At 72.1% G+C, this 55,659-nt stretch carries 53 protein-coding genes and 7 tRNA genes (1 of these 60 only partly in view); 14 read left to right on the top strand and 46 right to left on the bottom strand.

The genetic code is table 11. The features are described 5' to 3' along the window. The 13 genes from secF to pgsA all read right to left on the bottom strand — a co-directional run. Positions 1-579, bottom strand: partial view of a protein translocase subunit SecF gene (secF, locus tag R2E43_RS30865; protein WP_003977312.1) — the 5' portion only. The gene continues 543 nt to the left of window position 1, outside the view; 579 of the gene's 1,122 nt are visible here — the first part of the coding sequence; its start codon is at positions 577-579; its stop codon lies off the left edge, out of view. A gap of 3 nt (positions 580-582) precedes the next feature. Further along, on the bottom strand, positions 583-2,394 hold the full coding sequence (gene secD / locus R2E43_RS30860) for a protein translocase subunit SecD (RefSeq protein WP_037897924.1): 1,812 nt from the start codon (positions 2,392-2,394) through the stop codon (positions 583-585). Positions 2,395-2,529: 135 nt separating this feature from the next. Continuing rightward, positions 2,530-3,039 (bottom strand): preprotein translocase subunit YajC, encoded by a 510-nt coding sequence (yajC, locus tag R2E43_RS30855; protein WP_003977310.1) that lies wholly within the window; start codon positions 3,037-3,039, stop codon positions 2,530-2,532. A gap of 175 nt (positions 3,040-3,214) precedes the next feature. Continuing rightward, positions 3,215-4,288: a Holliday junction branch migration DNA helicase RuvB gene (gene ruvB / locus R2E43_RS30850; RefSeq protein WP_210984453.1), complete on the bottom strand. Its 1,074-nt coding sequence runs from the start codon at positions 4,286-4,288 to the stop codon at positions 3,215-3,217. A 46-nt stretch (positions 4,289-4,334) separates the two neighbouring features. Further along, positions 4,335-4,940, bottom strand: coding sequence for a Holliday junction branch migration protein RuvA (gene ruvA, locus R2E43_RS30845; protein WP_011027825.1), 606 nt, complete (start codon positions 4,938-4,940; stop codon positions 4,335-4,337). Continuing rightward, complete coding sequence (gene ruvC, locus R2E43_RS30840) at positions 4,937-5,503, bottom strand: crossover junction endodeoxyribonuclease RuvC (RefSeq protein WP_093457857.1); 567 nt, start codon at positions 5,501-5,503, stop codon at positions 4,937-4,939. The genes ruvA and ruvC overlap by 4 nt, the downstream gene beginning before the upstream one ends. Before the next feature lie 108 nt (positions 5,504-5,611). Next, positions 5,612-6,364, bottom strand: a complete 753-nt coding sequence (locus tag R2E43_RS30835) for a YebC/PmpR family DNA-binding transcriptional regulator (protein ID WP_003977306.1) — start codon at positions 6,362-6,364, stop codon at positions 5,612-5,614. A gap of 49 nt (positions 6,365-6,413) precedes the next feature. Further along, entirely contained in the window at positions 6,414-7,022 is a 609-nt protein-coding gene (gene pdxT / locus R2E43_RS30830) for a pyridoxal 5'-phosphate synthase glutaminase subunit PdxT (RefSeq protein ID WP_093455771.1), read from the bottom strand. 12 nt (positions 7,023-7,034) lie between these two features. After that, entirely contained in the window at positions 7,035-7,946 is a 912-nt protein-coding gene (pdxS, locus tag R2E43_RS30825) for a pyridoxal 5'-phosphate synthase lyase subunit PdxS (RefSeq protein ID WP_003977304.1), read from the bottom strand. A 111-nt stretch (positions 7,947-8,057) separates the two neighbouring features. After that, entirely contained in the window at positions 8,058-8,600 is a 543-nt protein-coding gene (locus R2E43_RS30820) for a LemA family protein (RefSeq protein ID WP_011027827.1), read from the bottom strand. Positions 8,601-8,659: 59 nt separating this feature from the next. Next, positions 8,660-9,823, bottom strand: a complete 1,164-nt coding sequence (locus R2E43_RS30815) for a glycosyltransferase family 4 protein (RefSeq protein ID WP_011027828.1) — start codon at positions 9,821-9,823, stop codon at positions 8,660-8,662. After that, complete coding sequence (locus R2E43_RS30810; protein WP_332056747.1) at positions 9,820-10,755, bottom strand: phosphatidylinositol mannoside acyltransferase; 936 nt, start codon at positions 10,753-10,755, stop codon at positions 9,820-9,822. Before R2E43_RS30810 ends, R2E43_RS30815 begins: the two co-directional genes overlap by 4 nt. Continuing rightward, positions 10,752-11,477 carry a phosphatidylinositol phosphate synthase gene (gene pgsA, locus R2E43_RS30805; protein ID WP_011027830.1) on the bottom strand — a complete coding sequence of 242 codons (726 nt, stop codon included), beginning with the start codon at positions 11,475-11,477 and terminating at the stop codon, positions 10,752-10,754. Before pgsA ends, R2E43_RS30810 begins: the two co-directional genes overlap by 4 nt. Positions 11,478-11,684: 207 nt before the next feature. Between pgsA and R2E43_RS30800 the strand changes: the two genes are divergently transcribed. Next, positions 11,685-13,883: an elongation factor G-like protein EF-G2 gene (locus R2E43_RS30800; RefSeq protein ID WP_093455773.1), complete on the top strand. Its 2,199-nt coding sequence runs from the start codon at positions 11,685-11,687 to the stop codon at positions 13,881-13,883. Between the two features lie 267 nt (positions 13,884-14,150). Next, positions 14,151-15,806, top strand: a complete 1,656-nt coding sequence (locus tag R2E43_RS30795; protein ID WP_003977298.1) for a hypothetical protein — start codon at positions 14,151-14,153, stop codon at positions 15,804-15,806. Positions 15,807-15,893: 87 nt separating this feature from the next. Here the strand turns inward: R2E43_RS30795 and R2E43_RS30790 are convergent, their stop codons facing one another. The 4 genes from R2E43_RS30790 to R2E43_RS30775 all read right to left on the bottom strand — a co-directional run bounded on the left by R2E43_RS30790 (position 15,894) and on the right by R2E43_RS30775 (position 20,549). After that, entirely contained in the window at positions 15,894-16,454 is a 561-nt protein-coding gene (locus R2E43_RS30790; protein WP_003977297.1) for an HIT family protein, read from the bottom strand. Positions 16,455-16,543: 89 nt separating this feature from the next. Further along, the gene (gene thrS / locus R2E43_RS30785; RefSeq protein WP_332056746.1) at positions 16,544-18,520 is read right to left on the bottom strand and encodes a threonine--tRNA ligase; all 1,977 of its coding nucleotides are present in this window, start codon (positions 18,518-18,520) and stop codon (positions 16,544-16,546) included. Positions 18,521-18,708: 188 nt separating this feature from the next. Then, on the bottom strand, positions 18,709-19,986 hold the full coding sequence (locus tag R2E43_RS30780) for a hypothetical protein (protein WP_030871094.1): 1,278 nt from the start codon (positions 19,984-19,986) through the stop codon (positions 18,709-18,711). Continuing rightward, on the bottom strand, positions 19,983-20,549 hold the full coding sequence (locus tag R2E43_RS30775) for a DUF4365 domain-containing protein (protein WP_003977294.1): 567 nt from the start codon (positions 20,547-20,549) through the stop codon (positions 19,983-19,985). Before R2E43_RS30775 ends, R2E43_RS30780 begins: the two co-directional genes overlap by 4 nt. 171 nt (positions 20,550-20,720) lie before the next feature. On the opposite strand from R2E43_RS30775, the gene R2E43_RS30770 reads away from it, so the two are divergent. Beyond that, entirely contained in the window at positions 20,721-21,446 is a 726-nt protein-coding gene (locus tag R2E43_RS30770; protein ID WP_003977293.1) for a 3'-5' exonuclease, read from the top strand. 77 nt (positions 21,447-21,523) lie between these two features. Here the strand turns inward: R2E43_RS30770 and R2E43_RS30765 are convergent. The 9 genes from R2E43_RS30765 to R2E43_RS30725 form a co-directional block, all read right to left on the bottom strand. Then, positions 21,524-21,595 (bottom strand) — tRNA-Val (locus R2E43_RS30765). 39 nt (positions 21,596-21,634) lie between these two features. Next, positions 21,635-22,093: an SRPBCC family protein gene (locus R2E43_RS30760; RefSeq protein WP_003977292.1), complete on the bottom strand. Its 459-nt coding sequence runs from the start codon at positions 22,091-22,093 to the stop codon at positions 21,635-21,637. 39 nt (positions 22,094-22,132) lie between these two features. Next, the gene (locus R2E43_RS30755; RefSeq protein WP_332056745.1) at positions 22,133-24,871 is read right to left on the bottom strand and encodes an exo-rhamnogalacturonan lyase family protein; all 2,739 of its coding nucleotides are present in this window, start codon (positions 24,869-24,871) and stop codon (positions 22,133-22,135) included. Positions 24,872-25,006: 135 nt separating this feature from the next. Beyond that, positions 25,007-25,606 (bottom strand): hypothetical protein, encoded by a 600-nt coding sequence (locus tag R2E43_RS30750; RefSeq protein ID WP_030871100.1) that lies wholly within the window; start codon positions 25,604-25,606, stop codon positions 25,007-25,009. A gap of 12 nt (positions 25,607-25,618) precedes the next feature. Beyond that, on the bottom strand, positions 25,619-26,530 hold the full coding sequence (locus R2E43_RS30745; RefSeq protein WP_319216941.1) for a carbohydrate ABC transporter permease: 912 nt from the start codon (positions 26,528-26,530) through the stop codon (positions 25,619-25,621). Then, on the bottom strand, positions 26,527-27,525 hold the full coding sequence (locus tag R2E43_RS30740; RefSeq protein WP_030871104.1) for a carbohydrate ABC transporter permease: 999 nt from the start codon (positions 27,523-27,525) through the stop codon (positions 26,527-26,529). Before R2E43_RS30740 ends, R2E43_RS30745 begins: the two co-directional genes overlap by 4 nt. Continuing rightward, the gene (locus tag R2E43_RS30735) at positions 27,525-28,826 is read right to left on the bottom strand and encodes an ABC transporter substrate-binding protein (RefSeq protein WP_011027838.1); all 1,302 of its coding nucleotides are present in this window, start codon (positions 28,824-28,826) and stop codon (positions 27,525-27,527) included. Before R2E43_RS30735 ends, R2E43_RS30740 begins: the two co-directional genes overlap by 1 nt. Positions 28,827-29,179: 353 nt before the next feature. Beyond that, positions 29,180-29,251: transfer RNA gene (locus R2E43_RS30730), tRNA-Val, on the bottom strand. 99 nt (positions 29,252-29,350) lie between these two features. Further along, entirely contained in the window at positions 29,351-29,803 is a 453-nt protein-coding gene (locus tag R2E43_RS30725; RefSeq protein ID WP_011027839.1) for a TIGR02611 family protein, read from the bottom strand. Positions 29,804-29,994: 191 nt separating this feature from the next. Here R2E43_RS30725 and R2E43_RS30720 point away from each other — a divergent pair, with 191 nt between their 5' ends. Together R2E43_RS30720 and R2E43_RS30715 are read left to right on the top strand one after the other, a co-directional pair. Further along, positions 29,995-30,408 (top strand): SsgA family sporulation/cell division regulator, encoded by a 414-nt coding sequence (locus R2E43_RS30720; protein ID WP_004002642.1) that lies wholly within the window; start codon positions 29,995-29,997, stop codon positions 30,406-30,408. A gap of 279 nt (positions 30,409-30,687) precedes the next feature. Further along, on the top strand, positions 30,688-31,248 hold the full coding sequence (locus tag R2E43_RS30715) for a CGNR zinc finger domain-containing protein (protein ID WP_003977284.1): 561 nt from the start codon (positions 30,688-30,690) through the stop codon (positions 31,246-31,248). 86 nt (positions 31,249-31,334) lie between these two features. Here R2E43_RS30715 and R2E43_RS30710 read toward each other — a convergent pair whose 3' ends face one another. Together R2E43_RS30710 and R2E43_RS30705 are read right to left on the bottom strand one after the other, a co-directional pair. Further along, entirely contained in the window at positions 31,335-31,514 is a 180-nt protein-coding gene (locus R2E43_RS30710; protein ID WP_003977283.1) for a hypothetical protein, read from the bottom strand. Positions 31,515-31,691: 177 nt separating this feature from the next. Further along, a complete protein-coding gene (locus R2E43_RS30705; protein WP_003977282.1) occupies positions 31,692-32,153 on the bottom strand; it encodes a hypothetical protein in 462 nt (153 codons plus the stop codon). A 191-nt stretch (positions 32,154-32,344) separates the two neighbouring features. On the opposite strand from R2E43_RS30705, the gene R2E43_RS30700 reads away from it, so the two are divergent. Further along, positions 32,345-32,869, top strand: coding sequence for a DsbA family protein (locus R2E43_RS30700; protein ID WP_189283945.1), 525 nt, complete (start codon positions 32,345-32,347; stop codon positions 32,867-32,869). A gap of 88 nt (positions 32,870-32,957) precedes the next feature. Here the strand turns inward: R2E43_RS30700 and R2E43_RS30695 are convergent, their stop codons facing one another. From R2E43_RS30695 to R2E43_RS30685, 3 genes are all read right to left on the bottom strand, one after another. Then, on the bottom strand, positions 32,958-33,782 hold the full coding sequence (locus tag R2E43_RS30695; RefSeq protein WP_332056744.1) for a GNAT family N-acetyltransferase: 825 nt from the start codon (positions 33,780-33,782) through the stop codon (positions 32,958-32,960). A 143-nt stretch (positions 33,783-33,925) separates the two neighbouring features. After that, positions 33,926-34,747: an aminotransferase class IV gene (locus R2E43_RS30690; RefSeq protein WP_030871118.1), complete on the bottom strand. Its 822-nt coding sequence runs from the start codon at positions 34,745-34,747 to the stop codon at positions 33,926-33,928. Further along, positions 34,744-35,805, bottom strand: coding sequence for a chorismate-binding protein (locus R2E43_RS30685; RefSeq protein ID WP_030871121.1), 1,062 nt, complete (start codon positions 35,803-35,805; stop codon positions 34,744-34,746). The genes R2E43_RS30690 and R2E43_RS30685 overlap by 4 nt, the downstream gene beginning before the upstream one ends. Before the next feature lie 177 nt (positions 35,806-35,982). On the opposite strand from R2E43_RS30685, the gene R2E43_RS30680 reads away from it, so the two are divergent. The 5 genes from R2E43_RS30680 (at position 35,983) to R2E43_RS30660 (ending at position 36,445) form a co-directional block, all read left to right on the top strand. After that, positions 35,983-36,055 (top strand) — tRNA-Gly (locus R2E43_RS30680). Between the two features lie 38 nt (positions 36,056-36,093). Continuing rightward, a tRNA-Cys gene (locus R2E43_RS30675) sits at positions 36,094-36,167 on the top strand. 1 nt (position 36,168) lies between these two features. Further along, positions 36,169-36,240 (top strand) — tRNA-Val (locus R2E43_RS30670). Positions 36,241-36,276: 36 nt separating this feature from the next. Then, positions 36,277-36,348, top strand: a tRNA-Val gene (locus tag R2E43_RS30665). Positions 36,349-36,373: 25 nt separating this feature from the next. Next, positions 36,374-36,445: transfer RNA gene (locus R2E43_RS30660), tRNA-Val, on the top strand. A 55-nt stretch (positions 36,446-36,500) separates the two neighbouring features. On the opposite strand, the gene R2E43_RS30655 is transcribed toward R2E43_RS30660, so the two are convergent. The 3 genes from R2E43_RS30655 to R2E43_RS30645 all read right to left on the bottom strand — a co-directional run bounded on the left by R2E43_RS30655 (position 36,501) and on the right by R2E43_RS30645 (position 38,202). Next, on the bottom strand, positions 36,501-36,788 hold the full coding sequence (locus tag R2E43_RS30655; protein WP_003977277.1) for a TFIIB-type zinc ribbon-containing protein: 288 nt from the start codon (positions 36,786-36,788) through the stop codon (positions 36,501-36,503). Positions 36,789-36,889: 101 nt separating this feature from the next. Beyond that, on the bottom strand, positions 36,890-37,828 hold the full coding sequence (locus R2E43_RS30650; protein ID WP_319127710.1) for an aminoglycoside phosphotransferase family protein: 939 nt from the start codon (positions 37,826-37,828) through the stop codon (positions 36,890-36,892). 191 nt (positions 37,829-38,019) lie between these two features. Then, complete coding sequence (locus R2E43_RS30645; protein WP_003977275.1) at positions 38,020-38,202, bottom strand: membrane protein; 183 nt, start codon at positions 38,200-38,202, stop codon at positions 38,020-38,022. Between the two features lie 603 nt (positions 38,203-38,805). Here R2E43_RS30645 and R2E43_RS30640 point away from each other — a divergent pair. Then, complete coding sequence (locus R2E43_RS30640; RefSeq protein WP_189283991.1) at positions 38,806-40,275, top strand: serine/threonine-protein kinase; 1,470 nt, start codon at positions 38,806-38,808, stop codon at positions 40,273-40,275. Positions 40,276-40,302: 27 nt separating this feature from the next. Here the strand turns inward: R2E43_RS30640 and R2E43_RS30635 are convergent, their stop codons facing one another. The 9 genes from R2E43_RS30635 to R2E43_RS30595 form a co-directional block, all read right to left on the bottom strand. Next, positions 40,303-41,121 carry a TrmH family RNA methyltransferase gene (locus tag R2E43_RS30635; protein WP_003977273.1) on the bottom strand — a complete coding sequence of 273 codons (819 nt, stop codon included), beginning with the start codon at positions 41,119-41,121 and terminating at the stop codon, positions 40,303-40,305. A gap of 1 nt (position 41,122) precedes the next feature. Continuing rightward, a complete protein-coding gene (cobA, locus tag R2E43_RS30630; RefSeq protein ID WP_093455785.1) occupies positions 41,123-42,355 on the bottom strand; it encodes a uroporphyrinogen-III C-methyltransferase in 1,233 nt (410 codons plus the stop codon). Between the two features lie 189 nt (positions 42,356-42,544). Next, positions 42,545-46,159 carry a nicotinate-nucleotide--dimethylbenzimidazole phosphoribosyltransferase gene (cobT, locus tag R2E43_RS30625; protein ID WP_332056743.1) on the bottom strand — a complete coding sequence of 1,205 codons (3,615 nt, stop codon included), beginning with the start codon at positions 46,157-46,159 and terminating at the stop codon, positions 42,545-42,547. 371 nt (positions 46,160-46,530) lie between these two features. Then, the gene (gene cbiE, locus R2E43_RS30620) at positions 46,531-47,757 is read right to left on the bottom strand and encodes a precorrin-6y C5,15-methyltransferase (decarboxylating) subunit CbiE (RefSeq protein ID WP_332056742.1); all 1,227 of its coding nucleotides are present in this window, start codon (positions 47,755-47,757) and stop codon (positions 46,531-46,533) included. Between the two features lie 117 nt (positions 47,758-47,874). Then, entirely contained in the window at positions 47,875-48,513 is a 639-nt protein-coding gene (locus tag R2E43_RS30615) for a GNAT family N-acetyltransferase (protein ID WP_016325821.1), read from the bottom strand. A gap of 170 nt (positions 48,514-48,683) precedes the next feature. Further along, on the bottom strand, positions 48,684-49,511 hold the full coding sequence (locus tag R2E43_RS30610) for a MetQ/NlpA family ABC transporter substrate-binding protein (protein WP_003977267.1): 828 nt from the start codon (positions 49,509-49,511) through the stop codon (positions 48,684-48,686). A 66-nt stretch (positions 49,512-49,577) separates the two neighbouring features. Continuing rightward, positions 49,578-50,315 carry a methionine ABC transporter permease gene (locus R2E43_RS30605; RefSeq protein WP_332056741.1) on the bottom strand — a complete coding sequence of 246 codons (738 nt, stop codon included), beginning with the start codon at positions 50,313-50,315 and terminating at the stop codon, positions 49,578-49,580. Next, positions 50,312-51,367 carry a methionine ABC transporter ATP-binding protein gene (locus tag R2E43_RS30600; protein ID WP_210984449.1) on the bottom strand — a complete coding sequence of 352 codons (1,056 nt, stop codon included), beginning with the start codon at positions 51,365-51,367 and terminating at the stop codon, positions 50,312-50,314. Before R2E43_RS30600 ends, R2E43_RS30605 begins: the two co-directional genes overlap by 4 nt. Before the next feature lie 426 nt (positions 51,368-51,793). Continuing rightward, entirely contained in the window at positions 51,794-52,444 is a 651-nt protein-coding gene (locus R2E43_RS30595; RefSeq protein WP_016325823.1) for an HAD family hydrolase, read from the bottom strand. A gap of 60 nt (positions 52,445-52,504) precedes the next feature. Here R2E43_RS30595 and R2E43_RS30590 point away from each other — a divergent pair, with 60 nt between their 5' ends. Further along, complete coding sequence (locus R2E43_RS30590; protein ID WP_003977263.1) at positions 52,505-52,864, top strand: hypothetical protein; 360 nt, start codon at positions 52,505-52,507, stop codon at positions 52,862-52,864. A 1-nt stretch (position 52,865) separates the two neighbouring features. Next, entirely contained in the window at positions 52,866-53,282 is a 417-nt protein-coding gene (locus R2E43_RS30585; protein ID WP_003977262.1) for a hypothetical protein, read from the top strand. A gap of 63 nt (positions 53,283-53,345) precedes the next feature. Here R2E43_RS30585 and R2E43_RS30580 read toward each other — a convergent pair whose 3' ends face one another. The 3 genes from R2E43_RS30580 to R2E43_RS30570 all read right to left on the bottom strand — a co-directional run bounded on the left by R2E43_RS30580 (position 53,346) and on the right by R2E43_RS30570 (position 55,654). Further along, complete coding sequence (locus tag R2E43_RS30580; RefSeq protein ID WP_003977261.1) at positions 53,346-53,843, bottom strand: GNAT family N-acetyltransferase; 498 nt, start codon at positions 53,841-53,843, stop codon at positions 53,346-53,348. A gap of 57 nt (positions 53,844-53,900) precedes the next feature. Next, positions 53,901-54,401 (bottom strand): sigma-70 family RNA polymerase sigma factor, encoded by a 501-nt coding sequence (locus R2E43_RS30575; RefSeq protein WP_011027851.1) that lies wholly within the window; start codon positions 54,399-54,401, stop codon positions 53,901-53,903. Between the two features lie 74 nt (positions 54,402-54,475). Next, positions 54,476-55,654 (bottom strand): glycerophosphodiester phosphodiesterase, encoded by a 1,179-nt coding sequence (locus tag R2E43_RS30570; RefSeq protein ID WP_136207729.1) that lies wholly within the window; start codon positions 55,652-55,654, stop codon positions 54,476-54,478. Positions 55,655-55,659: the final 5 nt, after the last annotated feature.

Here is a 55,659-nt window from a genome sequence, read left to right as displayed (position 1 = left end):
GCCGGGTGTGACCTCGAAGCCGACCAGGGCGTAGATGCCCACGGTGATGGTGATGTCGTGGATCAGTGCGACGAAGGCGGCCAGTGCCATCCGCCACTCGAACGCGATCGCCAGGTAGATCACCACGAGGACCATGAAGATCCCGAGGCCCTGCCAGGCCTTGTTCGCGATCTGGTCACCCCAGCTGGGGCCGACCAGGTCGGCGTTGATCTTCTCCGCGGAGACGTCCAGGTTCTTGGAGAGGTCCTCCTTGATCTGGTCCGACTGCTGGGTGTCGGTGCCCGCGATCTGGATGCGGAGGCTGCCGTCGCCGAGCTTCTGGACGATGGCGTCGTGGCCGGAGGCCTCCTCCGCCCAGGTCTCGGTCTGGGCGACCGAGGCGCTCATGTTCTTCGGGGTGGTGAAGACCGCGCCGCCCTGGAACTCGATGCCCATGTGCAGGCCGCGCACCGCCAGGCCGACGATGGCCGTGATGGTGATGAGGATCGAGATGCCGTACCAGATCTTGCGGTTCTTGACGAAGTCGTAGCCGACCTCGCCGTGGTGCAGTCGGGCGCCGAGTGTGCCGAGCTTCGACATCTCTCACGCCTCCTTCGGGTCGACAGGGCCGGCGGCAGGACGGGAGGGACGGCGGGTGCGGCGCAGCGGAGGCTTGGCCCCCAGGGCCTTGGGGTCGAGGCCGGACCACTTGTGACCGCTCGCGAAGAACTTGCGGCGCGCCATCAGCGTCAGCAGCGGCTTGGTGAAGAGGAAGACCACCACCACGTCGAGCAGGGTCGTCAGACCCAGCGTGAACGCGAAGCCCTGCACCTTGCCGACGGTGACGATGAAGAGCACCGCGGCGGCGAGGAAGGACACGAAGTCGGAGACGAGGATGGTGCGCCGGGCGCGCGGCCAGGCCCGCTCGACGGCGGGACGCAGCGTGCGGCCCTCCCGGATCTCGTCTCGGACGCGTTCGAAGTACACGATGAACGAGTCCGCCGTGATGCCGATGGCGACGATGGCACCGCACACGGCCGGCAGGTTCAGCGCGAAGCCGATGGTCGGGCCGAGCAGCGCCATGATCACGTACGTGAGGCCGGCCGAGACCAGCAGCGAGCAGACGGCGATGAACGACAGCCCGCGGTAGTAGAACAGCAGGTAGAGGACGACCAGGGCGAGGCCGATCGCGCCCGCGATCAGACCGGCCTTGAGCTGCTCACCGCCGAGCGCGGCGGTGACGGTGGTGACGCTGTCCTCCTTGAAGGTCAGCGGCAGCGCGCCGTAGGACAGCATGTTGGCGAGGCTCTGGGCCTCCTCCTGGTCGAAGCTGCCGGAGATCTCCGCGTTGCCGCCGGTGAGCGCCTGGCTGACGTACGGGTCGGAGACGACCTCGTTGTCCAGGACGATGGCGAACTGGTTCTGCGGGGACTGGTTCTGCGCCAGCTTGCCGGTGATGTCCGCGAACTTCTTGCTGCCCTTGTCCGTGAACTTCATCGTCACGGTCCAGCCGGCGGCGGTCTGCGTGTTGTAGACGGCCTCGGCCTCGTCGACCTCGGTGCCGTCGACCGCGGCGGCGCCGAGGATGTACTTCTGCCACTGGCCCTGCGAGTTCTGGCCGCAGGCCACGGTCTGCTCGTCCGGCTTGGCGCCGTCGCCGGCCTTGGCGCGGGCGTTCTTGTCGGTGCAGTCCAGGGCCGCGTACTGCTGCTGCAGCTTGGCGGTGGCGTCGTCGCCGGAGGCGCTGGCGCTCGGGGACGGGGAGGCGCCGTCGGAGCTCGTCGCGGACGGGCTGGGGTCGGCCTTCAGGGCGTCGCTGGCGGCGCGGCCCTGGCTGGTGGCGCTCGCCGAGGCGGAGTCGGACGGCGTGCCGCTCGCCTTGTCGCCGTCGGTGGCCTTGTCGCCGTCGGTCGCCTTGTCCGTGGCCTTGTCCGTGGCCTTGTCGGTCGCCTTGTCAGAGGCGCCGCCGGTCTCGCTCGCCGAGGGGGTGCCCGTCGCGTTGGCGCCGGAGAGTTCGGTGGCGAGGACCGGACGGAAGTACAGCTTGGCGGTGGTGCCGACCTGCTGCCGGGCTTCCTTCGAGTTCGTCCCCTTGGGGATGTTGACGATGATGTTCCGGTCGCCCTGGGTCTGGACCTCGGCCTCGGAAACACCCAGACCATTGACACGGCGGTTCATGATCTCGACCGCGGTGTCCATGTTGGTCTTGTTGATCGCGGACTCCTGGCCCGCCTCCGGCACGGCCCGGAGCGTGATGCTGGTACCGCCCGCCAGGTCGATGCCGAGACGCGGAGTCGTGTGCCCGGAGGCGAACATGCCCCCGGTGAGCGCCACGATGGCGATCAGGATCAGGGCCAGCGAGCGCCCGGGCTTACTCTGAGCGCTCGCATTCTTTCCCTTTTTAGGTGCTACCACCTTTGTGTACTCCCTCTCGGGCCGCTTCGCGCCCAGAAGGCGTCACCGGCGGCCATCACATGGTGTCCGGATCCGTGCGAGCCGCGCGTCACGCGGGGTGCGCGGGAACCCGTCCCGCGCACCCCGGGGCACGGCTTACTTCGCCTCGGAACCGCCGTCGGACTTCTTCGCCTGCTCGTCCGTCTTCGCCTCGGCGGGCGCGGCGTCGGCCTTGGGCTCGTCGGCCGTCTCGTCGGCGGGCTCGGCCTTCTTGCCGAGGTCGACGGACTTGTCGTCGGAGGCGTCGTCGGCGGAGGCGTCGGTCTCGGTGAGGGAGGAGGCGTCGTCGGGGACGACGTCCGCGTCGGACTTCAGGTCGTGCTCGATGCCGTGGACGATGCGGTTGTACTCGTCGTCGGAGAGGACGGCACCGATCGAGTTCTTGGCGAAGAGGAGCTCCACACCCGGGCCGGCGTCGAGGAGGACCGTGTCGTCGTTGACCTCCTTGACCGTGGCGTACATGCCCCCGATGGTGCGGACACCGGTTCCGGGCTGCATCTCGTTCCGCATGTTGGCGGCCTGCTGCTGCTTCTTCTTCGCCGACCGGGTCATCAGGAACATGGCCCCGATGAGCACGATGAACGGGAGGAGGGTCACGAGACTCACGGGTCGGTACTTCCTTCACACGACCGCGATGGGGAGCGGCCTGATGGTTGGGGGTGTGTACACCGCCGACAAGGGCGGCATCGGCGGAGTCTAGGCGAGTCCGCGCGCATGGAACAACGCCCAGCATGGCACCGGGGTTCCTGCTCCGGCGAATGTGCCCCCCGTGAGCGGGTCGTCACGCCCCGAACAAGTCCGGTTGTCCGTTTCCTGAACTCTGCGAACGCGGCGGGGTGAGGCCGAGGTGCGCCCACGCGGCCGGAGTGGCCACCCGTCCGCGTGGGGTGCGGGCGAGCAGACCCTCCCGTACGAGGAAGGGCTCGGCGACCTCTTCCACTGTCTCACGCTCCTCCCCCACGGCGACGGCGAGCGTGGACAGGCCGACCGGTCCGCCGCCGAACAGCTTGAGGAGCGCCTCCAGCACCCCGCGGTCGAGGCGGTCCAGGCCCCGGGCGTCGACCTCGTACACGGCGAGGGCGGCCGCGGCGATCTCCTGGGTGATCAGGCCGTCGGCCTTGACCTGGGCGTAGTCGCGGACCCGGCGCAGCAGGCGGTTGGCGATGCGGGGGGTGCCGCGGGAGCGGCCGGCGATCTCGGCGGCGCCGGTGGGGTCGATCTCGACGTCGAGCAGGCCGGCGGAGCGGTGGATCACGCGCTCCAGTTCCGCCGGTCCGTAGAACTCCATGTGGGCGGTGAAGCCGAAGCGGTCGCGCAGCGGGGGCGGCAGCAGACCCGCGCGGGTGGTGGCGCCGACCAGGGTGAACGGGGGCAGCTCCAGGGGGATGGCGGTGGCACCGGGGCCCTTGCCGACGATGACGTCGACGCGGAAGTCCTCCATCGCCATGTAGAGCATCTCCTCGGCGGGCCGCGACATGCGGTGGATCTCGTCGAGGAAGAGGACCTCGCCCTCCTGGAGCGAGGACAGGATCGCCGCGAGGTCGCCGGCGTGCTGGATGGCGGGGCCCGAGGTGATGCGGATGGGGGCTTCCATCTCGGCGGCGATGATCATCGAGAGGGTGGTCTTGCCGAGGCCCGGGGCGCCGGAGAGGAGCACGTGGTCGGCGGTCGCCCCCCGCGCGCGGGCGGCCCGCAGCACCAGGTCGAGCTGCTCGCGGACCTTCTCCTGGCCGATGAACTCGCCCAGGTCCTTCGGGCGCAGGGCCGCCTCCACGGCCTGGTCCTCGCCGTCGGCGGCCGCGCCGACCAGCCGCTCGGCGGCGGCCTCCGCGTCGGTCGTGTCGTCCCAGTTCACTTGATTCTCCTTGCCGTGCGCACCGGGTCGGTGGTGGCGGGCGTGGTCAGCGGGCGCGGTTCAGCGTCTGCAGGGCGGCCTTGAGCAGCGCGCCCACCTGCGGCGTGCCCCCGGCGGCCTCGGCCTGCGGCGCCACGGCGGAGACGGCCTCGTCGGCCTCGCGGGTCGCGTACCCGAGGCCGATCAGGGCGGCGTGCAGCTGGTCGCGCCAGCCGGTGCTGACCGGGGCGCCGACGGCGGGGGCGCCGATGGGCTCGCCGAGCCGGTCCTTCAGTTCCAGGAGCAGCTTCTGCGCTCCCTTCTTGCCGATGCCGGGGACGGCGGTGAGCGCCTTCTCGTCCCCGGTGGCGACCGCTCTGCGCAGGGCGTCGGGCTGGTGCACGGCGAGCATCGCCTGGGCGAGGCGGGGGCCGACGCCGCTGGCGGTCTGGAGCAGCTCGAAGACCTGGCGCTCGTCGTCGTCGGCGAAGCCGTAGAGGGTGAGCGAGTCCTCCCGCACGACGAGGGAGGTGGCGAGCTTGGCAGGCTTGCCGAGCCGGAGGGTGGACAGGGTGTTGGGCGTGCACTGCACGGCCATGCCGACGCCGCCGACCTCGATCACCGCGGCGTCGGGTGCGAGGGCGGCGACGGTGCCGCTGACGAAGGCGATCATGCGGGGCGGCCTTTCGACGGGTGGAGCTTGTGGGGGCGGCGCGGGCCCTGTGCGGTGTGCAGGGCCACGGCCTGCTGGAGGCGGTTCTGCGCGGGGGCGCGCCAGATGTGGCAGATGGCGAGGGCGAGGGCGTCCGCGGCGTCGGCGGGCTTGGGCGGGGCGGCGAGCCGGAGCAGGCGGGTGACCATGGCGCCGACCTGGGCCTTGTCTGCGCGGCCGCTGCCGGTGACGGCGGCCTTCACCTCGCTCGGGGTGTGCAGGGCGACGGGGATGCCGCGGCGGGACGCGCACAGGATCGCCACGGCGCTGGCCTGGGCGGTGCCCATGACCGTGCGGACGTTGTGCTGGCTGAAGACGCGCTCGACGGCGACGAACTCCGGCCGGTGTTCGTCGAGCCACTGCTCGATGCCCTGCTCGACGGCGACGAGGCGGTGGCCGAGGTCGGCGTCCGCGGGCGTGCGGACGACGCCGACGCCGATCATGGTGAGCGGCCGGCCCGCGACGCCCTCCACGACGCCGATCCCGCAACGGGTCAGTCCCGGGTCCACCCCCAGTACGCGCACGCGCCACCCCCACTCGTCGATCACCTGTTTGTGCAGGCTATCGGGTGCCACCGACAAAGCGACGGGCCGACGGGTTGTGTCCCCGTCGGCCCGCTGAGCAGGGACGCGTTACGCGTCGACCTTCTCCATGATCTCGTCGCTCACGTCGAAGTTGGCGAAGACGTTCTGCACGTCGTCGCTGTCCTCCAGGGCGTCGATGAGCCGGAAGATCTTCCGCGCGCCCTCCTCGTCCAGCTCGACCTGCATGGTCGGGACGAAGTTGGCGTCGGCGGACTCGTAGTCGATGCCGGCCTCCTGGAGGGCGGTGCGGACCGCGACCAGGTCCGTGGCCTCGCTGAGCACCTCGAAGGACTCGCCGAGGTCGTTGACCTCCTCGGCCCCCGCGTCCAGGACGGCGCCGAGGACGTCGTCCTCGGCCAGCTCGCCCTTGGGCACGATCACGACGCCCTTGCGGTTGAACAGGTACGACACCGAGCCCGGGTCGGCCATGGAACCGCCGTTGCGGGTCATGGCGACGCGGACGTCGGAGGCGGCGCGGTTGCGGTTGTCGGTGAGGCACTCGATGAGGACGGCGACACCGTTCGGACCGTAGCCCTCGTACATGATCGTCTCGTAGTCGGCGCCGCCGGCCTCCAGGCCGCCGCCGCGCTTGACCGCGGAGTCGATGTTCTTGTTGGGAACCGACTGCTTCTTCGCCTTCTGGATGGCGTCGTACAGCGTCGGGTTGCCCTCGATGTCGACGCCGCCCATGCGGGCCGCGACCTCGATGTTCTTGATCAGCTTCGCGAAGAGTTTGCCGCGCTTGGCGTCGATCACGGCCTTCTTGTGCTTCGTCGTAGCCCATTTAGAGTGGCCGGACATCTGCCTGTCTCCTTCGCGTAACCCATCTCCTGCAACGAACGCAGGAATCCTACAAGGACTGCGCCGCCCGGTTCGCGCGCACCATGTCGGCGAAGAGCCGGTGCACGCGGTGGTCGCCGGTCAGTTCCGGGTGGAACGACGTGGCCAGCGCGTTGCCCTGGCGGACGGCGACGATGTGGCCGTCGTGCTCGGCGAGGACCTCGGCGGCCGCGCCCACGGACTCGACCCAGGGGGCGCGGATGAAGACCCCCTCCACCGGCTCGCCCTCGACGCCCTCGACGTCGACGGCCGCCTCGAAGGACTCGTTCTGCCGCCCGAAGGCGTTGCGGCGCACGATCATGTCGATGCCGCCGACCGTCTCCTGCCCGGAGCGCGGGTCGAGGATCTTGTCGGCCAGCATGATCATGCCGGCGCAGGTGCCGTAGACGGGCATGCCGTCCCGCACACGCGCGCGGAGGGGTTCCATCACGCCGAAGAGGACGGCGAGCTTGGAGATGGTGGTGGACTCGCCGCCGGGCAGGACCAGGCCGTCCACCTCGGCGAGTTCTTCGGGGCGCCGCACCGGCCTGGCCACGGCGTCGGCCACGGCCAGGGCGACGAGGTGCTCCCGTACGTCGCCCTGGAGCGCCAGGACGCCGATGACGGGGGTGTCACTCATGGATCAGGGTCCTTACCAGCCGCGGTTGGCGTAGCGCTCGGTCTCGGGGAGGGTGTCGCAGTTGATGCCGACCATGGCCTCGCCGAGGTTGCGGGACGCGTCCGCGATGATCTTCGGGTCGTCGTAGAAGGTGGTCGCCTTCACGATGGCGGCGGCACGCTTGGCCGGGTCGCCGGACTTGAAGATGCCGGAGCCGACGAAGACGCCCTCGGCGCCGAGCTGGCGCATGAGCGCGGCGTCGGCGGGGGTCGCGACGCCACCGGCCGAGAAGAGCACCACGGGGAGCCTGCCCAGCTCGGAGACCTCCTTGACCAGCTCGTACGGGGCGCGCAGCTCCTTGGCGGCGGCGTACAGCTCGTTGTTGTCGTAGCCGCGCAGCCGGGCGATCTCGTTCTTGATCTGGCGCAGGTGGCGAACGGCCTCGACGACGTTGCCGGTGCCGGCCTCGCCCTTGGAGCGGATCATCGCGGCACCCTCGGCGATCCGCCGCAGGGCCTCGCCCAGATTGGTGGCGCCGCAGACGAAGGGGGTGGTGAAGGCGAACTTGTCGCTGTGGTTGACCTCGTCGGCCGGGGTGAGGACCTCGGACTCGTCGATGTAGTCGACGCCGAGGGACTGCAGGACCTGGGCCTCCACGAAGTGGCCGATGCGGGACTTCGCCATCACCGGGATGGACACGGCGCCGATGATGCCCTCGATCATGTCCGGGTCGGACATCCGGGCCACGCCGCCGTCCTTGCGGATGTCGGCGGGGACGCGCTCCAGGGCCATGACGGCCACGGCGCCCGCGTCCTCGGCGATCTTCGCCTGCTCCGGCGTGACGACGTCCATGATGACGCCGCCCTTGAGCTGCTCGGCCATACCGCGCTTCACGCGGGCGGTGCCGGTCTCGGGTGCCTGGTTCTCGGAGAGCGTGCTGGACACGGGTACCTCACTGGGGAGAAGGGGGGTTGTGCAGCAACGAGGAAACGTGAGGCGAGCAGGCCACAGCAAGGGCCAATGAGAAGGCGGTGGATCGTTTTCGTCCCCCGGGCGCTACGCCGCCCGCTCCACCAGGGCGGCCGGCGACTCGTCGTCCATCTCGAAGGCCAGCGGGAAGGGCGCGTGCCCGGCGAGGCGGAACCAGCGGACCTTGCGGTGCTCGCGCAGCCTGCGGGCCGCCCCCACCGCGTCGTTGTGGAAGCGGCGGGCCATCGGCACCCGCCGTACGGCCTCGGCCAGTTCGTGGGCCGCCGCCTCTCCCCCGGGCGCCTCGCGCAGTACGTCCATCTGCTGGGCTTCGGCGAACACGGCGCGCAGGGCCTGGCTCAGCTCGCTCTCGGCGACCTCCCGCAGCTCCTCCTCGGCCTGCCGGGCGGCGTGTGCGGCCTCGTAGAGAACCATGGAGGCGGCCGGGTCGAGCACGCCGGAGGTGGCGAGTTCCTGGGCCACGGACGCCCTGCGCAGCAGTTGTGCGTCCAGGGCGGCACGGGCGGCGTCGATCCGGGCGTGCAGCCGGTCCAGACGGCCCGCCGTCCAGCTGAGGTACAGGCCGACGGCGACGAGGACGACCAGGATCCAGATGAGGGTTGCGGTCACGGGCCGCAACCCTATCGGTGGGCCGAGCGCGTCCGGTGGGCCCCGTGCGCGCCGGTGGGTCAGTCCCTCGCCAGGCCGAAGCGGGCGCGCAGGCCCGTCGCCCGGTCGTCCGTCGCCACCGCCGCCGCTCCCGCGGTGACCGTCTCGTAGACGGACAGGATGTCCGCACCGACCGTGGACCAGTCGAAGCGCCGTACGTGGGCGCTCCCCCGCTCCCGCAGCGCGGCGCGCCGCTCCGGGTCGGCCAGCAGGCGTACGGCCGCCTCGGCCAGGGCGTCGGCGTCCTCGTTGGGGAAGAGTTCACCGGCCGCCCCCTGGTCGAGGACCTGGGCGAAGGCGTCCAGGTCGGAGGCGAGAACGGGGGCGCCGGCCGACATGGCCTCGACGAGGACGATGCCGAAGCTCTCGCCGCCGGTGTTGGGCGCCACGTACAGGTCGACGCTGCGCAGGAAGCGGGCCTTGTCCTCGTCGCTGATCATGCCGAGGAACTCCACGCGGGAGCGCAGCTCCTTCGGCAGGCTTTCGACGGCCTCCTCCTCGTCCCCGCGCCCGGCGACGAGCAGCCGGGTCTGCGGCCGGGCGGCGAGGATCGCGGGCAGCGCCCGCATGAGCACCGGCAGGCCCTTGCGGGGCTCGTCGATGCGCCCTATGAAGCCGATCGTGTCGCCCTGCCACTCCGGCTTGGGCTCGGCGTCGGCGAAGAAGTCGACGTCGACGCCGTTGGGGATGACCACCGCGTCGCCGCCCAGGTGCTCGACGAGCGTGCGGCGGGCGTACTCGCTCACGGCGATCCGGGCGCTGATCTTCTCCAGCGCGGCCTGGAGGATCGCGTACGCGGCGATCATCGCGCGGGAGCGCGGGTTGGAGGTGTGGAAGGTGGCCACGATCGGGCCCTGCGCCGCCCAGCAGGTCAGCAGGCCCAGCGAGGGCGAGGTCGGCTCGTGGATGTGGATGACGTCGAAGCCGCCCTCGTGCAGCCAGCGCCGGACCCGGGCCGCCGACAGGAAGCCGAAGTTGAGCCGGGCCACCGAGCCGTTGTACGGCACCGGCACCGCTCGGCCCGCGGAGACGACGTACGGCGGCAGCGGCGTGTCGTCGTCGGCCGGGGCGAGCACGGACACCTCGTGGCCGAGCCGGACGAAGTACTCGGCGAGGTCCCGGATGTGGAACTGGACGCCGCCCGGCACGTCCCAGGAGTACGGGCAGACGATGCCGATCCTCACGACGCGCCGCCCCGCCCGTCGGCCGCCCCCGGCGCCTTGGCGGGGTCGAGGTCCTTGAGCCACAAGCGCTGCAGCATGTGCCAGTCCTCCGGGTGGTCGGCGATCCCCGTGGCGAAGGCATCGGCCAGCGCCTGTGTCATGACAGACGTCTTGTCGGCCCGGGTACCTGACTCGGGCACCTCGACCGGCGGGTGCACCCGGCCCCGCATCACCGGCGAGTGGTCGTACCAGAGCGTCACCGGCAGCAGCAGCGCGCCGGTCTGCTGGGCGAGCAGGGCGGGGCCGGCCGGCATCCGGGCCGTCTCGCCGAAGAAGCCGACCTCCACACCGGAGGCGGACAGGTCGCGGTCGGCGACCAGGCAGACCAGGCCGCCGTCGCGCAACCGGCGGGCCAGCGTGCCGAAGGCGGTGCCGCCGCTGTGCGGCAGGACCTCCATGCCGAGGCCCTCGCGGTAGGCGACGAAACGGTCGTAGAGGGTCTCCGGCTTGAGGCGCTCGGCGACGGTGGTGAACGGGATGCCGAGCTTCGTGGTGACCCAGGCGCCCGCGAGGTCCCAGTTGGCCAGGTGCGGCAGGGCGAGTATCACGCCCTTGCCCGCGTCCATGCCGTCGGTGAGATGGTGCAGGTCCTTGGGCGCGAAGCCGCTCTTGATCCGCTCGGTGCTCCACGCCGGGAGCCGGAACGACTCCATCCAGTAACGCAGGTACGAGCGCATGCCCGCGCGCGAGAGGGCGGCGAGCCGCTCGGGGCTCGCGCCGGGCACCACGCGCGCGTAGTTGCTCTCCAGGCGGCGCACCCCGGCGCCACGCCGCTTCCAGGCGACATCGGCGATGGTGCGGCCGAGGCGCACGGCGGCGGGCTCGGGGAGCTTCTTCACGGTGCCCCAGCCGGCGCCGTACAGGCCGTCGGTCAGCCGGTCCCGAGCGCTCACTTGGCCGCCTCGGTGCCCTGGCTCTCCTGCGCGGCGGCGTCCGCCTCGGCGGCCTCCCGGCGGACCGTGACGACCCGCTGGACCAGCGTGACGAGGCTGCCGACGGCGACGATCCACAGGGCGATCGGCAGCAGGTACTGGATGCCGGGCACGCCGAACTTGTGCAGCCCGGCGAATCCGGCGGCGACCAGCGAGACGACGAGGCGCTCGGCGCGCTCGACCAGTCCGTTGACGGCGACCGGAAGGCCGATCGCCTCGCCGCGCGCCTTGGTGTACGAGACCACCTGGCCGCTGGCCAGGCAGAAGATCGACACGGCGCACAGCACGATGTCGTCGCCGCCGCCCGCGTACCACAGGGCGAGGCCGCCGAAGATCGCGCCGTCGGCGACCCGGTCGAGGGTGGAGTCCAGGAACGCGCCCCAGCGGCTGGAGCGGCCCAGCTGGCGGGCCATGTTGCCGTCGACCAGGTCGGAGAAGACGAAGAGGGTGATCACCACCGTGCCCCAGAAGAACTCGCCCATGGGGTAGAAGACCAGCGCACCCGCGACCACACCGGCGGTGCCGAGGAGCGTGACCGTGTCCGGGCTGACGCCCCGGCGGATGAGAAACGCGGCGAACGGTGTGAGGACACGCGTAAAAAATGCACGCGCGTACTTGTTCAGCATGGCCTTCCCGACGGTCGGTGTGGCGCCGCGGCCCTTGCTGGCCACCGGCTGGCCCATCGTAGTCACGCGCGCGCCTGGACGGTGGCCGGGCACCCTGAGTCCCCGCCGGGCCGCCGGTGGCCGCCGGGATCGGGTCCTTCGTATGGACGCGGCGTGACGGGAGTGGAAAGCTCGAAGGACCGCGGGCGTCGCCGGAGCCGCCAGTGCACGCGGTCCCGCGTGTCCGCGCCCACAGTGACCTCACCGTGCACGGGAGGCAAGGACATGGGCGACAAGGCACACACCCATCCCGGAGCCGCCGGAAGGGCAACGGCGGCCGACCACCCCGCGTCCGTACGGAACGTGGTGCTGGTCGGCCACTCCGGATCGGGCAAGACGACATTGGTGGAAGCTCTCGCGCTGACGGCGGGAGCGGTGAACCGGGCGGGCCGCGTCGAGGACGGCGGCTGCGTCTCGGACTACGACGACATGGAGCACCGCCAGCAGCGCTCCGTACAGCTTTCGCTGGTGCCGGTCGAATGGGACGGCATCAAGATCAACCTCCTGGACACTCCCGGGTACGCCGACTTCGTCGGCGAGCTGAGGGCCGGTCTGCGCGCGGCGGACGCGGCCCTCTTCGTCGTCTCGGCCTCCGACGGGGTGGACGGCTCGACCCGCATGATCTGGGAGGAGTGCGCCGCCGTCGGCATGCCGCGCGCCATCGTGATCACACACCTGGAGGCCGCCCGCGCGGACTTCGAGGAGATGACCCGGATCTGCGCGGAGGCCTTCGGCGGCGACGACCCCGACGCCGTACTGCCGCTGTACCTCCCGCTGCACGGACCGCCCGCCCCCGACGGGCACGCACCCGTGACCGGGCTCGTCGGGCTGCTGACGCGGAAGCTGTTCGACTACGCCTCGGGCGAGCGCGTGGCCTCGGAGCCGGGCGAGGCGGAGCTGCCGCAGCTCGACGAGGCCCGCTCCATGCTCATCGAGGGGATCATCTCGGAGAGCGAGGACGAGACCCTCATGGAGCGCTATCTCGGTGGCGAACAGGTCGACGTCAAGACGCTGATCGAGGATCTGGAACGGGCCGTCGCGCGCGGGGTGTTCTTCCCGGTGCTGGCCGCCGCGCCCGCCGCCGACGGCGCCCGGCAGGGACTGGGCACGGTCGAACTCCTGGAACTGATCACGCGCGGCTTCCCGACACCCCTGGAGCGCGCGGCGCCCAGGGTCACCACCCCGGAGGGCGCCGGACGCGAACTCAGGATGTGCGATCCGGAGGAGTCGCTGGTCGCGGAGGTCGTCAAGACGTCCTCGGACCCGTACGTCGGCCGGATCTCGATGGTCCGCGTCTTCTCCGGCACCCTGCGCGCCGACCAGACGGTGCACGTGTCCGGGCACGGGATGACCGACCGGGGCCACGAGGACCACGACGTCGACGAGCGGATCGGCGCCCTGTCGACGCCGTTCGGCAAGCAGCAGCGGCCGGTCTCGCACGTGATCGCGGGCGACCTCGCCTGCGTGGCCAAGCTGTCCCGCGCGGAGACCGGGGACACGCTCTCGGCCAAGGACGACCCGCTGCTCATGGCCCCCTGGGAGATGCCCGACCCGCTGCTGCCGCTCGCCATCGAGGCCCACAGCAAACCCGACGAGGACAAGCTCTCCCAGGGGCTGGCCCGGCTGGTCGCCGAGGACCCGACGATGCGCCTGGAGCACAACCAGGACACCCACCAGGTGGTCCTGTGGTGCCTGGGCGAGGCCCACGCCGACGTGGCCCTGGAACGGCTGCGCAGCCGCTACGGCGTCCAGGTCGACGTGGTGCCCCACCGGGTCTCCCTGCGCGAGACCTTCGGCGGCCGGGCGGCCGGGCGCGGACGGCACGTGAAGCAGTCCGGCGGACACGGCCAGTACGCCATCTGCGAGATCGAGGTGGAGCCGCTGCCGGGCGGCTCGGGCATCGAGTTCGTGGACAAGGTGGTCGGCGGCGCAGTGCCCCGGCAGTTCATCCCGTCCGTCGAGAAGGGCGTGCGCACCCAGGCGGCCAAGGGGGTCGCCGCGGGCCACCCGCTGATCGACGTGCGGGTCACGCTGCTCGACGGCAAGGCGCACTCGGTGGACTCCTCCGACGCCGCGTTCCAGACCGCGGGCGCGCTGGCGCTCAGGGAGGCCGCGGCCGAGGCGCGGATCCACCTGCTGGAGCCGGTGGCCGAGGTGAGCGTGCTGGTCGGCGACGACTACGTGGGCGCGGTGATGAGCGACCTGTCCGGGCGGCGCGGCAAGGTGCTGGGCACCGAGCAGACCAGCGGCGGCCGGACCCTGATCAGGGCCGAGGTGCCCGAGATCGAGATCGGCCGCTACGCCGTGGACCTGCGCTCCCTCTCGCACGGCACCGCTCGCTTCGACCGCCGCTACGCACGGCACGAACCGATGCCGGCGCAGGTCGCGGACCGGCTGCGCGAGGAGGTGCGGGTCGCGTCCTAGAAGTGGTGCGGGGCTGTGTCCCGACGGAGCGCGGGGCCCCGGTGCGCGGTCCGGCCGCACCGGGGCCCGCGCCCCGCACCGGGAGGCCGCCCGCCCCGGCGTACGACGGCGCGCCCGGCGGTCAACCCGGGCGCGCGGGGGCGCCTTTGGCCGTCCCGTGACGTACGACGGTCCCGGCGGATACGCTGATGACCAGATCAACAGGTGTGCGGGGCAGGGAAGTCGGGAAGGCCGCAGGAGCGACAGTGGTGGCGATGGGGGGCGGGAATGACCGTTGACGGCGGTTACGCGGACTTCTTCGGACCGCAGGTGCCGCGCACGGACGACGGCGGCCAGACGGCCACGTTCGCGCTGGCCTCGGCCGCCTACCGGGACAGCGAGGCCGAGGAGATACTGAAGGCCAACAGCGAGTGGCACAAGTCGGCCGTGAGCAAGCCGCGGATCAAGCTCTTCCGACCCAACCTGGGCGAGGCGTTCTCGCGGGCGATCATCGACCGGATGCTCGGCCCCAAGCGGGCCCCGCTCATCCAGTCCTTCGGCACCCAGCCGCAGGTCGTCGTGGAGCACAGCCTCGCGGCGCACCGCATACGCAGGGACCGGGACAACTGGCTGAGCGCCGTCATGGTGCTGTGCGGCCTGCTGTTCCTGCCCGGACTGCTGATCTGGCTCCTGGTCTTCCAGATCCGCACCACCGTCGCCCGGCGCGAGGACAAGCGGGCCGGCGCCCTCGCCACCGCCCTGCTGCTCGCGATGGCGGTCCTCGCCGTGCTCTTCCTGCTCAAGATGCCCTTCAGCGGCTTCTGGGGCTGGTACGCACGTGCCTGCGTCGTCGCCCCGGTCATCGGCTGGTTCTGGGCCAAGCGGATCTGCGAGCGCACGGCACGGGACCTCCGGGAGCGCTGGAGCGGCCTGCTGTCCGGCGCGGGCGTGGGCGCCAAGGTGCCCGAGGCGGTGCCGAGCAGCCCCGGCGAGACGGCGGCCGAGGAACTGCGGCAGTCACTGGCCCGGCTCAGCGCCGAGCAGCAGTCCAACTCCGTCTTCTACGCCGGTCCCAAGGGCATCCTCGGCATGGGCACCCGCTGGGGCAACTGGCAGCTCGCCGAGGAGCTGGTCCCCGTCGACCCGGACCGGGAGATCAACCCGTTCCGCAGCTGGGACGTCATCAAGGCCATCCACGACCGGCTGCGGATGCTGGAGCGCGGCCCGCTGCACACCGGCGGCTTCACCAAGCCCACCGTGCGGCACTGGATCGTGACCCCGATCGGTGAGAACGCCGACTCGGTGTCCAGGCCCGAGGGCACCGACGTCGAGGCGTACCAGGTCAAGCAGCACGCGATACAGGAGATCTGCGACAAGCAGCAGTTCGGCGCGGGCGACCGGCACTACCTGGGCGTCCAGTGGACGCTGTGGGACGGCCAGTTGGTCATCTCCATGCTGATCACGGTGACGGTGCTGCACGAGACGCTGCGCATCGAGGTCACCGGACACGCCCTGGGGCCGGTGCACTCGCTGTTCACCAGCAAGCCCGCGGCCAAGGAGAAGCAGGTCCAGAAGTCGGTCAAGTTCTGGGAGACCCGGACGGTCAAGCTCCCGCTGGTCGACACCGACGAGGTGGTACGGCTGGCCGCACGGGCACCGCTGACCTGGTATCCCCCGTTGCTGTACTGGCTGGGCGGCAAGCTCACGCTGCCCGAGCCCTTCGGCGTGCGGCACGCCTGGGCGGACCGGCCGTGGCGGCACCGCTTCATGGCCGACGACGCGCTGCGGGCGGCCACGCCGGTGCTGCGGGCGGTGCACTCGGCGGCGATCAAGGTGCTGAAGGAGAACGGCGTGGACACGGAGAAGTTCGGTGCCCGCGCGGGTGGTCTCAGCGGGGCGGTGCAGGAGGCGGTGCCGAAGAAGGCGGACGTCTACGACGCGTAGGCCTCCGGCGGTTGGTCGAGGGGCCGGGGCGGGCGTCCCCGGGGCTGCCGCCCCCAGACCCCCGCTTCGGCCTGAACGGCGTCGTCCTCAGACGCCGGACGGGCTGGCGGGCCAGGCCTCTGCCAGCATCTTGCGGGTGTCGCCCAGCAGCTGCGGCAGCACCTTCGTGTGGCCGATCGCGGGCATGAAGTTCGTGTCGCCGCCCCAGCGGGGGACGACGTGCTGGTGCAGGTGGGCGGCGATGCCCGCGCCGGCCACGGCGCCCTGGTTCATTCCCAGGTTGAACCCCTGGGCCCCCGAGGCCGCGCGCAGAGCCGTCATCGCCTGCTTGGTCAGCTCGGCCAGCTCCGCGGTCTCCACCGCGTTCAGCTCGGTGTAGTCGGCGACGTGGCGGTAGGGCACGATCATCAGGTGGCCGCCGTTGTACGGGTAGAGATTCAGCACCGCGTACACGTGCTCGCCGCGCCGGACGATCAGACCGTCCTCGTCGGACTTGGCCGGGATCGAGCAGAAGGGGCAGCCGTCGTCGGCACCGGGGCCGCTCGGCTTGTTCTCGCCCTGGATGTAGGCCATCCGGTGGGGCGTCCACAGACGCTGGAAAGCGTCCGGCGTCCCCACTCCCAGCTGCTGCTCCGGCTCACTCGTCATGCGTGCAGCATATGGCGTCGGTGCTGGGAAGCTGAAAGAGCCCCCGGGAGCTCCTCCCGGGGGCCGATCACCGCGATCGCGGGAGAGAGTCAGACCTGGATCCGGCGCTCCACCACGTCAACGAGCTTCGCCAGGGCCTGGTCGCGCGGAATGCCGTTCTCCTGCGAACCGTCGCGGTAGCGGAACGACACCGTGCCCCCGTGCATGTCCTCGTCACCGACGATGATCATGAACGGGACCTTCTGCTTCTGCTGCGTGCGGATCTTCTTCTGCATCCGGTCCGACGACGCGTCCACGTCGACGCGCAGCCCCTTGCGCCGCGCCTCCGCCGCGAACTCCTCCAGGTACTGCACGTGCGCGTCGCCGACCGGGATGCCCACCGCCTGCACCGGGGCGAGCCAGGGCGGCATCGCGCCCGCGTAGTGCTCCAGGAGCACCGCGAAGAAGCGCTCGATGGAGCCGAACAGCGCGCGGTGGATCATGACCGGGCGCGTCTTGGCACCGTCCGCGGCCGTGTACTCCAGGCTGAAGCGCTCCGGCAGGTTGAAGTCGAGCTGGATGGTCGACATCTGCCAGGTGCGGCCGATGGCGTCGCGCGCCTGGACGGAGATCTTCGGGCCGTAGAACGCGGCGCCGCCCGGGTCCGCCACCAGCTCCAGGTTCTGCTTCTCGGCGACCTGGCGCAGGGTCTCGGTGGCCTCTTCCCAGGCCTCGTCGGAGCCGACGAACTTCTCCGGGTCCTTGGTGGACAGCTCCAGGTAGAAGTCGTTCAGACCGTAGTCGCGCAGCAGGTTCAGGACGAAGGTGAGGGTCTTGTCCAGCTCCTCCGACATCTGCTCGCGGGTGCAGTAGATGTGCGCGTCGTCCTGGGTGAAGCCGCGGGCCCGGGTCAGGCCGTGCACGACGCCCGACTTCTCGTACCGGTACACGGTGCCGAACTCGAACAGACGCAGGGGCAGTTCACGGTAGGACCGTCCCCGCGCGTCGAAGATCAGGTTGTGCATCGGGCAGTTCATGGGCTTGAGGTAGTAGTCCACGCCCTCGTCGAGCTGCATGGGCGGGTACATGCCGTCGGCGTACCAGTCCAGGTGGCCCGAGGTCTCGAAGAGCTTCCCCTTGGTCGCGTGCGGGGTGTAGACGAACTCGTAGCCCTCCTCCTCGTGGCGGCGCCGCGAGTAGTCCTCCATGACCCGGCGGATGATGCCGCCCTTGGGGTGGAAGACGGCGAGGCCGGAGCCGATCTGCTCCGGGATGGAGAACAGGTCCAGCTCGCTGCCGAGCTTGCGGTGGTCGCGCTTCTCGGCCTCGGCGAGGAACTCCAGGTGCGCCTTCAGCTCGTCCTTGGTGGGCCAGGCGGTGCCGTAAATGCGCTGGAGCATCGGGTTCTTCTCGCTGCCGCGCCAGTAGGCGGCGGCGTTGCGCATCAGCTTGAAGGCCGGGATGTTCCGGGTCGTGGGCAGGTGGGGACCCCGGCAGAGGTCCTTCCAGCACAGCTCGCCGGTCTTCGCGTCGAGGTTGTCGTAGATCGTCAGCTCGCCGGCGCCGACCTCGACGTCCGCGCCGTCGTCGCTGGAGGCGGAGCCCTTGAGACCGATCAGCTCCAGCTTGTACGGCTCGTCGGCCAGCTCCTCGCGGGCGGCCTCGTCGGTGACCACGCGGCGGGAGAACCGCTGTCCGCGCTTCTGGATCTCCTGCATCTTCTTCTCGATGGCCTTGAGGTCATCGGGGTGGAAGGGCTTCTCGACGTCGAAGTCGTAGTAGAAGCCGTCCTTGACCGGCGGGCCGATGCCCAGCTTGGCCTCGGGGAACAGCTCCTGCACGGCCTGGGCCATGACGTGCGCGGTGGAGTGGCGCAGGATGTCGAGGCCGTCCTCGGACCTGATCTCGACGGCCTCGACGGTTTCGCCGTCCTTGACCTCGTAGGCGAGGTCCTTGAGGTCGCCGGAGACGCGGGCGGCGATGATCGAGCGCTCGCCGGCGAAGAGCTCGGCGGCCGTAGTGCCCGTCGTCACCACGCGTTCTTCCCGCTCGGAATCCCGCTGGATGATCACACGGACGTCTGACACCGGTCTCTCCTGACTGAAGGTGGGGCCGCGGCGCCATACCGGAGCGCACGCATGAGGGCGATCGTACCGACCCGGGCCCGCGCACCGCGAAACCAGGGGGCGCCGTCTGGATCCTGCCGGAGTCCGCGAGGTCTGGCCGGTCACAAGGCACCGTCCCCGCGACCCCGGCAAGATGCAAACGACACCCCCTAGCCCCGGCAGTCCCCTCCGTCGCCGCAGGCCTCCTCGAAGAAGGCCGCGACCTCGACGTGCTCCTGGACGGCCTTCAGCAGCCGGTCCCGCTCCGCGTCGTCGACCTGGACGGGCGTGATCTCGCAGGCGCCGGTGAGCCGGCGGAACCCGCCCCGGCTCTCCAGTCGCCCCAGCATCCGCACCGGCAGTCCGACGAGGTGGGCGTGCCCGGCGATCCGGTAGGCCTCCTCGTCCAGCGCGACGCGCACGTGCGGCACCTCGGCCCCGGCCAGCACTCGCAGCCGTACGGTGCCCGGGCCGCGGGGGCCAGGCCGACGCATACGGTCCACGGTGCCGGTGATGCGCACCGGCACGGAGGGCTCCGCGCGCAGGTAGCGGGCGGCGGCCTCGCGCAGGGCGGGCAGGTCGCCCGGCGAGAACTCGACGGGTTCGGTGAGGGTGCCGCAGCCCTCGGGCACGCCCGCGGCAGGTGCCCAGCCGACGGCTATCCGGGCGCCCTCGGTGCCCCGGACCAGGGCGACCAGGGACTCGGTCAGCTCGTGGCTGACCCCCGCCGCGACTGCCGAGTCGAAGGCCTCCGCGCCACCCGTGGCCCGCCGGTAGTCGACGGCCTCACGGGCGGCGTACAGGGCCTGGTGCAGGCGTACGGCCAGCGGACGGCCGGTGCCGACCGGCAGGAACGCCGCGAGGTGGCGGCCATCGGGGGCGGGGCCCACCAGGACGCTCTCCAGGGCGGTCTCGGCGGCGCGCCGGTGCCGGGCGCCGTAGTAGCCGGCACGCGCGCGCGTGGCGAGCGCCCCGGCGAGCAGCATGCGGCGGGCGGCGGCGCGCAGCTGCTCCTCCGCCGTCCAGGTCGCCGTGGCGCCGGGCCCCGTCGGCATGTCGCGTTCCCAGCGGATCTCGTCGCTGGGGACGGCGAGGGAGAGCAGGATCTCGCGGGCGGCGGGCGTGCCGCTGCGGGACAGGGCGAGCAGCGCCTCGCCGAGCAGGTCGTCGCTGTCGGGGAAGGCGCGGCTGACGGGCACCAGGAGGCTGGCGCCCCCCGCGGCCGGGCCCGGCGGAGTCCAGCGGCCGTAGCGGCCGGGGGCACCGCCGCGCCGTCGCCAGCCGTGCCGGTGGAGCAGGGCGGTCAGCACGGCCGGGTCGACGGTGCCGGGCTCGGGCGGGGCGCCGTCGCGGGGGCGGTCGCCGGGGGCGTCGGCCGGGTGCGGCCGTACGGACCGCAGGGGCTCGAAGGGCCGCGGGGGGCCGCCGCCGGCCGGGCGGTGCGTCATGGTTTCCCTCCCGTCCCGACCCGCGTCATGATCTCGCACAGCGCCCGGTCGTCGAAGATCCGCGCGGTCGGTATCCGCACGGTGGTGCGCTGCCGGCCCGTGATCGGGTGGCCGGCGAGGTTCGTCCAGTAGCAGCAGTGCCTGAGGTCGAGCCGGTCGTGGCCGGCGCGCAGCCACTGGTCCCGGGACCGGGGGACGATCATCACGACCAGGATCTTGTGCACCGACACCGGGGTGCGGGCGAGCTTGGCCAGGTGGTCGTTGTCGAGGGTGAAGGAGAAGGAGCGGCCGGGCGGTCCGGGGGCGATCTGGTAGGTGGCCTTGAGCTGCACCTTGATGGTGACCTCGTCGTCGACGGTGTGGCCCGGGGCGCTGTGGCTGACGTGCCAGTCGATGCCGTTGTCCGGGAAGGGCTGGGAGAGCGAGCAGCCCGCCGCGGCGGCGACCGCGTGGAGGTATCCGACCTGCAAGGTCTCCATGCAGGCGGTGGTGGCGAGAGAGCCGCGTGAGGGCGTGGTGTGCTCCGGCAGCAGCCCGCCCCGTTCGGGCTGCGCAATGGCCATGACCAACAGCCTTCCAGAACTGGTGAATCCCCGCTGCGGGTCCGTGAACTGCAAAGACCCGTACTCCTGTTGTGTCCTTCCGGCGTACGCCGCAAACAGCCCGGGTATCACCGAACCGGGACAAGGGGCGGCGCGTCAGCTGCCGTGTTCGGACGAGGAGTTGAGTGCCCTATGACGAGTTGGTTCGAGGGGCCGTTGGCCGCCTTCGACACGGAGACGACGGGTGTGGACACCGAGACCGACCGGATCGTGTCGGCCGCCCTCGTCGTCCAGGACGCGCCGGGGCTGCGCCCGCGGGTGACCCGGTGGCTGGTGAACCCGGGTGTGCCGGTGCCCGAGTCGGCGACGGCGGTGCACGGGCTGACGGAGGAGTACGTGCAGCGCCACGGGCGGTGGCCGGCGCCGGTGATGTACGAGATGGCGGAGGCGCTGACCGAGCAGGCCCGCGCGGGGCGTCCGCTGGTGGTGATGAACGCGCCGTTCGACCTGACGCTGCTGGACCGGGAGTTGCGCCGGCACCGCGCCTCGTCGCTGGGCCGCTGGCTGGAGCGGACGCCGCTGCATGTGCTGGACCCGCACGTCCTGGACAAGCACCTGGACCGCTACCGCAAGGGCCGCCGTACGCTTACCGACCTGTGCGCGCACTACGGCGTGGAGTTGGCGGGCGCGCACGACGCGGCGGCCGACGCCCAGGCGGCGCTGGAGGTCGTGCGGGCGGTGGGGCGCCGTTTCCAGGCGCGCCTCGAGCGCCTCTCCCCCGCCGAGCTGCACACCCTCCAGGCGGTGTGGCACGCCGGGCAGGCACGCGGGTTGCAGGCGTGGTTCGCGCTCAACGGCACCGAGGAAGCGGTGGACCCGGCGTGGCCGCTGCGCCCGGACCTGCCGGCGGCGGCGTGAGTCTTCGTCCCCGGTCCGTGTGAATGCCGGAACACGAAGAAGCCGGTCCGTCGTGGGACGGACCGGCTCTTCCCGGGTGGGCGATACTGGGTTCGAACCAGTGACCTCTTCGGTGTGAACGAAGCGCTCTCCCACTGAGCTAATCGCCCGGGAACGCACTGAACAATACAGGGCGCCCCGCGTTTCCATCAAACCGCTTGCCGACCGCCCGCCAGGTGCGCCGCGAGACCTCGTCGCCCCGCCCGCATCATGAGGCGGTGGTTGGCCCGGAACAGCGGCCGTCCCGGTACGGCGAGGCGGCGCAGCAGCGGCTTGCGGACGACGACCTCCTGGTCGTAGCGGACGAGGGAGGCGGAGCCGCGCGGGGCGACCGTCCAGCGTGCCCAGCCCTCCATGTCGCCGCTCATCGCGACCTCCAGCACCCCTTCGGCCGGGTCCCGGCGCTGCTCCCGCACGGTCGCGGTGAGGTCGTACGGAAGCAGGGAACGGAACCGGAGGAGGCCGCTGGTGTCGTCGAGCCGGGTGACCTCGCGGACCTGCGGCCACCAGCGGGGGTAGTCCTCGATGCGTTCCAGGGCCCGGTAGACGTCCGGGGCGGGCGCGGGCAGCGGCCACCGGCTGCGGAAGCGGTAATGGTTCCAGTCCACCCGTGCAGTGTGCCCGCGCCCGCGCCCCGTACGGGCCCGCTACGGCATCCTGTCCCCCAGGAGTGCGAGGTTCTCGATGGCGGCCAGGCCGTAGAGCGCGGTGTCGTTGGTGGACACCCAGCTCGCCTCGCTGCCCGGGACCGGGGCGACGGGGCCGCTCAGCTTCTCCGTCGTCCAGGGCGCCGACTCCTTGTAGCCGTCGGAGTCGTAGAACTTCTGCCAGGCGCGCGCGGCGAGCTTGTCGTCGCCGGTGCGTACGGCGGCGTACGCGTCGAGGCGGGAGTGGCCCTGGAAGAGGATGAGGCTGCCGAAGTTGGTGCCGTAGCGCTCGGCCTGTTCGGTCTTGCTCGCGTTGAAGTAGCGGCAGTAGTCGTAGTACGCCTCCTCGAACTTCGGCATGTCGACGAGGTCGATCAGTTCGGCGCACAGTTCGTTCAGGCCGAAGACGGCGGACAGGTGGGAGACCTCGACCTTCGGGGTGTCGGCGACGGCGAACTTCCCGGTGTCCAGGTCGTACAGGCCGCTGCCCTGGACGAAGCCGTTGGGCTGGGCGGCGATGGTCTCCATGGTGGACAGGACGCGGTCCCTGGCCTTCTCCCACTTGGGGCCCTTGCGTTCCCACTCGGTGAGCCAGGCCGAGACCAGGCCGCTCCAGTCGGTGCCGAAGCCGACCGACAGGGCGTTGCGGTCGGGGGTGTAGGGCTCGGTGCGGATCTTGCGGAGCGGGTCGAGGGCGAGGAAGGTCTCGTCGGAGTCGACGTTGGCGTGCATGAGGTCGCCGACGCGTTCGTCGGCGGTGAGGAAGTAGTAGAAGCGCCGGTAGGTGGTGTTGGCGATGCGCTGCTGCTTGGCGCTGTCGGCGTAGTGCTGGACGCCGTGCCGGGTGCCGAGCCCGGCCCATTGGCCCAGGTGGTAGACGTCCACCTCGCCGGTGTGCCGGGTCATGGCCTCGGCGAAGCGGAAGATGTCGGCGCGGCCGGAGCGCAGGTAGGCGTACCAGAGCCAGAGGTCCGGGGAGAGCTCGGAGTTGTCCCAGGCATAGCCGCCGATGTCGTACCGCCAGGTGTGCCGGGCGGCGTCGTAGGTGTGCATGATGTCGCCGTAGTCCCAGAAGCCGTACCAGCGGCGCTGCTCCACCTGGTCCTTGTAGTAGGTGAAGAGGAAGTCGAGGTGGTCCTCGATCTTCGCCTTGGCGGGGGTGGAGCGGTCGGGCTCGGAGTAGAGGCCCGGGCCGAAGACCCCGGCCTTGACGAGCTGCTTGGGCGGGGCGGCCAGTTGCGGCAGTACGCGCACCGCCTCGACCTGTTCGGCGAGCCGCTCGGCGCCCGGGGTGGCGTCGTTGGCCCAGAAGAGGAGTTCCGAGGTGCGGGCGATGCCGTAGGGGGTGCCGAACTCCGGCTCGTAGTCCTCGTAGGTGATGTTGAGGCCTTCGAGCTGCTCGGGGAACGTGTCCTGGCCCATGCCGTCGTGGTAGAAGCGCAGGTCCATGGGCTGGGCCTCGGGTGACCAGAGCCAGAGGGTGACCTCGGCCTCGTCGGTCTGGGCGTCGCGGATGTCGAGTTGGGCGGGGTGCTTCTCCCAGAAGTCGCGCAGGCCGAAGGAGAGGCCGCCGCTCGCGCCGCCGACGTAGCCGAACCCGGAGGCGCGCCGGCCTCCGCCCGCGCCGATCCAGCCGTGGCCCTTCTTGGTGCGCTTGCGCAGGGTGAAGCCGTCGGCGGACAGCTGGGAGAGGGTGTAGTCGCCCCACTCGGGGATGTACTGCAAACGGGTGGTGACCCGCTGGTCCCAGGTGGCGGGGTCCGGGAGCTTCTCCCCGGCGAACTGGGCCGCCTGGACGGCGGCTCCGGGGTCGCGGCGCAGGCCGGTGACGCCCTTGACGGCCTCGCGGAGCAGACCGGTGCCCTCGCCGCCGATCCGGATGTGGCGGTCGTAGGCCTCGTCGCGCATCGGGACGGTGAAGCGGACGCCGAGCCCGCGGACGAAGTCGCCGCTCGCCCTGCCCGGCTCCTGCTTCCCGTCGAACGTGACGGTGTGCACCATGCGGAAGGAGTCGGCGCCGGCGTAGAAGCAGAGGCGGATGGAGAAGGGGAGCCAGCCGCGGTGGCCCTTGCGGTGTTTGCCGTCGATGCGGACGACGGCGCGGACGGGGCCCTCCTGCTCGACCTTCACGTCGTCGATCGCGCCGTCGAAGCGCTCGTACTTGACCGTGCCCTGGTCGCCGTCCTCGATCTCGGGCTGGCGCAGCAGGACGAGGCGGCCGTTCTTCGCGATCTCGGTGGAGCCCCGGGTGACCGACTTGATCAGTGCCGATCCGGACGTGCCGATTCTGGCGGTGATGACGCCGGTCGATATGTCGATGGTGCCGCCGTGCCGGGCGACGGCGACCTTCTTGGCGGGAGCGGCCGGGGTGCCGGCGGCGAGGGTGAGCCTGCCGCTGCCCGAGGCGACGGCGTGGGCGGTCCACTTGAGGGAGCCGTCGGGCCAGTGGGCGAGCGGCCAGGTCTGCACGGGTACGGCCTTGCCGTCGGCGTCCGTGACGGCGAACGACTGGCCTTCCTGGAAGGTGCCCCGGGGCCAGGGGACGCCGACGGTGGAGCCGGGGGCGGCGCCGAGGCCGCCGTCCTCCAGCCAGCTCAGGGTGACGGGGCTGTCGTCGGCGACCGGGGCGGCGGCGGGCGCGGCCTGTGCGTTCTTCGTGCCCAGTGCCCAGCTGAACTGGGCGGCGGCGCCGGCGACGGCGGCCGCCTTGAGGAGGGACCTGCGGGGGATGGGGGACATGGCCTTTCCTTTCCGTGCGGGTGTGCAGGGGTGTCAAGGGCATGACAGATCGAGGTGCGGCTCGGAGGCACCGGCCCCCCCGGTACCGAGGGGTGGCCGCCGCGGCACCGGACCACCCCGGGCGAAGGCGCCGGGTCAGCGGCGCCGGTAGCGCTCCTCCACCGCCACGGCCGCCGCGGCGACGGCGCCCAGGACGGCGACGGCCAGCGGTGCGCTGAACCAGCCGGAGCAGACCACGACGGCCAGCCCGCCGACGAGGAGGAAGGAACCGGCGGGGTCGAGCACGGTGCGCCGGCCCGCCGACGCGAGCAGCGACCGCCAGGAGGCGCCGGGGCGCCAGTCCGCCGCCGCGCGCAGCCCCGCGACGGCCGCGCCGATCAGGGCGAGGACGCCGAGGGCGCCGACCAGCGGGCCGCCGGGCAGACCGTCCCGTACGGCCCGTACGTCGATCCACACCACCGCGAGGGCGGCCCAGCCGGCGACCCCGACGAGCCATCCGTGGCGTACCGCCGCCCGGAAGTCGGCGGCGAACTCCCGCCAGCCGCCCCGCTCGTGGGCCAGCCGGCGCCCGAGGTGCCGCGCGCCGGCCGCGAACGCGGCGGGGTAGGTGACCAGGGGCAGCGCCGCCACCGCGATCCACACGCCGGTGAGCAGGCACTCGGCGAACAGGGCGAAGCCCTGGGCGAACCGGGACTCCCCCGGCTCCGGACGGGCCTTGGCACGCGCTTCGGTCATCGGAATCCCCCCTCAGCCCTTCAGGCCGGACGTCGCCATGCCGTCGATCAGATAGCGCTGGAAGGCCAGGAAGAACGCGAGGACCGGCAGCAGGGCGACGAGCGACATGGCGATCATGCCGCCGTAGTTCGCCAGGCCCTCCTGGTCCACGAACATCTTCAGGCCGAGGGAGATCGTGTATTTGCCGGGCTCGTTGAGGTAGATCAACGGGCCCATGAAGTCGTTCCAGGAGTTGATGAAGGTGAAGATCGCGCTGGTGATCAGCGCCGGCCGGCACAGCGGCAGCACGATCGACCAGTAGATCCGCAGGTGTCCGCAGCCGTCGAGGCGGGCGGCCTCGTCCAGCTCCCTGGGCAGGTTGCGCATGAACTGCACCATCAGGAAGACGAAGAACGCCTCGGTGGCCAGGTACTTCCCCAGCAGGAGGGGGGTGTACGTGTTGATCATGTCCAGGTTGCGGAAGAGCACGTACTGCGGGATCAGCAGCACGTGGTACGGCAGCAGCAGGGTGCCGATCATCAGCGTGAACAGCAGGTTGCGGCCGGCGAACCTGATCTTCGCGAAGGCGTAGGCCGTCAGCGAACACGACACCACGATGCCGACCACGGAACCGACGGCGAGGAAGAGCGAGTTGACGAAGAACGTGGAGATCGAGATGTCCGCGATGCCGTCGGCGAGGCTCGTGTAGTTGTCCGTGATCGGGTCGCCCGGGAAGAGGTCCAGGCTGCCGACGATGTCGCCGCTCTCCTTGAAGGAGCCGCCGATCACCCAGAGCACCGGGTAGAGGATCACGGCGAGGATCGCCAGCGATCCGAGGTGCCAGGCGAGCGATCCCGGCAGCCTGCGCCGGAGCGCGGCCGCCCTGGTGGACCGGGGCGGTGGGGCGCCGGTGGCCGGTGTGACGTCGGTGGCCTGCGCGCTCATCGGCCGCCCTCCTCGTAGTGCACCCAGCGCTTCTGGGACCAGAACAGCACCGCGGTGACCAGGGCGACCGCGACGAGCAGCATCCACGCCATGGCGGAGGCCAGGCCCATGCGGCTGTTCTCGAAGCCCTGGACGTACAGGTAGCAGGTGTAGACCATCGTGCCGTCCGCGGGACCGCAGGCGTTGCCTCCGGCGCCGCCGCCGACGATGTAGGCCGAGCTGAAGATCTGGAAGGAGTGGATGGTCTCCAGCAGGACGTTGAAGAAGAGGACCGGGGAGATCATCGGCAGGGTGATGTTCCAGAACTGCCGCAGCTTCCCCGCGCCGTCCACGTCGGCCGCCTCGTACAGCTCGCGCGGGACCTGCTTCAGACCGGCCAGGAAGATCACCATCGGGGCGCCGAACTGCCAGACGGTGAGCGCCACCAGGCTGTAGATGATCAGTTCCGGGTCGCCGGTCCAGCCGCCGGCGTCGATGCCGAAGAGCTGCTGGGTACGGTCGACGACCGCGTCGTCCGAGAAGATCGCCTTCCACACGATGGCGACGGACACGCTCGCGCCGATCAGTGACGGGGCGTAGAAGGCGGCCCGGTAGAAGGCCTGTCCGCGCCGCTTCTGGGCCAGCAGCAGCGCTACTCCGAGCGCCGCGATCAGCTTGACCGGCGTACCGACGACGACGTACCAGAGCGTGATCCTGACCGAGTGGCGCCAGCGCGGGTCGCCGAACATCTCGGAGAAGTTGTCCAGGCCGATCCACCTGGGGGCGTCGAACAGGTTGTAGTCGGTGAACGCGAAGTAGAGCGAGGCGACCATCGGGCCGGCCGTCAGCAGCAGGAACCCTGCGATCCAGGGGGACATGAAGAGGTATCCGGCCAGGTTCTCCCGGCGGCGCCGCCGCTTCAGTTCGGCGGGGCGCGGGGACTTCACCGGGCCGTGCCGCGGCTCGGGGTCCGCCCGGCCCTCCAGCGCGGGGGCGTGTGTCACGGCGCTCCCCATCAGCCGGCGAGAGCCGTCTTCGACTCGGTGAAGAACTGCTCGACGGCCTCTTCGACGGACCGCGAGCCGAGCGCCATCTCCTCGGCGATGCGCAGGAAGGCGGCCTCGCAGATGTCGGCCCCGTTGGGGTGCGGAGTGATCTGCTCCAGGACACCGGCCTCGACGAGCGACTCCTCGTAGGCGGCGATGGCCTTGTTGACCGGGTCGGTCGGCCGGTAGGCGTCGTACTGGGCCTGTGTGGTGGGAACTCCGCGGTCGTAGCCCATGATCTTGGCGACCTCGGGGTCGTGGACCATGAAGTCGATGAACTGGGCGACTTCCTTGGGGTGCTCGGTGCGCTTGTAGCCGCTGAGCATCAGCGAGCCGAGGTACTGGCCGGTGCGCTTGCCGTCCGTGGTCGGGATCGGCGCGAGTCCGTACTCGCTCTTGCCCTCGGAGGTGTAGCGGACGGTGAAGTTGTCCCAGGTGAACTCACTGCCGGCGAGTTCCGCGGAGAGGGCCGACTTGGGCTTGATCTGGGCGACCTTCTTGGCGTCGGCGAAGAGTCCGGACTTCACGCCCTTCTCCGCCTTGGTCCACCAGGTGGTCAGATCGGCCTCGGTGAAGCCGAGTCCGTCCTCGGTGAAGAAGGCCTTGCCGTTCTGGCGCAGGTACAGGTCGTAGAGGTACATGACGCCGTACATGCCGCTGTCCCCGGCGCGGCCCGTCCTGTCGCGGATCTTCGTCATCGCCTCGTCGAAGTCGTCCCACGTCCAGCCCTGTTCCGGCTTGACGCCGGCCCGGGTGTAGACGGGCTTGTCGATGACCAGGGCCATCGAGTTGGAACCGACGGGCACGCCGAGGAGTTTGCCGTCGATCTCGCCGAACTTCTCCAGGCCCGCGCGGAATCCGTCCATGGAGAGGTTTCCCGCATCGACCTGGCCGCTCAGATCGAGCAGGACATTCTTGGCATCGTATTTGCGGAGAAATCCGATGGCATTCTGGAAGACGTCCGGTGGATTCCCCCCGGAGGCCTGGGTGTTGAACTTCTTCCAGAAGTCGGTGTACGGCTGGAAGTCGGTCTTGACCTTGATCTTCGGATACTTCTTCTCGAAGAGCGCGATGGTCTTGTTGATGCGCTCGGCCCGGTCCTCGGCGCCCCACCAGGAGTAACGGATCGTCACCGTTCCGTCCCCGGAGCCACTGCCGCCGCCGCACGCGGTGGCCGTGGCCCCGAGTCCGGCGACGGCCAGCGAGGCCCCCGCCGCCTTGAGGATCGTGCGCCTTCCGGCCTGCCGCTCCGCATTCCCGCCCTGCTGCATACGAGCCTCCCCGCGACGTCGCTCTCGCCTCATGAATCGTTTCAAGTAAGCGCTTGCTGGCACAAGGTACGGAGGGCCCGGGGGTGCGTCAATGATTCGGACAGGAATTACTGGACGGGGGCCGCGGCCAGGCCGGGGCACCTCTCCATGAATGCCCTCCGGCACCCCGGAGAACCCACAGGTCGGCGCGGCGTGACCGACCCACCGAACAGCCGCGGGGCCGCAAAGGGCCGCGCCGCCGAAGGTCACGGTTGAATGAAGGCGGGCGGAGGCGGAATGCCCGGACACCTGGACGCGGCGCACACGAAGGCGGCCCGGCTCACGATCGTGAGCCGGGCCGCCTGATGATCCGGTGGGCGATACTGGGTTCGAACCAGTGACCTCTTCGGTGTGAACGAAGCGCTCTCCCACTGAGCTAATCGCCCGGACGCAGGAAGAACATTACCCCATGTCAGAGCCGCCGGTGACCAGCGGGGGCCGCACCGGCGCACCCCCGCGGCCGGTCGGCCGGCTCTCCTGAGTGATCACTGGTCCTTGATCTTCCAGGGCATCTCGAGGCCGAACTTCCACAGGTAGATCCCGGCCAGCACGGCGATGATCACCACGCCGATCGAGGTCAGGATGATGTTCCGGCGCCGCACCCTCGGGTCGAGGGCACGCTGCGCCGCCTCGGTGACCTTGCGCTTGGTCCAGCGCAGCACCAGCTGGGCCCAGACGAACTCGGTCGCCCAGATCGCCATGCCGCCGAAGATCACGACCCAGCCCGGTCCGGGCAGCGGCAGCATGATGATGCCGGCCACCACGACCGCGAGGCCGACGACGAAAACGCCGACCTGCCAGCTCAGGTGCAGCGCACGACGCGCCTTGACGAATTCCGGCGCCCGCGAACCGAGCGCCCGCTCGGCCGTGGCCTCGTCCGTCCCCGTACGGTCTGCCGCCACGGCTGCCTCGCCGGGCTTGTTACTCCCCGTGTTCATACGGCCAAACACTACCGGAGCGAAACCTGTCACCGGAATGGGCGTACGACTCGAACGGTCCATCGGCCGGAAGAGTTACGTAAACACACGCAAAACACTCAGAGGGGTTTACAACGGCACCGTAGGTGGCATGTCGATTTCGCCGACGTGCGAATCCCCGAGCGCACACTGAGCGAAAGGCCCTGGCGCTTATGAACACCACGGTCAGCTGCGAGCTGCACCTGCGCCTCGTTGTGTCGAGCGAGTCCTCCCTGCCTGTCCCCGCAGGCCTGCGGTACGACACGGCCGACCCCTACGCCGTGCACGCCACCTTCCACACCGGAGCCGAGGAGACCGTCGAGTGGGTCTTCGCCCGCGACCTGCTCGCCGAAGGTCTCCACCGTCCCACCGGCACCGGCGACGTCCGTGTCTGGCCGTCCCGCAGTCACGGCCAGGGCGTCGTGTGCATCGCTCTCAGCTCCCCGGAGGGCGAGGCACTGCTCGAGGCCCCGGCGCGGGCCCTGGAGTCCTTCCTGAAGCGCACAGACGCCGCCGTGCCCCCCGGCACGGAACACCGGCACTTCGATCTCGATCAGGAGCTCTCGCACATCCTGGCGGAAAGCTAGGGCGGGGCCTCGCGTGAAGCCGCCCGTCGCCGTCGACTCGGGGTGACGGCACGGGCCCGGACAACCGCATACGGCACACACCGGCGTCGTCGCCGCGGATCTTCCGCGGGGGCGGCGCCGGTGCGTGCGCGGCGCCGGGGAACGAAGGCGGGCCGACCGCCGTTGTAGGGGCAACCGACGACCGGGACCGGCTCGCGGCCGGTTCGCCCGCCGCGCGAGCCACTACCATCGGCCAGCATCGGCGGGCGCCCGCCCGACCCCCAGGCCAGGGAGCGAAACGTGCTGATCACCCACGACACCCGGTGCGCGCTCGACACCGTGGTGGATCTGGTGAACACCGTGCCGGAGGACGAATCGGCTCCGGACGGGCTGCCGGACGTCGCGGCCCTCCAGGAATTCGTGGGAACGCACGAGATCAGCGACGTCGGTGTGCTCACCGAATTCGACCTCTCGGCGGTGCGGCGGATCCGCGCGCGGTTCGCGGCGGTCTTCGCCGCTCCGGACGCCCGGACCGCCGCGGGACTGATCAACGACCTCGTAGCCGCCGCGGGCACCACGCCCCGGCTGACCGACCACGACGGCTACGACTGGCACATCCACTATTTCGCGCCCGGCGCCTCCGTCGCGGACCACCTGACCGCGGACTGCGGGATGGCCCTGGCGTTCTTCGTGGTGGCCGGGGAGCAGGAGCGGCTGCGGCGCTGCGAGGCCCCCGACTGCCGGCGCGCCTTCGTCGACCTCTCCCGGAACCGCTCTCGGCGGTACTGCGACAGCCGCACCTGCGGAAACCGCTTGCACGTGGCCGCCTACCGGGCCCGGCGCAAGGAGGCGGCCGGCTGACGCCTCCCTTCGGTGCCGGTGCGGCCGTGGACTCGGGGACGGCGACGCGGCCCCCGGCGGGTGGCGCCGGGGAGCGCGGGTACGGCTCACAGCAACAGCAGATCGTGCAACGAAGCCATGAGCAGCAGACACCCGATCACCGCTAGGAAGATCATGAGCGGTGGCTGGGAAAGGGCGAAGAGGCAGCCGCGTGGTTCGTCCTGCACCCGCGCGGTTTCGCTCTGTCTCGTGTCCAGCTGGGAGTCCAGCTGAGTGGTGTCCGGCATCTCGCCGCGATGATGACGCAGCGGACGGGGTCCACGCGATCAACACGCCCGTTACGACCGGGTGTTGGTTGAATGTCGCAATCTCCGGTCGGATCGTGATCATTCCGGAGCACGGACTGTCGGGCTCGGACCGCTGTGTCGTTTCAGCCCCGGGGGCCGGCCGTCACGCCCCGTGCCTCATATCCCGTGCTTCTTGAGGATGGCCTCGATGTCGCTGAAGTCGTCGTCACCGCCCCGGGACGCCTTTGCCGGGCGGGACGCCGGCTGGGCGGCCGGCCGGGGGGAGCCGGAGCCCGAACCGAGGGAGGGGGCCGAGGCTCCCGGAGCCACCGCGTCGCGCTGTGCCGCGGCCCGGGCCTCCTTGCGCTGCTTGCGGGTGCCACCGCGACGGCGCTCCACCGCGCGCGTGGTCATGAAGAGCACCCAGGCCACGCCCAGCACCCCGAAGCCGGCCCAGGCCACCGGGCTGAAGGCGGTGTCGGCCAGCCACTCGACGACCCCGGTCATCACCAGGCCGATCGGGACCAGCGAGTAGGCGGCGACACGGGCAGCGGTCAGGAATCGCCTGCGGTACGCGGTGACCGCCGCGATGCCCAGGCCTGCCGCGGACACCGCGGAGCAGACGGTCTCGGCAATCATCCGGTCCTCCAGGGCTGGGCCCGGTCGGGCATGAGTACTTCGTCCCTTCCATCCTGCACCGTCCGCCCGCCGCGAGGCCATGCCGGGGGACCGAGATCAGGGAGATCTCGGGGTCGGCTCCTCCGCAGGTGCCGGCGGGCGCGGTACGACGCCGGTTGGGGCGGCGTGCCGGGGGCTGGGAGAATGGGGGCATGAGCGACTCCTCCCCCGCCCGTCCCGCCGCGCCCGTCCTCGACGTCTGGTGCGAGCTCCAGTGCCCGGACTGCCACACCGCCCTGGACGACGTCCGCGCCCTGCGGGCCCGCTACGGCGACCGCCTGGAGGTGCGGCTGCGGCACTTCCCGCTGGAGAAGCACAAGTACGCCTTCGCCGCCGCGCAGGCCGCCGAGGAGGCCGTCGCCCAGGGCCGGGGCTGGCCGTACGCCGAAGCGGTCCTGGACCGGGTCGCGGAGCTGGACCGTAAGGGAGAACCCTTCCTGGTCGAGGTCGCCCGGGAACTGGGACTGGACGCCGAGGAGTTCGACACGGCACTCATCGACGGCCGGCACATCCTGATCGTCGACTCCGACCAGGCCGAGGGCAAGGCGATCGGGGTGACCGGCACCCCCACCTACGTGATCGGCGGCGAGCGCCTCGACGGCGGCAAGAGCCAGGACGGGCTGCGCGAGCGCATCGAGGAGATCGCGGACCGGCTGCTGGCCCAGCCGCGGGACTGAGTGCCGGTGACCGTGGCGGGGACCGGGACGGAGACCGGGAGCGGGAGAAGGTCCGGAAGCAGGACCGGGACCGGATCCCCCGCCGCCGTCACACCAGCGGCTTGCAGTAGCTGTACCGCGTGGTCTCGTAGCCGAGCGATTCGTAGAGCCGCTCGGCGGCGGTGTTCCCCGCGAAGACGTTGAGGCCGATCAGGTGGCGGCCGGCGGTGATCGCCTGGGCCTCCGCCAGCAGCATCAGGGTGCGGCCGTGTCCCCGGCCCCGGTGCTGGGCGTCGGCCTCGACGTCGAAGACGAAGGCCCGGTCCTCGCGCAGCGCCAGCCACAGGGTCCCGACCCGCTCGCCCTCGTGCTCCAACACGCTGAACAGCATGTTCTCGGTGGCCTCCCCCTGGGGCAGCAGCACTTCGTGATCGCGGCGGGCCTTCGCGTGCGCGTCGGCCTCGGGCACGCCCCGCTCCATCCAGGTGCGGGCGTAGCGCTCCGACTCGTACGCGTGCCAGGCGGCGAAGTCCTCCGGTGTCATGGGCCGCGCCCGGCTGCCCGCGGGCAGGGCGGGCGGGGTGTCGCCGAGCGGTTTGGCCATGGTGCGGTTGCGCACCGCGTAGCCGAGCGCCTGCGCGAGCCGCGTGCCCGCCTGGGCGTCGCCGTCGACGCCCGCCTCGATCTGCCGGCAGCCCCAGGAGCGCGCCACCTCCTCCGCGGCGAGCGCGGCCACCGTGCCCCGGCCGCGTCCGCGGTCCGGTTCGTCGACGTGGAGCTTGTGGATCACGGCCACCGAGTCGCCGAGGGTGGGCGAGGTGCCGAGGTGCAGCACACCGACGGGGCGACTGTTCACACACACCTGGTAGTGGCGCGAACGGGTCCCGTCGGCGGCGCGCTGGAGCGGCTCGGTCGGCCGCAGGGTCGTGGTCATCACGGCAGTTCTACCCACCGTGGACGAGAACGGCAGCCGAATATCGGCGGCCTCGCGGATGCGGGTACCGGATCCCGGTCACGGATGCCGGTCCCCGATCCCGGTCGCGGATGCCGGTCGCGGATGCGGGTCGCCGGTCCGGGTCACGGATCCAGGTCGTCCCCGGACCGCTCCTGGAAGATCCGCATGGCCTTGGCCGTCACCGGTCCCGGGGCGCCCGGCAGTTCGCGGTCGTCGATCCGGTGCACGGCCTGTACGTCCCGCAGCGTCGAGGTCAGGAAGACCTCGTCGGCGCGCTCCAGGACGTCCAGCGGGAGGTCGGTCTCGCGGGCACCGGTCCACTCGGCGGCCAGGGCGCGGGTGATCCCGGCGAGGCAGCCGGAGGCGACCGGCGGGGTGTGGATCTCGCCGTCGAGGACGACGAAGACGTTCGACCCGGTGCCCTCGCAGAGCCGGCCCACCGTGTTGCCGAACAGCGCCTCGGTGGCGCCCCGTTCGCGGGCGCGGGCCAGGGCGACGACGTTCTCGGCGTAGGAGGTGGTCTTCAGGCCGGTGAGCGCGCCGCGTTCGTTGCGGGTCCAGGGCACCGTGATCACGGCGGTGGAGTCGGGGCGGCGGCCGGTCTCGCCGAGGGCGACGACGAGGGTCGGGCCGTGCTCGCCGCGGTCGGAGCCGAGCGGGCCGTGGCCGCCGGTGTAGGTGACGCGCAGCCGGCCCAGCGGCATCGGGTTGGCCTCCAGCACGGCGGCACAGGCGCGGCGGACCTCGTCGTGGTCGGGGGCGGGCAGGCCGAGGCCGCGGGCCGAGCGGGTCAGCCGGTCCAGGTGCCGGGTCAACGCGAACGGCCGGCCGTCCACCGCCTTCACGGTCTCGAAGATGCCGTCGCCCACGGTCAGTCCGTGATCGAGGACGGAGACGCGGGCGGAACCGATGTCCTGCAACCCGCCGTCGAGCCAGATCTTCACGTCGCCAGCACCTCTCCCGTCGCGTTCACCTCGTACGCCCCCGACGCTACCGCGAGCAGCCGGGCGGCCTTCAGTTCGGTCTCCCGCCACTCGCCCTCCGGGTCGGAGCCCCAGGTGATGCCGGCGCCGGTGCCGAAACGCAGCCGGGCGTCCCCGCCGGCGGCCCGCTCGATCCAGAAGGTGCGGATGCCGACGGCCAGCCCGCCCGTGCCCCGGTCGGCGTCGACCCAGCCGACGCCCCCGCAGTACGGGCCCCGGGGCGCGGTCTCCAGCGCGTCGATGATCCGCAGGGCGCTGGACTTGGGCGCGCCGGTGACGGACCCGGGCGGGAAGGCCGCGTCGAGCAGCTCCGGCCAGCCGGCGTCGGCGGGCAGCTCGCCGCGCACCGTGGAGACCAGGTGGACGAGGCCCGGGTGCTTCTCGACGGCGCACAGGTCGGGCACCGTGACCGTGCCGGTGGCGCAGACGCGCCCCAGGTCGTTGCGGACCAGGTCCACGATCATGACGTTCTCGGCATAGTCCTTCTCCAGCAGGTCGGCCTCGGTCCGCCCGGTTCCCTTGATCGGCCCGGACTCGACCGTGCGGCCGTCCCGGCGCAGGAACAGCTCGGGCGAGGCGGTGGCGATCTCGACGCCGTGCTCCGGCAGCCGGACCGTCCCGGCGTACGGCGCCGGGTTGCCGCGGGCCAGCAGGGCGGTGAGGGCGTCCACGTCGGCGCCCGGGCCGATCGGTGCCGTCAGCACCCGGCAGAGGTTGGCCTGGTAGACCTCGCCCGCGGCTATGTGGGCGCGGATGCGCCGTACGCCCGTCGTGTACGCGGCGCGGTCGAGCGACGACGTCCAGTCGCCGACGGCGGGCCCCCGCCACTCCCCCGGCGTGGGCGCGGGCACCGGCTCGGTCCGTACCTCCGCGAAGCGTGCGCAGGTCAGGCCGCCTTCGAAGTCCGCGCAGACGGCCCAGAACCCCTCGGATTCGAGGGCGGCGGGATCACTCGTGACGTCGAGGAGACCGGTGGCGAGACGGTCGCCGAAGCGGGCGAGGGGCGGGAGGTCGAGCACACTGCCGAGTCTAGGCGGGTGGCTCCCGGGTGACCCGAACGTGTCCTTCCGGGTGCCCTGACCAGGTCCGCGACCGGACGCACCGCAGCACGCTGCACAAACGCGTTTTTGTGCTGGCCCCGGAATCCGCTAGAGTTCATCACGTCGCCGGGCCGCGCAAGCGGACCGAACCGACAGGCGGACGTAGCTCAGTTGGTAGAGCGCAACCTTGCCAAGGTTGAGGTCGCGAGTTCGAGCCTCGTCGTCCGCTCGCAGGAACAGGAGCCCTTCCGGGTCTCCTACACTCCTGGTGGAGTGGCCGAGAGGCGAGGCAACGGCCTGCAAAGCCGTCTACACGGGTTCAAATCCCGTCTCCACCTCCAAGGACGATTAGCTCAGCGGGAGAGCGCTTCCCTGACACGGAAGAGGTCACTGGTTCAATCCCAGTATCGTCCACTGATCCGCAAGGATCACCGATCCGTACGGATCCCCGCGCGATTAGCTCAGCGGGAGAGCGCTTCCCTGACACGGAAGAGGTCACTGGTTCAATCCCAGTATCGCGCACGCAGTACCGCACCTGGTGTTTCCCGGACGATTAGCTCAGCGGGAGAGCGCTTCCCTGACACGGAAGAGGTCACTGGTTCAATCCCAGTATCGTCCACACTCAACGAAGCCCCCGGCCGCCTTGAGCGGCCGGGGGCTTCGTCGTGGGCGGCTCAGCTCGAGAAGAGCATGCGGCCGAAGCTCTTCTGACGGTGGTGGCCGTAGTGACCGTGACCGCCGCCGTGCGGGGCACCCCAGGCCGGCGCCTGGGCCGCCGGGTACGCCTGCGGCGGGGCGGGCGGGGCCGGCGGAGCGGGCTGGGACCACTGGGCCTCCAGGCGGGTCAGCGACTCCAGCTCGCCGTAGTCGAGGAAGATGCCTCGGCAGCCGCTGCACTGCTCGATCTGAACGCCGTTGCGGTTGTAGGTGTGCATCGGTGCGTGGCACTTGGGGCACTGCATGCTCGGCTCAACTCCTCGCCGGTCGGTCCTGCTTCGCGTATCGCCAGGACAGACTCCGTCCCGCCCCGGGTCGGTTGCACCCTACTTCGCGGAACTTGGGCTCAACCCCGTGGGTCGGCGGGCCGTACGGACGCCATGCGCGCGCACGCGTCGACGAGGGAGCGCTCCACCTCGTCCAGCGCCCGGCCGGCCAGGACCGCCTTGGCGACGGCCCGGGCGGCGGTCTGCGCGGTGAGCGCGCGGGCCGGGACGTCCAGGGCGGGCCACGGGTCGCCCTCGGCGGGGACGGCGGGGCCGCCGGCGGCTCGGTAGGCGGTCAGGAAGCGGTGCCACTCCTCGGGCGGGAGCAGCCCGCAGGCGTACCAGGCCGCGGGGCGGGCCAGGTCCCAGGCCGGGACGCCGGTGCCGAGGTCGTCGACGTCGATCAGCAGCCAGGGTCCGTCGGGGGCGGGGTGGCGTATGAGCTGGCCGAGGTGGAGGTCGCCGTGGCAGAGGGCGGCCGGCCCCGGCATGGCGGCCTCGCCGCGCGCCCAGGCGGGAAGTGCCGCCCAGGCCGCCAGCACGGGCGCGGCGGCGGGGTGGTCGGGGGCGGTGTCGCTCAGGCGTGCCACGGCCCGGGCCGCCTTCGCGGGGCCGCGCATGGGGGGCAGGGCGGCAGGGGCCGGCGTGCGGTGGAGGCGGGCGAGGAGGGTCGCCGCGGCTTCCCACGGCGCGGCGTCCGGATCCTCGGGGTCCACGGGCGTGCCGTAGGGCCAGTAGGTGACGAGCCGCCCGTGCAGGTCGACGGGGGCCGGGGCGAGCGGGGGCAGCAGCACGCCGGGGAGCCGGGCGGCCGCGGTGACACGGAGGGACAGCTCGGCGGGGTCGGCGTCCGCGGCGTGGGCCTTGGCGACGGTGCCCGCGTGCCGGACGACGGTGGCGTCGGGGCGGTCGGCGAGAGTGGCCGCGCCGCAGGGGCAGCCGGCCGGGGTGCGGGCGTGGGCCGTTTCCCTGACGCGGGCCTGGAGGGCGGGGAGGAGGGCGGGGGCGTCCGTGGTCACGAGGGTGAGGGTACGCAGGCGGGGTGCGCCGCCGCGCTGCCCGGCCCGGCGCTGCCCGGGGAGGGAAAAGCAATGCCGGCGCAGCTCCCCAGCTGCGCCGGCATTTTGCCGTCCGCCGCACCCCCGTCCCCACGGGGTTTCATGGATGGATGTCCCCGCCCGGACCGCTCTTCCGGGCCTGGGGTCGCCGCTCAGCGCCCCAGCACCACACCCACGGACGACGCCTGTGTGGCCACTGTCTCCCACCCGTCGAAGACGAGGAGGAGCAGGACCGCCAGGGGCAGGGCCATGAGCGTCGCCACCGCGGGGTGGCGACGGCCCTGACGGCGGTTTTCCCGTGTGCGGACCAGCGTCCGCGGAACCGTCTGGGCCATGGTCCCTCTCCTGACCGTTCGTCGAGTCGTTCGCGTTGTCTCGTTGCAGCGGCGGGTGTCTGACCTCGGGGGACGAGTGCTGCACCCGCCGCTTGACCTCAAATCTATGCGTCGGGCGAGCGCCGGACGTCATGCCCTCGTACCGATTGCCGGGCCTCCCGGAGGATGAGCCGTGACCGGCCCACTACTCCCCTGGGTGGAGACCGCCGCACTGGTCTCGGGGTCTTCCCGGACGGGGGCGCCCACCGTGTCCCGGTATCTCCGGGCTGTCCGGTGACTTCCCTCACTCCGGCCGCCTCCCCGCACACCCCCTCCCCCGCCCCGGGCCGCTGCCCGCCCGCCGTCACGCCGCAGGTGCGCGACCGCTCCCCACCGCCCCCGCCCCGCCCCGGCCGGTCCCCCTCGCCCGCACCAATCACCCGGCTCCTGCGGCCGGTTGGGATCAAGGGCGGAGCGCGGCCGGCCGGGCCGCGCGGGAGCTGACCGCCGCTCAACTCTCGCGCCGGGCACTGACAATCCGTTGTCGCGAGAGGGCGCGGCCTCTGCGCGCGGGCGGCCGTGGAAACGTAAGCTGTGGCACGTCACAGGGACCGGGCAGCGGGGATGAACATGGCGATGATGCGCCTGAGGCGCGAGGACCCGCGCGTCGTCGGCTCGTTCAGGCTTCACAGGCGGCTCGGCGCGGGTGGAATGGGCGTGGTCTACCTGGGCTCCGACAAGAAGGGGCAGCGGGTCGCGCTGAAGGTCATCCGGCCGGACCTGGCGGAGGACCAGGAGTTCCGGTCGCGGTTCGCCCGTGAGGTGTCGGCGGCCCGGCGCATCCGGGGCGGCTGCACCGCCCGGCTGGTCGCCGCGGACCTGGAGGCGGACCGTCCCTGGTTCGCCACCCAGTACGTGCCCGGCCCCTCCCTGCATGACAAGGTCGCCGACGGGGGCCCGCTCGGCGCGGCCGACGTCGCGGCCGTGGGCGCCGCGCTGTCCGAGGGCCTGGTCGCCGTGCACGAGGCCGGGGTGGTGCACCGGGATCTGAAGCCGTCCAACATCCTGCTGTCCCCCAAGGGGCCGCGGATCATCGACTTCGGCATCGCCTGGGCCACCGGTGCCTCCACCCTCACGCACGTCGGGACGGCGGTCGGCTCCCCCGGGTTCCTCGCGCCGGAGCAGGTGCGCGGGGCCGCGGTCACTCCGGCCACGGACGTGTTCTCGCTCGGGGCCACGCTGGCGTACGCGTCGATGGGCGACTCGCCCTTCGGGCACGGCAGTTCCGAGGTGATGCTGTACCGCGTGGTGCACGAGGAGGCCCAGCTGCACGGCGTCCCGGACGCGCTCGCCCCGCTGGTGCGGGCGTGCCTGGCCAAGGACCCCGAGGAACGCCCCAGCACCCTGCAACTGTCGCTGCGGCTCAAGGAGATCGCCGCCCGGGAGGCCCAGGGCATGGCCGACGTACGGCCGCCCGCGCCGCGCAGTGGTGAGGCGGACGTGCCCACGGGGCGGCTCGCCGACACCTACCCGGAGCGTGCTCAGCGGCGTCCGCAGGGCCGGCCGGGTCCGCAGGGCACTCCCGCGCCGCGCGGCACGTCGGCGTCGCGGGGATCCGCGCCCCGGGGTTCCGTCCCGTCGCGGGGCGGAGCGCCCTCTCGTGGCGGAACACCCTCGCGCGGTGGCACCCCGTCCCGCGGTGGCACCCCGTCCCGCGGTGGCACGTCGTCGCGCGGTGGTGGTACGGGGGCGCGGTCCGGGTCCCGGCCCACGCCGACCCGCGACACGACCGGCCGGAACTCCTCGCGCAACGACGGTGGCCGGCCCGCACCGCGCGGCGGCTCCGGCCGTACGGCGCCCAGGACGACGGGGACCGGCTGGCGGCGGCCCGCCAATCCGCGGCTGCTGCGGCAGCGGCTGTTCGTGTTCGTGGTCGTGACGCTGCTGGTCGCACTGGGTATCGCCGCCGCACAGGGCTGCCAGGGGCCCGCGCGCGGGCTCGGCGACGAACGGGGCGGCGGCGTGCGGGCGACGCAGCGGGATCAGGTGGACCCGCCGGGCGGCCTCCCGGAGCCGCGGACCCCCGGGCGCTGAGGACCGGGGCCCGGGCCGGTCAGACCCCTAGGCCGGGGGGCGTCCCGCCGTCACCGCGTAGAAGGCGACCGCGGCCGCCGCGCCGACGTTCAGGGAGTCGACGCCGTGGGACATCGGGATGCGCACCCACGTGTCGGACGCCGCCAGGGCCCGCCGGGTCAGCCCGCTGCCCTCGGCGCCCAGCATGAGGGCCACCCGGTCCATCCGGTGCGGGGCGACCGCGTCGAGGGGCTCGGCCCGCTCGTCGGGGGTGAGGGCGAGGAGCGTGAAGCCCGCCTCACCGACCGCAGCCAGACCGGCCGGCCAGGTGTCGAGGCGGGCGTACGGCACGGAGAAGACCGCGCCCATCGAGACCTTGACGCTGCGCCGGTACAGGGGGTCCGCGCAGTCCGGGGAGAGCAGGATCGCGTCCATGCCGAGCGCGGCGGCGGAGCGGAAGATCGCCCCGATGTTGGTGTGGTCGTTGACGGACTCCATGACGACGACACGGCGGGCGGTCGTCAGCAGGCCGGCGGCCGTGTCCAGCGGCTTGCGCTGCATCGAGGCCAGCGCGCCGCGGTGCACGTGGTAGCCGGTGACCCGTTCGGCGAGCGCCGGGTCGACGACGTAGACCGGGGCGGGCGCCGCGTCGATGATGTCGCGCATGGCGTCGACCCACTTGGCGGACAGCAGCATCGAGCGCATCGCGTAGCCCGCCTCGCCGGCCCGCCGGATGACCTTCTCGCCCTCGGCGATGAACAGGCCCTCGGCGGGTTCGCGCCGACGGCGCAGCTCGACGTCGGTGAGGCCGGTGTAGTCGTGCAGACGTGGGTCGTCGGGGTCGTCGATCGTGACGAGGCCGGCCACGTCAGGCCGTCCCGTGCGGGCCGACGGCGACGACCTCGCCGACGACGATGACGGCGGGCGGCCTGACCTCTTCGGCGACGGCCACCTCGGCGACGGTGGCGAGGGTCGCGTCCACCCGGCGCTGGGCGGCCGTGGTGCCCTCCTGGACGAGGGCAACCGGGGTGTCGGGGGACTTGCCGTGCGCGATCAGGGTCCCGGCGATCTTGCCGATCTTGTCGACGCCCATGAGGATCACGAGCGTGCCGGTCAGCTTCGCGAGGGACGGCCAGTCGACCAGGGAGCGCTCGTCGTCGGGGGCGACGTGCCCGCTGACCACGGTGAACTCGTGGGCGACGCCCCGGTGGGTGACCGGGATGCCGGCCGCACCGGGGACCGAGATCGTGCTGGAGATGCCGGGGACGACGGTGCACGTGATGCCCGCCTCGGCCAGCGCCTGCGCCTCCTCCATGCCCCGGCCGAAGACGAACGGGTCGCCGCCCTTCAGCCGTACGACCGCCTTGCCCTGCCGGGCGTGCTCGATCAGCGCGTTGTTGATGGCCTCCTGGGCCATGAAGCGGCCGTACGGGATCTTGGCGGCGTCGATGACCTCGACGTGCGGCGGCAGCTCGGCGAGCAGGTCGCGGGGGCCGAGCCGGTCGGCGATGACGACGTCGGCCTCGGCGAGCAGGCGGCGGCCGCGGACGGTGATCAGGTCCGGGTCGCCGGGACCGCCGCCGACCAGGGCGACGCCGGGTGTGCGGGTGCGCCGGTGCGGGGCGACGAGGGTGCCGTCGCGCAGGCCCTCCACCACCGCGTCGCGGATGGCGGCCGTGTGCCGGGGGTCGCGGTGGCGTGCTTCGGTGGTGAGTACGGCGACGGTGACGCCCTCGCTGTGTCCGGTCGCCGGGGTCCAGGCCGTGGCCCGGTCGGCGTCGTCGGAGCGGACGCACCACACGCGGTGCCGCTCGCCCTCGGCGGAGGCGGCGTCGTTGGCCGCGGTGTCGCTGGTGGCGATCAGGGCGTACCAGGCGTCGGCGAGGTCCCCCTCCGCGTACGGGCGCTGCTCCCAGGTGATCTCGCCCGCGTCCGCCATCGCCTCGACGGACGGAGTCGCCTCCGGGGAGACGAGGCGGATGTCGGCACCGGCCGCGACGAGGGCGGGCAGGCGGCGCTGGGCGACCTGTCCGCCGCCGAGGACGACCACGCGACGGCCCGCGAGACGGAGGCCTACGGGGTAGGCGGGGTGTTCGGCCATGAGGGGACGGCTCCTCCTGCGGCGGTGGCGCTGACGTGCGGATTTTAAAGCGGCTGGCCCGTGGGGGCTCGGTTGGTCCGGTGGGTGGACCGCTGGTCCGGTGGCTGGACGGCCGGCGGACGGGGCTGCGGGCACGGGAGTCCCCGCGGGGTCCGGCACCGTGGTCCCGGGCCCCGCGTCGTGCGACCGCTACTTCTCGGTGACGCCCGCCGAGTCGAACGTCGCCACCTCGTGCATGGCGCGCGCGGTGCTCTGCACCATCGGGAGCGCGAGCAGGGCGCCGGTGCCCTCGCCGAGGCGGAGGTCGAGGTCGACCAGCGGACGCAGGCCCAGCTTGTTGAGCGCGGCCACGTGGCCGGGCTCGGCGCTGCGGTGGCCGGCGATGCAGGCGGCGAGGACCTCGGGGGCGATCGCGCGGGCCACCAGGGCGGCGGCACCGGCGCTGACGCCGTCCAGGATCACCGGGGTGCGCAGCGAGGCGCCGCCGAGCAGCAGACCGACTATGGCCGCGTGCTCGAAGCCGCCGATCGCCGCGAGCACGCCGATCGGGTCGGCCGGGTCCGGCTGGTGGAGTTCGAGGGCGCGGCGGACGACCTCGGTCTTGCGGGCCAGCGTCTCGTCGTTGATGCCGGTGCCGCGACCGGTGACCTCGACCGGGTCGGCACCCGTGAACACGGAGATGAGCGCGGCGGACGCGGTGGTGTTCGCGATGCCCATCTCGCCGGTGAGCAGCGCCTTGTTGCCGGCCGCCACCAGGTCGCGGGCGGTCTCGATGCCGACCTCGATGGCCTGCTTGGCCTCCTCACGGGTCATCGCCGTGCCGGTGGTCATGTCGGAGGTGCCCGCGCGGACCTTGCGGGGCAGCAGGCCGGGTGTGGCGGGCAGGTCGGTGGCGACTCCGACGTCCACGACGCACACCTCGGCGCCGACCTGGGTGGCGAAGGCGTTGCAGACCGCGCCGCCGCCCAGGAAGTTGGCCACCATCTGGGCGGTGACCTCCTGCGGCCAGGGGGTGACGCCCTGGGCGTGCACGCCGTGGTCACCGGCGAAGACCGCGACGGCGGCGGGCTCCGGGATGGGCGGCGGGCACTGCCGGGACAGGCCGGACAGCTGGGCGGAGATGATCTCCAGCATGCCGAGCGCTCCGGCCGGCTTGGTCATCCGCTTCTGCCGCTCCCACGCCTCGCCCAGCGCCTTGGCGTCCAGCGGGCGGATCTGCGCGACGGTCTCGGCGAGCAGGTCGTGCGGCGCCTCGCCGGGCAGGGCCCTGCGGCCGTACGTCTCCTCGTGCACCACCCAGGACAGGGGGCGGCGCTTGGACCAGCCGGCCTGCATCAGCTCGGGCTCGTCCGGGAACTCGTCGACGTAGCCGACGCACAGGTAGGCGACGACGTCCAGGTGCTCGGGCAGGCCGAGGGCGCGGACCATCTCGCGCTCGTCGAAGAAGCTGACCCAGCCGACACCGAGGCCCTCGGCGCGGGCGGCGAGCCAGAGGTTCTCGACGGCGAGCGCGGAGGAGTACGGCGCCATCTGCGGCTGCGTGTGGCGGCCCAGGGTGTGCCGGCCGCCGCGGGTCGGGTCGGCGGTGACGACGATGTTGACCGGGGTGTCGAGGATGGCCTCGATCTTCAGTTCCTTGAACTGCTTGGCCCGGCCCTTGGGCAGCGACTTGGCGTACGCGTCGCGCTGACGCGTCGCCAGTTCGTGCATGGCGCGGCGGGTGTCGGCGGAGCGGATGACGACGAAGTCCCAGGGCTGGGAGTGACCGACGGAGGGCGCGGTGTGGGCGGCCTCCAGGACGCGGAGCAGTACCTCGTGCGGGATGGGGTCGCTGCGGAAGCCGTTGCGGATGTCGCGGCGCTCGCGCATGACCTTGAGCACGGCCGCGCGCTCGGCGTCGTCGTAGGCGGGGGCCGCCGGGCCGACGGGCCGCGGCGCTTCCGCGGCTCCGGCCGAACTCCCGTCGTGCGGGGCCTGCTGGGGGGCGAGGGCCTCCTGGGACGCGGGGTCCGAGGCGGTCGCTCCCACCGCCTCCGCGGTCTCCTCGGCGGCTTCGGCGGCTTCGGTGGCGTGGTCGTCCTCTTCGGCGCCCCGGGTGTCCAGGTCGTCGACGCTCTGGACGAGTTCCGGGTCTGCCTCGCGCGGCGCCGGTACCGGGGGGACGGCCTCTTCGGCCGCCGGGGCCGCGGCGACGGGCTCCGGTTCGGGGGCCGTCTCCGGCGGGACCAGCACTGCCTCGGGCGGGGTGGGCGCGAGGTGCGGGGTCGTGGGCACCTGCCCGCCGTCGACGGGCAGGAACTGCCCCACGGGCTGGGCGGGGTGCGGTTCCTGGGCGACCGGGGCCGGTACGGGCGCGGGCTCCTGCGCGCCGGCGGCGGGCGCGTCCGCCGCTACGGGCCCGGCGGTGCCGTCGGTCACGACCACGGCCGCCATTTCCTGCTCCTGCCCCTGCTCCTCCTGCTGCTCCTGCTCCTGCTCCTGCTCCTGCTCCTGCTCCTGCTCCTGCTGCATGGTGGCGTCCATGAGGGACTGAGGTCCCTGGGCGGGCTGCGGCGCGGGCTGGACGTCCGGCTGCGGGTGCGGCGCTGCCTCCGGGGCGGGCCGTGCCTCCGGCGGCGTCGGCTGCGCGGCCTCCACCTGGACCGGAGCGGGCTGCTCAGGCGCCCGGGACGGCGCGGGTCCGGGTTCGGCGGCCTCGGGTGCCGACGCCTCGGGCTCCGCGGCGGCCACGGGCGCGTCAACTGCCTGGGCGTCGCCGGGTGCGGGCTCGGGTGCCAGGGAGGACGGTGCTTCCTGCGGCGCGGGCGCCTCGGGGGCGTCGTCGGCCACGCGGGGTTCGTCGAGTCCCTGCGGTGCTTGCGCGGGAACCTCCGCGGGTACTTCCGCCGGCGCTTCTTCCGGAGCCGACTGCGCGGGGACCTCCTGGGCCTCGGGGACCGCGAGCGCCTCCTCGGGCCCGGCATCGTCCTCGGCCGTCGCCTGGACGGGTTCGGTCACGGGGGCCACGGGCGCCGCGGGGGCCGTCTCGGGAACCGGTACGGCTTCCTCCGCGGGGTCGACCGGCCACCCCGCGTCGGTGTGCGCCGCCTCCGGTGCGGGCGCCTCCTGCGGTTCGCCGGACTCCCCGGCGTCCGCGGGCGTCCCGCCGGTCGCCGCCACGGCCTCCGTGGCCACCCGGGTCACGAGCGCCTGGGCCGCGCCCACGGGCTCGGCCGCCTGCTGCTCCGGTACCGGGACAACCGTTTCCGCATGCCCCGCCCCGGCGTTCACCGGGACCTCCTGGGCCTGTGGCGCCGTCTGCGCTCCCCAGGGTGCCGCCGTCTGCGGGGTCGGCACGGCGGCCTGCGGGACGTCGAGGTACTCGGGGCCCGCGGTGGGCGGGCCGGGATGACGTACCGGCGCGTCGGCGGGGCCGCGGTCGGCGAGGGAGCGGACCGGGCTGGCGGAGGTGTCGGGGATCGGCGGACCGAGGTGAAGGGGCCTGCGCGCCGGGACCGGGGCGGTCGCGGAGTCCTGCGCCGGGTCGGGCAGGCGGACGCCGCCGAGGTCGACCGAGCCGCTGTCCCGACCGGACATCTCGTGCGGTCCGGGCTGGTGCACGGTCTCGACGACCGGCTCCGGCGCCGGCGGCGCGACCTCGTTGCCCCAGGCACTCTGGGCTCCCGGCAGCAACAACAGGTCCTCGTCCTCGGCGGTGGCCTCGGAGAGGTAGGTGTACGCGCCGGGTGCGGGGACGCCCGGCTGCTCCACCATGCCTGCGTTCTCCGGCAGCCCCTCGCCCGGGATCTGGCCGGTGTCGGTCATGCGTAACCCCTCGCCCATCGGTTAGTGCTTCTACGACCAGCTCACCCGGACGGCGCACCGACCGCCCGTAGTGAAGAACGAGCGGGCGTGCCCAGCGGCACGAACGACCCGCGGGAAAAGACGACAAAGCCATTGAGTGCCATTGTCGCGGTCGTCCCCCCGCCACGACAGCTTGATCCGCGACGGCCCGCTGTGGACTGCGCCACGTTGCGCGTCCTCCGGTTCTGCCGTACCACACCCGCCCCCGAAGGAACGGGTTTTTACGGACATCGACTGACGAACTGCCGGGTGTCCGCATGCGGTACAACAATCCGCCAGCCTACCCCGCGCGGTATGAACAACCGATCACGGGGCGCGGTCCTCGTCGGTCCTCAGCGGGGTGCTTCGCGCCGCACGATCTCTCCGCTGAGCAGGAACGCAACGCTCCGCTCCGTTTCCGTCCAGGCCCGGGTGTCGAGTCCGACGGACTGCAGCAGGGCGCACTCGACGCGGTACCCGTGCTCCGTCAGGTCCCTGCCCACGAGTTCGGCCGCGTCGCGGGTCGCGGCGTGCGCGACGATGCGCTGCGGGCGGCGGTCGGCGACCGCGGAGACCACGGCCGATCCCCCGCCGCCGACCCGGACGACGTCCGGTTCGGGGAGGTCCTCCAGGGCGTGGGGGGCGTTGCCGTGCACGGTCTGGAGCTGGACCCCGAAGTGCCGTGCGGTGGCCTCGGTGCGGGCGCAGGCGTCCCGGTCCCGGTCGACCGCGATGACGGCGGCGCCGGCGCGGGCGGCCTCGGTCGCGAAGGCGCCGCTGCCGCAGCCGATGTCCCACACGAGGTCGCCGAGGCGGGGCCCGAGGCGGGCGAGTTGGGCGGTGCGGAGCAGGTCGGTCTCTCCCTCGCCCAGTGCACCGCCGTACGCCGCGGCGGGCAGGGACCAGCCGCGCGGTCCGGTGGCGGGGTCGCGGCCGGTGATCCAGCCGGTGCCGTCGCCCGCGGTGGCCGGGCCGGCGCTGCCGCCGGCCACGATGACGACGTTCGGGTCGCGCCAGGTGTGGTCGGCCGCCTTGTCGGAGGTGACGACGGTGACGCGTTCGCGGGTGGTGCCGAGTTCCTCGCAGATGACGAAGGTGCGGTGGACGCCCTCCATCAGCAGGCCGAGTTCGGCCGGTCCGGCGCCGGGTGAGGTGAGGACCGCGACCTTGGTGTGGGCGCGGCACACGTTCACCGCGCGTCGCAGGGTGCGGGGGTGGGCGACGACCACCTGGGCGTCGTCCCAGGGCATCCCGGCGCGGGCGAAGGCGGCGGCCACGGAGGAGACGGCGGGGACGACCTCCACCTCCAGGCCGAACTCGGGGGCTCGCAGGGTGCGTACGACGCCGAAGAAGCCGGGGTCGCCGTCGGCCAGCACCACCGTCGTGCCGCGGTGCGCGGCGAGGCGGCGGGCGGCGAGGGCGACGCTGCCGAGGCGGATGCGTTCGGCGGTGGGCGGTACCTCGGGCAGTGCCAGGTGGTGGGCGGCGCCGGCCACCAGGGTGGCTGCGCCCAGCGCGGACCGTGCCGCGGCGGTCAGCGGCGAACCGTCCCAGCCGATCACCGTGACCCGGTCGGCCATCGTCGTCAGTCTCCAGGGTTTTCGCAGGTCGTGGTCGTGGAACCGGCGCGGGCGCGCCCCGTGGGGGTATCCGGTGCGGCCTGGTCCGGGGTGGTGGCGCGGGTCGCCCCTCGTGTATCAGTTCCAGTCGGTGAAGGTGGTGAAACCGTCGGGGTCGGTCAGCTGTCCGGTGGCGCCCTCGAGGTCCTCCGGCAGCAGGCTCCACACGATGAAGTCGGTGCGTACGTCCGTCCAGACGCCGTCGTCGGTGCGTGCCCGCGCTATGCAGGCGCCGCGCAGCACACCCTCGCTGATGCAGCCGATCTTCTGGGCGACCTGCTGGGAGGCGGTGTTGTCGGCCGCGGTGCGCAGCTCGACGCGTTCGAACTTCTGGTCGCCGAAGAGCCACTGTGCGGTGGCGAGCGCCGCCTCGGACGCGTACCCCTCACCCCGGGCCCAGGGGGCGACTATGTAGGAGAGTTCGGTGGAGCGTACGTGCCAGTTGGTCTTGGTCAGCTGGACGACGCCGACCAGTCGCTGGGTGAGGAACTCGGTGACGGCGAGGTCGAGTCCCCGGCCCGCGGTGCGCTCGGCGGGGGCGTGGTCGCCGATCCAGGTGGCGGCGTTGTCCTCGGTGAAGGGCTGGGGGACGTGGGTCCAGGCGGCGACCTGCTCGTCGTTCATCATGGCGGCCAGTGCGGGGACGTCGTCCTCGTCGAGGGGGCGCAGCACCAACCGCTCCGTGCTGATGGAGATGTTGGGGAAGGTGCTCGTCATGCGCCGCTCCGTAACCTGTGTAACCGTCAGGGCCTGCTCGAACTGCCCAGCATGCAGCATGAAAGCACTCAACCACACCACCGGGTCCGCCCCGTGTGCACGGAGCGGACCCGGTGGGTGGCGCGGGGTGAGGCCCGGAGGGCGAGCCGGAGGGAACCTCGGCCGGAGGCTCAGAAGGAGGGCAGGACCGCGCCGGCGTACGTGTCCTCGATGAACTTCTTCACCTCGGGCGAGTTGAGGAGCTTCGCGAGCTTCTTGACGCGCGGGTCGTCCTCGTGGCCCTCCTTGACGGCGAGGAGGTTGCTGTTCGGGTTGCCCTTGGCGCTCTCCAGGACGAGGGCGTCCTGGGCGGGCTTCAGGTCGGCCTCGATGGCGTAGTTGCCGTTGACGACCGCCGCGTCCACGTCGTCGAGGGAGCGCGGGGTCTGGGCCGCCTCCAGCTCCTTGAACTCCAGCTTCTTCGGGTTCTCGGTGATGTCCGAGGGGGTCGCCGCGGTGCCTGCGCCGTCCTTGAGGGTGATGATCCCGTTGGCGGCGAGCAGTTGCAGCGCGCGGCCCTCGTTGACGGTGTCGTTGGGGACGGCGACGGTCGCACCGCTCTTCAGGTCGTCGGCCTTCTTCACCTTGTGGGAGTAGAGGCCCAGGGGCTCCAGGTGCACGTCGACGACGGACACGATGTGGGTGCCGTTCTTCTTGTTGAACTCGTCGAGGTAGGGCTGGGTCTGGAAGTAGTTGGCCCCCACGGAGCCGTCCTCCGTCGCCGTGTTCGGCGTGACGTAGTCGGTGAACTCCTTGACCTCGAGGTCGAGGCCCGCGTCCTTCGCCAGGTTGTCCTTGACGTAGTCGAGGATCTCGGCGTGCGGGGTGGGGCTCGCGGCGACGACCAGCGGTCCCGAGGTGTCGGAGGCGGAGTCCTTGTCGGAGCCGCAGGCGGTCAGCCCGAGGGTGAGGGCTCCGGCGGCGAGGACGGCGGTGGTGAACTTGGCGGTGTTACGCACGAAAAGTGCCTTTCCTGAAGGTGGTGCGACCCCGCCCGGTACGGCGGGGAGTCTGTGGGGGCGCGGTCAGGCGACCTTGCCGACGTCGGACGCGGCGGGCTCCTTGGCCCTGAGCAGCCGGAGCCTGGGGGCGGCTCCGCCGCGTCCGCCGCGGCGGTGCAGGGTGCGGGCCGCGTAGTCGCCGGCGAACTGGATGAGCGAGATCGCGACGGCGAGGAGCGCGACGGTGATCCACATGAAGTCGGGTTCGAAGCGCTGGTAGCCGTAGCGGACGGCGAGGTCGCCGAGGCCGCCGCCGCCGACGGTGCCGGCCATGGCGGAGTAGCCGATGAGGGCGATGACGGTGGTGGTGGTGCTCGCGATCAGCGACGGGAGCGCCTCGGGGACCAGCACCTTGCGGACGATGGTCCAGGTGTTGCCGCCCATGGACTGGACGGCCTCGACGAGCCCTCCGTCGACCTCGCGCACGGCGGTCTCGACGAGTCGCGCGAAGAACGGGATGCCGCCGATGGCGAGCGGCACGATGGCGGCCTCGCTGCCGATGGTGGTGCCGGTGACCCAGCGGGTGAAGCTCATCAGCGCGACCATGAGGATGATGAACGGCATCGAGCGGCCGATGTTCACGACCTGCCCGATGACCTTGTTGACCACGACGTTCTGCAGCAGGCCGCCCCGGTCGGTGAGGACGAGGAGCACGCCGAGCGGCAGGCCGACGACGACGGCGATCAGGGTGGACCAGCCGACCATGATCAAGGTCTCCCAGGAGGCCTGCTCCAGCAGGGGCTGCATCTGCGACCAGGTCACTTGGCACCTTCCTTCACCAGCGAAGCGGACGCGGTGGCCGCGTCCGGCGTCTCGTTCACCACGTCGATCTGCAGACCCTGTTCGCGCAGGAAGCCGACGGGCACGACGTTGTCCTCGTAGCGGCCGGGCAGTTCGATGCGCATCCGGCCGATCTGGAGGCCGCCGACGGTGTCGATGGCGGCGCCCAGGATCGATATGTCGATGTTGTAGGTGCGCGAGAGCTGGGAGATGACGGGCTGGGTGGCGGCCTCCCCGTGGAAGGTCACGTCGAGGACGGTGCGGTCGTCGCCGGAGGTGTCGCCGCCCACCGGGAAGAGCGCGGCGGCCAGCTCGGAGCCCGGGGTGGCGAGCAGTTCGCCGACCGTGCCGGACTCGACGACGCGGCCCCGGTCCATGAGGGCGGCCGAATCGCAGATGCTCTTGACGACGTCCATCTCGTGGGTGATGAGCAGGACGGTCAGCCCGAGCTGCCGGTTCAGGTCGCGCAGCAGCTGGAGTATGGAGCGGGTGGTCTCCGGGTCGAGGGCGCTGGTGGCCTCGTCGGAGAGCAGCACCTTGGGGTCGCCGGCCAGGGCACGGGCGATGCCGACGCGCTGCTTCTGGCCGCCGGAGAGCTGGGCGGGGTAGGCCCTGGCCTTGTCGGCGAGACCGACGAGGTCGAGCAGCTCCAGCGCCTTGCGGGAACGTTCCTTCCCGGACTTGCCGAGGATTTCCAGCGGCAGTTCGACGTTGTCCTGGACGGTCCGCGAGGAGAGCAGGTTGAAGTGCTGGAAGACCATGCCGATACGGCTGCGCGCCTGCCGCAGTTCCCGGCCCGCGCGGGGGCCGCGGCCGGCCAGCGCGGTGAGGTCCGCGCCCGCGACGGTGACCGTGCCGGCGGTGGGGCGCTCCAGGAGGTTGACGCAGCGGATGAGCGAGGACTTGCCGGCGCCGGACTGGCCGATGACGCCGTACACCTCGCCCTCGCGGACGTGCAGGTCGACGCCGTCCAGGGCGGTGACCTCACGGCCGCGTGAACGATAGACCTTGGTGAGGCCCGATGTGGTGATCACGTGGGTTTCCGTCACTGTCGAGTGCGCGGCGCGGTGGTGTGCGCCGGGCACGGGGCGTTGTTCTTCGGGTTCTCGGGGCCCTTCGGAACGCGGCACGGTTCTCGCGGTGGCGGTGCGCCACGGCGGTGGGACCGGGGAGAAACGTGTGCGCGGGGCGTGGCTCGGCCGCGTGCGCGTGGGGCGCGGGCGGGCACGAGGGGACGCTCGCTTCGGGGCGCGAGACTCAGGTGGTGCGGGGGCCCTCTAGAAGGCGCACATTCGGCGGCACATACAACGAGCACCGGGCGTCGTGGTCGCCTCGGTCGCAGGGGTGCGGTCGCTCGTGGTGCTCATGCCGATCAGTAAAGCAGACGTATGCCTCTGGCCGGAGACCGCTGTCCGGATACTGGACAGCGGTGGACGGCGGAGGGTCGCGGCGGGCGCGGATCAGCCCCGGACGGTGATCTCGACTCCGCCCTCGGTGGCCAGTGCCGACAAGGCCGAGAGGTCGGTGACGACGAGGTCGGCGTCGAGTTCGTCGGCCCGGTGGGTTGTGGCCAACGCCACGGTCCGCATCCCGGCGGCCCGGCCGGCCTGGAGCCCGGCGGGGGCGTCCTCGAAGACGACGCAGTCGGCCGGGTCGACGCCCAGGGCGCGGGCGCCGAGCAGATAGGGCTCGGGGTCGGGCTTGCCGCGGGTGATGTCGTCGGCGGCCACGAGGGTCTTGGGCAGGATGCCGACGGCGTCGAGGCGGGCCTCGGCGAGGCGGCGGGTGGCGGAGGTGACGACGGCCCAGCGGTCGGCCGGGAGCGCGTCGAGGAAGTCGCGGGTGCCGGGCAGCAGGCGCACGCCCCCGCCCGGCACGTCCTCGACCTCCAGCTGTTCGATCCGCGCGACCGCCTCGGCGACCCTCGCGGTGGGCAGCAGGTCGGCGGCTATCTCGGCGGCCGGCCGTCCGTGCAGTTCCACCTGCCCGAACTGCTCGGCGGTGATCCCGTACTCGACGGCCCAGCGCGTCCAGCAGCGGCGGACGGATTCCAGGGAGGAGACGAGGGTGCCGTCGTTGTCGAACAGGAGGGCTTGTGCGTGGAGCTTCATGCCCCCGACCCTACGGGGCCGGGGACCGCGGCCCGTTTCGGCCGTAATAGGCTCGCTGCCATGCTTGACGTCCTGACGCTGGTGACCGGCGTCGCCGCACTGCTGCTGGCCGCCTGGTGCGGCTGGGCCGCCTACCGTGACCAGCCGACGAAGGACTGGCACTTCATCGGCATGGCCGCGGTCTCGGCGCTGGCGCTGATCCAGCTGGTGGTCGGGATCGTGCAGCTGGCGCGGGGCGAGGACCCGGAGCAGGGCACGACGATCTTCGTGGCGTACCTGCTGGGCGCCTTCGCGTGTGTGCCGGCGGCGGGGTTCATGTCGCTGGCCGAGCGCACCCGCTGGGGCTCGGTGACGGTCGCGGCCGGCGGTGTCGTCCTCGCCGTCCTCGAGGTGCGGCTGTTCGACATCTGGGGAGGCTGACGTGGTGGCCACGGAGGAGAAGCGGGCCGGGCAGCGGCTGATCGGCGGGCCCGGCATCCTGCTGGTGTGGCTGTACGGCGTGATGGTCGTCGGCGCGGTGTCGCGGTCCGCGTACCAGATCGCGACCGAGTTCGACCGGGCCCCGCTCGCCTACTCGCTGTCGGCCCTCGCGGGTGTCGTCTACGGGTTCATCACGTACACCCTGGTGCGCGGCGGCGAGACGGCCCGCAAGGCCGCGCAGGTGTGCTGCGCCGCCGAGTTGGTGGGGGTGCTGACCGTCGGCACCTGGACACTGGTGGAGCCGTCCGCCTTCGCCGACGCGACCGTGTGGTCGGACTACGGGATGGGGTACCTCTTCATTCCCGTGCTGCTGCCGCTGTCGGCCCTGTACTGGCTGCGCCGGGCCCGCACCGCGTAGCGGTCGCAGGCCCGGCGGCTGTGCGGCGGTCGTCCCCGGGACGTGCGCTTCGGGCGACGGCCCTCAGGCCGTGGTCGCGTACGTCCCGGCCGGCTTCTCCAGGACGATCATGGGTACGCCGTCGGCGCCCTCGGCCGTTCCCACCGTCTCGTAGCCGACCCGGCGGTACAGCCGCAGGTTGCTCTCGCTGCGGTGCCCGGTGTGCAGCCGGAACCGCTTGGCGCCGCGCTCCCCGCCCAGGCTGGACTCGGCGGCCCGCAGCAGCCGGGCCCCGATGCCGTGCCCCTGGAGGCGGGGATGGACGCAGAGCTTGCCGATGGACGCCGCCCCGTCCTCGGTCACCCGCCCTCGCACCGAGCCGACGACCTCGTCGCCGAGTCGCGCCACGAAGACGCAGTCGGCGGCGACCTCCTGGCGCACGGAGTCCAGGGTCTGGACGAGCGGGTCGATGCGGTAGTTGGCGTACAGCGCCGCCTCGCTCTGGAAGCAGAGGTACTGCAGCCGGAAGATCTGCTCGGCATCCTGGTCGGTCGCCGCCGAGATGGTCACGCTCATGCCCATGTGCGCATGCCTCCCGCTCACCTGATCACCTGTGGTCCCCCACTCCTATCCCCGTCCTCAGCCCGCCGCAACCTCCGGCGTCAGCAATCGACGCAGACATCCCAGACATCGGGAGCGTTCCGGGCCAAGACTGCCCTGTGAGATACCCAACTCCCCCGCGATTTCCCGGTATGTGAGGTCCCTGGGTGACAACAGGGCCTCCATCAGCCGGGGGCAGCGCCCCGGCAGCCGGCGCACGGCCTCGCGCAGGGCGCGGTGCCGGGCCGCGGTGAGCGCGAGCCGCTCCGGCTCGTACGCGTACGCGGCGACACCGGCGGGTTCGGTTCCGTACGGCCGCTCGTGACGGGCCCTGCGGCGGGTGCGGCGGGCCTCGGTGCGCACGGCGCTGCGCAGCCAGCGGTGCGGGTCCGGGGGCGGGCCGTCGGCCTCCAGGCGTTCCAGCAGGCGCAGCCAGACGGCCTGTTCCAGGTCGCCGGGCTCGGCTCCGGACGCATATGCCTCGGCCGAGGCCTCGGCGGTGAGCAGGGGGCGCAGGGAGGTGACCAGGTCGTGCGTCATATGCACGTCGACGCGGCCGCCCGGGCGGCGGGTTGCCCGGACGGCCGAAGGTCACCCCAACCGGGGGCGGTCGCTCAGCCGTTGACGAAGTCCTCGCGGGCCAGCACACCCGTGTCCGGATTGTCGGTGAAGACGCCGTCGATTCCGGTGGCGAAGTACGTCCGGAAGGCACCGAAGACGTCGCCGTAGGCGTCGGGGTCACTGCCCTGACGGAACTCCGCGGGCAGGAAGGGGTTCTCGTTGCGCATGGTGTAGGGGTGCAGGATCAGGCCCGCGCGGTGCGCGTCGCGGACGAGCGTCGTCGGTTCGGTGAGGCGGCCGGCGGAGTCCTTCGGGATGATCAGGTCCAGGGTGGGGCCGATGCCCTGCGCGTAGGAGGCGATCTCCTTCAGGCCCTCGGGGGTGACGAGGTCCGCGGTCGTGCGCGGGTCACCGGTCTCGACGAAGTCCCAGGGGCGGCTGTTGGCGCCGGACAGCAGGACGGCGAGGGGATTGCGGACGAGCCTGCTCATCCGCTGGATGCTGGTGGGTTCGAAGGACTGGATGATGACGGGCGAGTTCTTCCGGTCCTTGCCGTACCTACGCAGCAGCCGTGCCAGGCGCTCCTCCGTGCCCAGGCCCAGCTTGCGGAAGTAGGTGGGGTGCTTGAGCTCCGGGTAGATCCAGACCTGCTTGCCGCGCCTGCGGGTCTGCTCGTTCTGCCAGCGGAGCACCTCCTCGAAGGTGGGGATCTCCCAGCGGCCGTCGTAGAGGGTGTTGTGCGGGCGGTTGGCCGGGATGCGTTCGGTGGCGCGGAGCGTCTTCAGCTCGGCGAGCGTGAAGTCCTCGGTGAACCAGCCGGTGGTGGAGACCCCGTCGAGCAGCTTGGTGCGCTTGCGGTCGGCGAACTCCCGGTGGTCGGCGACGTCCGTGGTGCCGCCGATCTCCGGCTCGTGCCGGCAGACGAGGTGACCGTCCTTCGTGGGGACCAGGTCACCGGCCTCGACGATGTCGGCACCCAGGTCGAGGGCCAGTTCGTAGGAGCCGAAGGTGTGCTCGGGGCGGTAACCGCTGGCCCCGCGGTGACCGATGACGGTCGGCACGGGCAGGCTCCCGACCCCGCCGCCGTGTCCGCCGCCGTGCCGGGTGCCGGCGGCTCTCGCCGTGCCGGGCAGGCCGAGTACCGCGCCGCCCGCGCCGAGCACCGCCGCCCCGAGGAGCGCCCGCCGTCCGGTGCCGCCACCCGCCCGCTCGTCCGACTCCTGCGTTCCCATGGGGC

It is taken from the genome of Streptomyces violaceoruber (assembly GCF_033406955.1).
In the GTDB taxonomy this organism is placed as follows: Bacteria; Actinomycetota; Actinomycetes; order Streptomycetales; family Streptomycetaceae; genus Streptomyces; species Streptomyces violaceoruber.
The sequence above is the reverse complement of the archived record's forward strand: the minus strand, read 5'-3'. Positions and strand labels throughout refer to the sequence as shown.

Bases quoted from the DNA above. Each gene is read 5' to 3' on its own strand.
- ruvA (WP_011027825.1), bottom strand. From the start codon at position 4,940: ATGATCGCCTTCGTCAGCGGCACCGTCGCCGCCCTCGCACCCGACGCC.
- R2E43_RS30835 (WP_003977306.1), bottom strand. From the start codon at position 6,364: ATGTCCGGCCACTCTAAATGGGCTACGACGAAGCACAAGAAGGCCGTG.
- pdxT (WP_093455771.1), bottom strand. From the start codon at position 7,022: ATGAGTGACACCCCCGTCATCGGCGTCCTGGCGCTCCAGGGCGACGTA.
- pgsA (WP_011027830.1), bottom strand. From the start codon at position 11,477: ATGGGCCAGCCGGTGGCCAGCAAGGGCCGCGGCGCCACACCGACCGTC.
- R2E43_RS30800 (WP_093455773.1), top strand. From the start codon at position 11,685: ATGGGCGACAAGGCACACACCCATCCCGGAGCCGCCGGAAGGGCAACG.
- R2E43_RS30795 (WP_003977298.1), top strand. From the start codon at position 14,151: ATGACCGTTGACGGCGGTTACGCGGACTTCTTCGGACCGCAGGTGCCG.
- R2E43_RS30790 (WP_003977297.1), bottom strand. From the start codon at position 16,454: ATGACGAGTGAGCCGGAGCAGCAGCTGGGAGTGGGGACGCCGGACGCT.
- R2E43_RS30780 (WP_030871094.1), bottom strand. From the start codon at position 19,986: ATGACGCACCGCCCGGCCGGCGGCGGCCCCCCGCGGCCCTTCGAGCCC.
- R2E43_RS30775 (WP_003977294.1), bottom strand. From the start codon at position 20,549: ATGGCCATTGCGCAGCCCGAACGGGGCGGGCTGCTGCCGGAGCACACC.
- R2E43_RS30770 (WP_003977293.1), top strand. From the start codon at position 20,721: ATGACGAGTTGGTTCGAGGGGCCGTTGGCCGCCTTCGACACGGAGACG.
- R2E43_RS30755 (WP_332056745.1), bottom strand. From the start codon at position 24,871: ATGTCCCCCATCCCCCGCAGGTCCCTCCTCAAGGCGGCCGCCGTCGCC.
- R2E43_RS30750 (WP_030871100.1), bottom strand. From the start codon at position 25,606: ATGACCGAAGCGCGTGCCAAGGCCCGTCCGGAGCCGGGGGAGTCCCGG.
- R2E43_RS30745 (WP_319216941.1), bottom strand. From the start codon at position 26,530: ATGAGCGCGCAGGCCACCGACGTCACACCGGCCACCGGCGCCCCACCG.
- R2E43_RS30740 (WP_030871104.1), bottom strand. From the start codon at position 27,525: ATGGGGAGCGCCGTGACACACGCCCCCGCGCTGGAGGGCCGGGCGGAC.
- R2E43_RS30735 (WP_011027838.1), bottom strand. From the start codon at position 28,826: ATGCAGCAGGGCGGGAATGCGGAGCGGCAGGCCGGAAGGCGCACGATC.
- R2E43_RS30725 (WP_011027839.1), bottom strand. From the start codon at position 29,803: ATGAACACGGGGAGTAACAAGCCCGGCGAGGCAGCCGTGGCGGCAGAC.
- R2E43_RS30720 (WP_004002642.1), top strand. From the start codon at position 29,995: ATGAACACCACGGTCAGCTGCGAGCTGCACCTGCGCCTCGTTGTGTCG.
- R2E43_RS30710 (WP_003977283.1), bottom strand. From the start codon at position 31,514: ATGCCGGACACCACTCAGCTGGACTCCCAGCTGGACACGAGACAGAGC.
- R2E43_RS30705 (WP_003977282.1), bottom strand. From the start codon at position 32,153: ATGATTGCCGAGACCGTCTGCTCCGCGGTGTCCGCGGCAGGCCTGGGC.
- R2E43_RS30700 (WP_189283945.1), top strand. From the start codon at position 32,345: ATGAGCGACTCCTCCCCCGCCCGTCCCGCCGCGCCCGTCCTCGACGTC.
- R2E43_RS30695 (WP_332056744.1), bottom strand. From the start codon at position 33,782: ATGACCACGACCCTGCGGCCGACCGAGCCGCTCCAGCGCGCCGCCGAC.
- R2E43_RS30655 (WP_003977277.1), bottom strand. From the start codon at position 36,788: ATGCAGTGCCCCAAGTGCCACGCACCGATGCACACCTACAACCGCAAC.
- R2E43_RS30645 (WP_003977275.1), bottom strand. From the start codon at position 38,202: ATGGCCCAGACGGTTCCGCGGACGCTGGTCCGCACACGGGAAAACCGC.
- R2E43_RS30640 (WP_189283991.1), top strand. From the start codon at position 38,806: ATGAACATGGCGATGATGCGCCTGAGGCGCGAGGACCCGCGCGTCGTC.
- cobA (WP_093455785.1), bottom strand. From the start codon at position 42,355: ATGGCCGAACACCCCGCCTACCCCGTAGGCCTCCGTCTCGCGGGCCGT.
- cobT (WP_332056743.1), bottom strand. From the start codon at position 46,159: ATGACCGACACCGGCCAGATCCCGGGCGAGGGGCTGCCGGAGAACGCA.
- cbiE (WP_332056742.1), bottom strand. From the start codon at position 47,757: ATGGCCGACCGGGTCACGGTGATCGGCTGGGACGGTTCGCCGCTGACC.
- R2E43_RS30615 (WP_016325821.1), bottom strand. From the start codon at position 48,513: ATGACGAGCACCTTCCCCAACATCTCCATCAGCACGGAGCGGTTGGTG.
- R2E43_RS30595 (WP_016325823.1), bottom strand. From the start codon at position 52,444: ATGAAGCTCCACGCACAAGCCCTCCTGTTCGACAACGACGGCACCCTC.
- R2E43_RS30590 (WP_003977263.1), top strand. From the start codon at position 52,505: ATGCTTGACGTCCTGACGCTGGTGACCGGCGTCGCCGCACTGCTGCTG.
- R2E43_RS30580 (WP_003977261.1), bottom strand. From the start codon at position 53,843: ATGGGCATGAGCGTGACCATCTCGGCGGCGACCGACCAGGATGCCGAG.
- R2E43_RS30575 (WP_011027851.1), bottom strand. From the start codon at position 54,401: ATGACGCACGACCTGGTCACCTCCCTGCGCCCCCTGCTCACCGCCGAG.
- R2E43_RS30570 (WP_136207729.1), bottom strand. From the start codon at position 55,654: ATGGGAACGCAGGAGTCGGACGAGCGGGCGGGTGGCGGCACCGGACGG.